Origin of the sequence: Ruminococcus turbiniformis (assembly GCF_020687545.1) — a bacterium.
GTDB classification, from domain to species: domain Bacteria; phylum Bacillota; class Clostridia; order Lachnospirales; family Lachnospiraceae; genus Mediterraneibacter; species Mediterraneibacter turbiniformis.
The window spans coordinates 1-57,671 of sequence record NZ_JAJEQX010000026.1; the positions used below are offsets into that span (position 1 = coordinate 1).

41 protein-coding genes (1 of these 41 running past the window's edge) are annotated in these 57,671 nt (G+C 50.1%); 31 read left to right on the forward strand and 10 right to left on the reverse strand.

Features of this window, described 5'->3' with window-relative positions; all coding sequences use genetic code 11:
* The first annotated feature begins 486 nt into the window (after positions 1-486).
* From LKD70_RS13190 to LKD70_RS13225, 8 genes are all read left to right on the forward strand, one after another.
* Complete coding sequence (locus LKD70_RS13190; protein WP_227708430.1) at positions 487-933, forward strand: MarR family winged helix-turn-helix transcriptional regulator; 447 nt, start codon at positions 487-489, stop codon at positions 931-933.
* Positions 933-2,381 (forward strand): MATE family efflux transporter, encoded by a 1,449-nt coding sequence (locus LKD70_RS13195; RefSeq protein ID WP_407690971.1) that lies wholly within the window; start codon positions 933-935, stop codon positions 2,379-2,381. Before LKD70_RS13190 ends, LKD70_RS13195 begins: the two co-directional genes overlap by 1 nt.
* A gap of 124 nt (positions 2,382-2,505) precedes the next feature.
* Positions 2,506-4,425 carry a PrpR N-terminal domain-containing protein gene (locus tag LKD70_RS13200; RefSeq protein WP_227708432.1) on the forward strand — a complete coding sequence of 640 codons (1,920 nt, stop codon included), beginning with the start codon at positions 2,506-2,508 and terminating at the stop codon, positions 4,423-4,425.
* Between the two features lie 479 nt (positions 4,426-4,904).
* Positions 4,905-5,792, forward strand: coding sequence for a 2-hydroxy-3-oxopropionate reductase (garR, locus tag LKD70_RS13205; RefSeq protein WP_227708433.1), 888 nt, complete (start codon positions 4,905-4,907; stop codon positions 5,790-5,792).
* Between the two features lie 33 nt (positions 5,793-5,825).
* Entirely contained in the window at positions 5,826-7,226 is a 1,401-nt protein-coding gene (locus LKD70_RS13210) for a GntP family permease (RefSeq protein ID WP_227708434.1), read from the forward strand.
* 15 nt (positions 7,227-7,241) lie between these two features.
* Positions 7,242-8,156: a dihydrodipicolinate synthase family protein gene (locus LKD70_RS13215; protein ID WP_227708435.1), complete on the forward strand. Its 915-nt coding sequence runs from the start codon at positions 7,242-7,244 to the stop codon at positions 8,154-8,156.
* Positions 8,157-8,163: 7 nt separating this feature from the next.
* A complete protein-coding gene (gene garD, locus LKD70_RS13220) occupies positions 8,164-9,684 on the forward strand; it encodes a galactarate dehydratase (protein WP_227708436.1) in 1,521 nt (506 codons plus the stop codon).
* Between the two features lie 87 nt (positions 9,685-9,771).
* Complete coding sequence (locus LKD70_RS13225) at positions 9,772-11,097, forward strand: enolase C-terminal domain-like protein (protein ID WP_227708437.1); 1,326 nt, start codon at positions 9,772-9,774, stop codon at positions 11,095-11,097.
* Positions 11,098-11,236: 139 nt separating this feature from the next.
* On the opposite strand, the gene LKD70_RS13230 is transcribed toward LKD70_RS13225, so the two are convergent.
* On the reverse strand, positions 11,237-12,172 hold the full coding sequence (locus tag LKD70_RS13230; RefSeq protein WP_227708438.1) for a hypothetical protein: 936 nt from the start codon (positions 12,170-12,172) through the stop codon (positions 11,237-11,239).
* A 309-nt stretch (positions 12,173-12,481) separates the two neighbouring features.
* On the opposite strand from LKD70_RS13230, the gene LKD70_RS13235 reads away from it, so the two are divergent.
* The 5 genes from LKD70_RS13235 to LKD70_RS13255 all read left to right on the forward strand — a co-directional run bounded on the left by LKD70_RS13235 (position 12,482) and on the right by LKD70_RS13255 (position 17,277).
* Positions 12,482-13,531, forward strand: coding sequence for an Rpn family recombination-promoting nuclease/putative transposase (locus LKD70_RS13235; RefSeq protein WP_227708439.1), 1,050 nt, complete (start codon positions 12,482-12,484; stop codon positions 13,529-13,531).
* Positions 13,532-13,537: 6 nt separating this feature from the next.
* On the forward strand, positions 13,538-14,446 hold the full coding sequence (locus LKD70_RS13240) for a carbohydrate kinase family protein (protein WP_227708440.1): 909 nt from the start codon (positions 13,538-13,540) through the stop codon (positions 14,444-14,446).
* A complete protein-coding gene (locus LKD70_RS13245; RefSeq protein ID WP_227708441.1) occupies positions 14,437-15,666 on the forward strand; it encodes a cache domain-containing protein in 1,230 nt (409 codons plus the stop codon). The genes LKD70_RS13240 and LKD70_RS13245 overlap by 10 nt, the downstream gene beginning before the upstream one ends.
* 82 nt (positions 15,667-15,748) lie before the next feature.
* Positions 15,749-16,420, forward strand: coding sequence for a GGDEF domain-containing protein (locus tag LKD70_RS13250; RefSeq protein ID WP_227708442.1), 672 nt, complete (start codon positions 15,749-15,751; stop codon positions 16,418-16,420).
* Between the two features lie 68 nt (positions 16,421-16,488).
* The gene (locus LKD70_RS13255; RefSeq protein WP_227708443.1) at positions 16,489-17,277 is read left to right on the forward strand and encodes a GntR family transcriptional regulator; all 789 of its coding nucleotides are present in this window, start codon (positions 16,489-16,491) and stop codon (positions 17,275-17,277) included.
* Between the two features lie 72 nt (positions 17,278-17,349).
* On the opposite strand, the gene LKD70_RS13260 is transcribed toward LKD70_RS13255, so the two are convergent.
* From LKD70_RS13260 to LKD70_RS13285, 6 genes are read right to left on the reverse strand one after another with little or no spacing between them, the layout of a single operon-like run.
* Complete coding sequence (locus tag LKD70_RS13260) at positions 17,350-18,018, reverse strand: MgtC/SapB family protein (protein WP_227708444.1); 669 nt, start codon at positions 18,016-18,018, stop codon at positions 17,350-17,352.
* A 24-nt stretch (positions 18,019-18,042) separates the two neighbouring features.
* Positions 18,043-18,921, reverse strand: a complete 879-nt coding sequence (locus LKD70_RS13265; RefSeq protein WP_227708445.1) for a sugar phosphate isomerase/epimerase family protein — start codon at positions 18,919-18,921, stop codon at positions 18,043-18,045.
* A gap of 41 nt (positions 18,922-18,962) precedes the next feature.
* Positions 18,963-19,763: an HAD family hydrolase gene (locus LKD70_RS13270; RefSeq protein WP_227708446.1), complete on the reverse strand. Its 801-nt coding sequence runs from the start codon at positions 19,761-19,763 to the stop codon at positions 18,963-18,965.
* A gap of 33 nt (positions 19,764-19,796) precedes the next feature.
* A complete protein-coding gene (locus tag LKD70_RS13275) occupies positions 19,797-21,164 on the reverse strand; it encodes an ABC transporter substrate-binding protein (protein WP_227708447.1) in 1,368 nt (455 codons plus the stop codon).
* A gap of 47 nt (positions 21,165-21,211) precedes the next feature.
* The gene (locus LKD70_RS13280; RefSeq protein ID WP_227708448.1) at positions 21,212-22,066 is read right to left on the reverse strand and encodes a carbohydrate ABC transporter permease; all 855 of its coding nucleotides are present in this window, start codon (positions 22,064-22,066) and stop codon (positions 21,212-21,214) included.
* On the reverse strand, positions 22,063-22,971 hold the full coding sequence (locus LKD70_RS13285; protein ID WP_227708449.1) for a carbohydrate ABC transporter permease: 909 nt from the start codon (positions 22,969-22,971) through the stop codon (positions 22,063-22,065). Before LKD70_RS13285 ends, LKD70_RS13280 begins: the two co-directional genes overlap by 4 nt.
* Positions 22,972-23,267: 296 nt before the next feature.
* Here LKD70_RS13285 and LKD70_RS13290 point away from each other — a divergent pair, with 296 nt between their 5' ends.
* The 5 genes from LKD70_RS13290 to LKD70_RS13310 all read left to right on the forward strand — a co-directional run bounded on the left by LKD70_RS13290 (position 23,268) and on the right by LKD70_RS13310 (position 32,275).
* Positions 23,268-25,820: a beta-glucosidase gene (locus LKD70_RS13290; RefSeq protein ID WP_227708450.1), complete on the forward strand. Its 2,553-nt coding sequence runs from the start codon at positions 23,268-23,270 to the stop codon at positions 25,818-25,820.
* A 7-nt stretch (positions 25,821-25,827) separates the two neighbouring features.
* Positions 25,828-26,994, forward strand: a complete 1,167-nt coding sequence (locus LKD70_RS13295; protein WP_227708451.1) for a DUF3810 domain-containing protein — start codon at positions 25,828-25,830, stop codon at positions 26,992-26,994.
* Between the two features lie 103 nt (positions 26,995-27,097).
* Positions 27,098-29,371, forward strand: coding sequence for a hydratase (locus LKD70_RS13300; protein ID WP_227708452.1), 2,274 nt, complete (start codon positions 27,098-27,100; stop codon positions 29,369-29,371).
* 267 nt (positions 29,372-29,638) lie between these two features.
* Positions 29,639-30,169, forward strand: coding sequence for an RNA polymerase sigma factor (locus tag LKD70_RS13305; protein WP_227708453.1), 531 nt, complete (start codon positions 29,639-29,641; stop codon positions 30,167-30,169).
* A 12-nt stretch (positions 30,170-30,181) separates the two neighbouring features.
* On the forward strand, positions 30,182-32,275 hold the full coding sequence (locus tag LKD70_RS13310; protein ID WP_227708454.1) for a beta-propeller domain-containing protein: 2,094 nt from the start codon (positions 30,182-30,184) through the stop codon (positions 32,273-32,275).
* Between the two features lie 18 nt (positions 32,276-32,293).
* Here LKD70_RS13310 and LKD70_RS13315 read toward each other — a convergent pair whose 3' ends face one another.
* The 3 genes from LKD70_RS13315 to LKD70_RS13325 are packed head-to-tail and all read right to left on the reverse strand — an operon-like array spanning position 32,294 to position 36,213.
* Entirely contained in the window at positions 32,294-33,214 is a 921-nt protein-coding gene (locus tag LKD70_RS13315; protein ID WP_227708455.1) for a glycosyltransferase family 2 protein, read from the reverse strand.
* The gene (locus LKD70_RS13320) at positions 33,207-33,599 is read right to left on the reverse strand and encodes a GtrA family protein (protein WP_227708456.1); all 393 of its coding nucleotides are present in this window, start codon (positions 33,597-33,599) and stop codon (positions 33,207-33,209) included. Before LKD70_RS13320 ends, LKD70_RS13315 begins: the two co-directional genes overlap by 8 nt.
* 46 nt (positions 33,600-33,645) lie before the next feature.
* Positions 33,646-36,213: a YfhO family protein gene (locus LKD70_RS13325; RefSeq protein ID WP_227708457.1), complete on the reverse strand. Its 2,568-nt coding sequence runs from the start codon at positions 36,211-36,213 to the stop codon at positions 33,646-33,648.
* Positions 36,214-37,306: 1,093 nt separating this feature from the next.
* On the opposite strand from LKD70_RS13325, the gene LKD70_RS13330 reads away from it, so the two are divergent.
* The 13 genes from LKD70_RS13330 to LKD70_RS13390 form a co-directional block, all read left to right on the forward strand.
* Positions 37,307-40,600, forward strand: a complete 3,294-nt coding sequence (locus LKD70_RS13330) for a hypothetical protein (protein WP_227708458.1) — start codon at positions 37,307-37,309, stop codon at positions 40,598-40,600.
* A 145-nt stretch (positions 40,601-40,745) separates the two neighbouring features.
* Positions 40,746-42,671 (forward strand): 1,4-alpha-glucan branching protein GlgB, encoded by a 1,926-nt coding sequence (gene glgB, locus LKD70_RS13335; RefSeq protein ID WP_227708459.1) that lies wholly within the window; start codon positions 40,746-40,748, stop codon positions 42,669-42,671.
* Between the two features lie 377 nt (positions 42,672-43,048).
* Positions 43,049-45,148, forward strand: coding sequence for a sodium-translocating pyrophosphatase (locus LKD70_RS13340; RefSeq protein ID WP_227708460.1), 2,100 nt, complete (start codon positions 43,049-43,051; stop codon positions 45,146-45,148).
* Between the two features lie 177 nt (positions 45,149-45,325).
* The gene (locus tag LKD70_RS13345) at positions 45,326-46,789 is read left to right on the forward strand and encodes an SLC13 family permease (RefSeq protein ID WP_227708461.1); all 1,464 of its coding nucleotides are present in this window, start codon (positions 45,326-45,328) and stop codon (positions 46,787-46,789) included.
* 130 nt (positions 46,790-46,919) lie between these two features.
* On the forward strand, positions 46,920-47,600 hold the full coding sequence (locus LKD70_RS13350) for a TetR/AcrR family transcriptional regulator (protein ID WP_227708462.1): 681 nt from the start codon (positions 46,920-46,922) through the stop codon (positions 47,598-47,600).
* Between the two features lie 264 nt (positions 47,601-47,864).
* Positions 47,865-48,404 carry a (2Fe-2S)-binding protein gene (locus LKD70_RS13355; protein ID WP_227708463.1) on the forward strand — a complete coding sequence of 180 codons (540 nt, stop codon included), beginning with the start codon at positions 47,865-47,867 and terminating at the stop codon, positions 48,402-48,404.
* Positions 48,397-50,760: a xanthine dehydrogenase family protein molybdopterin-binding subunit gene (locus LKD70_RS13360; protein WP_227708464.1), complete on the forward strand. Its 2,364-nt coding sequence runs from the start codon at positions 48,397-48,399 to the stop codon at positions 50,758-50,760. Before LKD70_RS13355 ends, LKD70_RS13360 begins: the two co-directional genes overlap by 8 nt.
* 2 nt (positions 50,761-50,762) lie before the next feature.
* Positions 50,763-53,129, forward strand: coding sequence for an FAD-dependent oxidoreductase (locus LKD70_RS13365; RefSeq protein WP_227708465.1), 2,367 nt, complete (start codon positions 50,763-50,765; stop codon positions 53,127-53,129).
* Between the two features lie 16 nt (positions 53,130-53,145).
* Entirely contained in the window at positions 53,146-54,753 is a 1,608-nt protein-coding gene (locus LKD70_RS13370) for an acyl CoA:acetate/3-ketoacid CoA transferase (protein ID WP_227708466.1), read from the forward strand.
* A 30-nt stretch (positions 54,754-54,783) separates the two neighbouring features.
* Positions 54,784-56,292 (forward strand): amino acid adenylation domain-containing protein, encoded by a 1,509-nt coding sequence (locus tag LKD70_RS13375; protein ID WP_227708467.1) that lies wholly within the window; start codon positions 54,784-54,786, stop codon positions 56,290-56,292.
* Positions 56,293-56,320: 28 nt separating this feature from the next.
* Positions 56,321-57,013: a TetR/AcrR family transcriptional regulator gene (locus tag LKD70_RS13380; RefSeq protein WP_227708468.1), complete on the forward strand. Its 693-nt coding sequence runs from the start codon at positions 56,321-56,323 to the stop codon at positions 57,011-57,013.
* Between the two features lie 49 nt (positions 57,014-57,062).
* Entirely contained in the window at positions 57,063-57,593 is a 531-nt protein-coding gene (locus LKD70_RS13385) for a PaaI family thioesterase (RefSeq protein ID WP_227708469.1), read from the forward strand.
* A gap of 17 nt (positions 57,594-57,610) precedes the next feature.
* A protein-coding gene (locus LKD70_RS13390; protein ID WP_227708470.1) for a DUF1292 domain-containing protein crosses the window boundary here: on the forward strand, positions 57,611-57,671 show its start. The gene runs 269 nt beyond the window's last position; the window shows 61 of its 330 coding nt (coding positions 1-61); its start codon is at positions 57,611-57,613; its stop codon lies off the right edge, out of view.

Here is a 57,671-nt window from a genome sequence, read left to right on the forward strand (position 1 = left end):
ACATGAAGCATACCACCTTTCAAAAACTATTTTTAGTATAACTCGTGAAAGGCAAAAAAGCTTGCATTTACTGTAAAATATTAAATTTTCAAGATTCTATTTCTAAGGCTTTTGACCCCGACATCATATCATTAAGTTAAGCTATTGATGCCCCAAACCTTTTAGAGAAGATTATGTTAAAAGCGTAGTCTTCTTTTTTATTAACTTTTTATAAAACTGTTAACAAATCTTTTGGCAGTAACAGTCTCGGTTATGAAATCGGCGAGTTTTTTGACTATAAGAAAGGCTTTTTGCTTATGCTATACGGTTGAGAGATTCTGACAAAGCAAGTATTGTATCAGGAATCAATCTGTAATTCTGTGAATTTTTGTTCACAATTCTTGACTTCACGATTCGAACCGCTATAATGTTTTTATGGAAACGGTTTATATAAAAACTGTTTATATAAAAACTATTTTACAAAAAATGTTCGGAGGGACAATATTTATGGTAAAAAGTACAGAGATGTGGATGGGGCTGCGGAGTCTGATCCGATTATATGACAAGATGCTGAAAAAGGTTTGTACAGAACATGACCTTACGACTATTGAGGCTGATGTTATCAGTTTTCTTCAGAATAATCCGGGCAAAGACACAGCGGCGGATATCGTGGAGCTTAGAGGGCTTTCAAAAGGAGCGGTATCAAAAGCTGTGGAGTCTCTGATCCGGAAATCACTTCTGGAGCGGATGCCGGATACGGAAGACCGGAGACGGATTCACCTGAAACTGAAACCGGAGGCGAAGCCGGTGACAGAGATGATAGACGATGTAAGAAGAGAGTTTTTAAATACTGTCCTGGAAGGCTTTACGAAAGAGGAACTGGAAGAGCATACAAGATTTTTCCAAAGAATGTTTGACAATACGTTAAGAGAGCTTGAAAGGAGGGGAAGATGATGGAAAAGACAGATAAAGACCAGATTGAAACCGGCAGCGGCGCGGATGCCGGCGTCAATACAGGAACGGAAAGCGACGATAAGGAGTTTCTGAGAACCGAGCCACTCGGAAAGCTGCTTCTTAAACTGGCGCTGCCGACAGTGGCGGCACAGCTGATCAACATGCTTTACAATATTGTTGACAGAATCTATATCGGGCATATTCCGGATATCGGAGCGACGGCTCTGACCGGAGTGGGAGTCTGTATGCCGCTGATTATGATTGTTTCCGCGTTTGCGGCGCTGGTCGGGTACGGCGGAGCTCCCAGAGCGTCGATTTTCATGGGAAAAAAAGACAAGGACACGGCAGAAAAAATTCTGGGAAACTGTTTTGTGGTTCAGGTTTTGATTTCTGTTATTCTCACAGTTGTGCTTCTGATATGGAACCGGGATTTTCTCATGGCGTTCGGAGCAAGTGAGAACACAATCGGATATGGCGTAAACTATATGAACATCTACGCTCTTGGAACGATCTTTGTTGAGATTACTCTTGGAATGAACGCGTTTATCACTGCGCAGGGATTTGCAAAGACCGGTATGCTTTCCGTGCTGATCGGGGCAGTGTCCAATATCATTCTGGATCCGGTCTTCATTTTCGGATTTAACATGGATGTCCGGGGCGCGGCCCTGGCGACGATCATCTCACAGGCGCTTTCCTGCATCTGGGTAGTCAGATTCCTCTGCGGAAAGAAGACTTTCCTGAAGATCAGAAAGAAGAATCTCAGACTGGCGCCGAAGATTATCTTCCCCTGCCTTGCGCTTGGCACTGCCACATTTATCATGCAGGCCAGCGAGAGTGTGATCTCCGTATGCTTTAACAGTTCTCTGCAGAATTACGGCGGTGATATTGCGGTTGGAGCAATGACGATCCTGACAAGTGTCATGCAGTTTGCAATGCTCCCGCTTCAGGGCCTTGGACAGGGCGCGCAGCCGATTATCAGCTACTGCTACGGCGCAGGAGACTCCGGAAGAGTGAGGTCGGCATTTATGCTGCTGCTCAAAGCCAGCATGACATACTCGATCGCCCTGTGGGTGCTGGTCATGCTGTTTCCGGGTGGATTTGCAGCCATGTTTACAACAGACGCCGCGCTGATGGAATATACAAGAACCGCACTGAGAATCTATATGGCGTCTATGTTCCTGTTCGGTATCCAGATTGCCTGCCAGATGACGTTTAACGCGCTGGGAAAAGCGGTGGAGTCAATTGTTGTTGCCGTGATGAGAAAGTTTGTACTTTTAATTCCGCTGATCTATATTATGCCGCATATCATAACATCTGACCAGGCTTTGGCTGTTTATGTCGCGGAGCCGATCGCGGATCTGCTGGCTGTGACGTTTACAGCAATCCTATTTACGGTACAGTTTAAGAAAACGCTGAAAAAAATTGATAAGACTGTCAAAGCGGCATAAGGCAGAGACAAAGCGGGAGGAATATCTTGACTTTTCTGTGAAAGGATTTCTATAATTAATTCAGATTCCGTCTGTTTGCTTTGTTATGAAGAAAAGAACCATATACACAGGGAGAACATCAGATATGACAAAGATTGCTCTTTTAGTTCCTTATGAAAGTATACTTCAGGTCGCTGAAAAAGTGATAGAAGAACATAACTATAATATTGAGTACAAAAAGGTTATACAAACTGAAGATGCCGTGAATGAAGCGCGGATGGCGATTAAGTCCGGCGCGCGCATCATTATAGCGAGAGGTTTCCAGGCAAAACTGATTAAAGATTATACAAACATCCCGCTCGTGGAAATGCGTTTCCATGCACAGGAAATCGGCCTGCTGTTAAAAAGAGCAAAAGCGATACTAAAGAAAGAGTGTCCTGTTGTAGGCCTTATTGTTTTCAGCAATATGCTCTGCAACATGTCACACATGGAGGAACTCTTTAATGTAAAGCTGCATATTCGCAGCATTGAACAAAATGATGAGGTTCCGGGTGTAATAGAAGAGATGAAGGGGCTTGGCGCTGAGCTTATAATCGGGGGTGAAATCGTCTGCCGTGAGGCACAGATGGCAGGGTTTCCTGTTCTCCCGTATGAGTCGACGGAAGAGTCTGTTCTTGAGGCTCTGCAGATCGCGGAGCGCATGTCTTCCGCGACGGAAACGGAGAAAGAGACAAAGGCTCAGTTTGAGACTGTCCTTGATACAGCGTTTCATGGTATTGTCAAGGTGGACGCTGAGGGAAAGATTATCACATTGAACCGGCTGGTGGAAAACCTGATCGGAAAAACCGCGGAGGAAGTGGAAGGGCTTGAATTTAAAGAAGTATTTCCGTGGTTTGAGGGAGAAATATTCGGGGATATACTTTCGGGAAAACGGGAAAATTACTCTACATCGCTCCAGTTTCAGGGAAAGTCCTGGATTCTGCTCGCGGCTTCAATCCGGTATGACGATCAGATATCCGGCGCGATTATTTCTCTCCAGAGAATGGAGGATTTTGCGAGAAGCGGAAAAAAGGAAATGCAGGAAGTGTATCTGCAGGGATTTACAGCCCAGAAGACATTCCGTGATATCCGGACAAAAAACCGCCGGATGCAGGAGATCCTGGACAAAGCCAGAAAATATGCGCTTTCAGATTCTCCGGTGATGATATACGGAGAGATCGGAACAGAGTATGCTGCTGTTGCCGAGGCTATCCATAATAACAGCGTGCGGCGGACAGGCCCGTTTGTCAGCGTCAATGTACGGGGGCTGGAATACAGCCGTCAGATGGAGGCTCTGTTCGGCGGGGAACCGGGGGAAATTAAAGCTGAAATAAACATAAAAGGGGCGTTTACCCTGGCCAGCCATGGAACTGTCCTGATCAATGGCATTGAACACTTGAATCCCCGTGTGCAGTACATGATTTACAGAATCTTCCGGCCGGGGTATATGGAAAAAACGGATTATCTGTCCGTAGAAAATCTGGATGTCAGAATTATTGTCTGTACACATAAAAATCTGAAATTACTGGCGGAAGAGGAGAAGTTTAACAGGGAACTTTTCTATTTCCTTCAGGGACTGACGCTGGAAATCCCGCCTCTCAGAGAGCGGGCAGAGGATCTGGAGGAGTGCATCGATCAGTGTATTCAGGAAAACTGCCGGAAATACAACAAATATCTCAAGCTGACAAAAGGCGGGAGGGACAGACTGCTCAGTTTTCCGTGGGAAGGAAATCTTGTACAGATCCGCTCCTTTTGTGAGCGTCTTGTCCTTGAAACAGAAAAGCGAAGCGTAAGCGAGACAGAGATTCAGAATCTGTTCGGCAGCCTGTATCCGCTCGTGAGGAGAGTGAAAGGCGAAGAAAAGATTGTAGTGTATAACTCGAAGGAGGCGGCAGACCTCTCCGCGCTTTTGAAAAAGCATAACGGAAACAGGAGCCTTGTAGCGCAGGAGATGGGGATCAGCACAACGACTTTGTGGAGGAGAATGAAGAAGTTCGGGATAGAAGCAAGCTATGACAGCAGATAAGTAAAAAAGACGCTCCTTTTTTGTAATAGGAACCGGCGCCAGAGCGGTCTGACGCCGGAGCAGCTCATAGCGTTTCCTGCCGGTCATGCTGCCGTCCTCATAAGGCTGCTGTGTCAAGCATTAAATTTTCTAAAAATCAAATCTCTTATTTGGCAATCATTTAAAACATTTCAATAAATGAATGAAGCATTTCAAAAAAGTTACAAATTATTCCATACGACAAATCCGAATAGAATTGAAAAATGAAAATGAAATGATATTGACTATAATTGCAATAAAAATATCATATTTTGAAAGATCGTGCAGAAGGTATAAAAATGAAAGATACAGCTTGTTATTTACGTCAATAGAATTTTAGAGCGCAGATTTTTAAAATAGCATTATAGACGCAGTGCACAGCGTACTTTCCAAACTGCCTGAACGTATTTGGGCGGAATAACAAGCTAAACCAGAGTAACTGGAAAATGGAGGAATGTGAAATGAAGATCGGATTTATCGGACTGGGAATTATGGGAAAACCCATGAGCAAAAACCTGATTAAAGCAGGATATGAGCTGGTAGTTAATAATAAAGAACGCGCGGCAATGGACGAGCTTGCAGAGTGCGGCGCAGAGACTGCGGAAACTGCGGCAGAGGTGGCTTCCAGGTGTCAGGTGATTATAACAATGCTCCCGAATTCTCCTCATGTAAGAGAAGTATGTCTCGGAGAAAACGGAATTATCGACGGGGCAAAAGAGGGAACCGTAGTGATCGATATGAGTTCTATTGATCCGGTACAGTCAAAGGCAATCGGTGCTGAACTTGCAAAGAAGGGGATTGAGCTGATGGACGCTCCGGTAAGCGGCGGAGAGCCTAAAGCCATCGACGGAACAATCTCTGTGATGGTGGGAGGCGCGAAGGAAACATTTGACCGCTTTTATGATCTTTTAATGGCAATGGCGGGTTCAGTCGTTTATGTCGGGCCTCTCGGATCCGGAAATGTGGCGAAGCTGGCAAACCAGGTTATCGTGGCAGTGAACATCGCCGCTGTTTCCGAAGCTCTTACCCTGGCGGTGAAAAACGGCGCAGATCCAGAGCTTGTATATCAGGCAATCCGCGGAGGTCTTGCGGGTTCCACAGTCCTGGATGCGAAAGCTCCTATGATGATGGCACATGATTTTAAGCCGGGATTCCGTATTGAGCTTCACATCAAGGATCTTACAAACGCTCTGAACGCAGCGCATGCTACGGACACTTCCCTTCCTATGACGGCTCAGGTGATGGAGATTATGCAGGCACTGAAGAATGATGGATGCGCAAAAGAGGATCACAGTGCGATCGTGAAATATTACGAGAAAATTTCGAATGTATCAGTTGAAAAGGAATAAGAGGTTGAAAAACTGCGGTAGGAGGGTAATGGAATGAGCGAATCTACACAGATGATGCTTGGTCTGCTTCTGGGAATCATTGTCATGATCATCCTTGTGTCCAAGACCAAAGTACATACATTTATCGCGCTGCTTGTGGCGGCGTGCATAACGGGAATTATCGGCGGCATGCCTCTGGTTGATGCCACCGCGGAAGACGGAAGCACGATTACAGGGCTTGTCACTGCCATAGAGAACGGCTTTGGAAATACGCTGTCGAGTACCGGAATTATTATCGGACTTGGCGTTATGATGGGCGGTATCCTTGAAAAATCAGGCGCGGCGGAAAGAATGGCATATTCGTTTATCAAAGCTGTCGGAAAGAAAAAAGAGGAATGGGCTCTTGCGATTACAGGGTGGTTTATCGCGATTCCTGTATTTGCCGATTCGGCAATCGTCATCTTTGCGCCGCTGTGTAAAGCAATGTCAAGAGTGACGGGAAAATCTCTTGTGGGGCTGGCTCTTGCCATGGCGGCAGGACTGCAGCTGACACACTGCCTTGTACCGCCGACTCCCGGCCCCACAACTGCGGCAAGTATGCTGGGCGTGGACGTAGGGCAGATGATAATCTGCGGCGCGCTGATCTCAATTCCGATGCTGATTGTCGCGGTGTTTTACTGCCAGTATATCGGAAAGAAGATTTATCAGGTGCCGACAGAGGATGGCGGATTCGAAAGAAAAGAGTTCAGACCGGAATATATTAAATCCATGGAAGAACTGGACAGGCTGATCGGCGAAAAAGAGCTTCCGGGGCTGTGGGCTTCTATCGCGCCTATTATCGTTCCGCTTATCCTGATTCTCATGAATACAGTGTTAAGCCTTCTCGGAATTGACATCCCGGTTGTATCCTTCATCGGGGAACCGGTCATTGCTCTTGCGGCAGGCACGCTGATTGCCGTGTACGGGCTGATGGCGAAAGCGGATACAAAGAAAGTCCTTAATATTATGGATGATTCTATTAAGAGCACCGGAATTATCATGCTTATTACCGGAGCAGGCGGATCGCTTGGAAATGTTATTAAAGTCAGCGGTATCGGGGATGCCCTTGGAGAAGTTGTTATGAACTTCCCGCTTCCGGCAATCCTGATCCCGTTCCTCATCGCAGCGCTTATGCGCATTGCCCTGGGTTCGGCGACAGTTGCGATCACTACAGCGGCAACTCTTTCGGCGTCTCTGATGGGAAGCATCTCGGTAAGTCCGCTGCTTATGGCGGTATCCTGCTGCGTAGGGGCAATTTCCTTCTCTTACTTTAACGACAGCGGGTTCTGGGTATGGAATGGTATGTTTGGCGTTCCGGAGCTCAAAGATCAGATTCGCTGTAAAACAGCAATTTCAATGATTATGGCAGGAGTAGGTATTGTGGAGCTGCTGATAGTATCGATGGTAATGCACTGATAGGAGGAAAGACGGATGAATACAGATTTTATAAAAGGTGTGATTGTTCCGATTATCACTCCTGTAGATGAAAATGAATCTATTGATGAAAAAAGGCTGCGCGCGCAGGTGGATTACGTCATCGAAGGAGGACTTTCGGGTATACTCGCCTTCGGGAGCAACGGAGAGTTCTATGTCGTTGAAGAAGACGAGATGGAACGGGGGCTGAAAATCATTGTCAGCCAGACCTCGGGACGGGTTCCTGTTTATTTCGGTATCGGCGCTATCAGTACAAAAAAATGTGTCCGGCTGGCGAAAATGGCAGTGGAAAATGGAGCCAGCGGAATCTCCGTACTTCAGCCCATGTTCCTGAAACCGACGGAGAGCGAACTGTTCCTCCATTTTAAAACGATTGCGGAGGCGGTTCCGGATACACCGATGCTGCTTTACAACAATCCCGGAAGAGTCGGATATACGATGTCGGGAAATCTTGTGGAAAGACTGGCTCACGAGGTGGAAAACATTGTCGGTATGAAGGATACAAGCGGAGATATGACTCAGACCGCGGAATTTATACGGCGCACAAGAGATGTGGACTTTAAGGTTTTCGGAGGAAAGGATACTCTTTTATACGCGTCTCTCTGCCACGGAGCAGTGGGCGGAGTCTGTACAGCAGGGAATTTTATGCCGGAGCTGATTACGGATATTTACAATAAATATATGGCAGGAGATATTGCGGGAGCGCTTGAGGCCCAGTTTAAATTAAATCCGGTCAGGCTGTCCATGGATGGGGCAAGCTTTCCGGTTGCCGCAAAGGATATGGCGAATTTAAGAGGGCTGGATGTCGGGGTACCCTATACTCCGAATCTTCCGACCCCGGAAGGGCCGGTTCTTGACAGAATCAGGACAGAAATGAAAACCGCAGGACTGATCAGAGAAAGAAGAAAGTGAGTATCTTATGAGTAAAAAGCTCTATGTAAAAATAAAAGAACAGGATAATGTTGCCATTGCTGTGAAGGATATCGCGGCCGGTACACAGGTGGAGGAAGGTCTGACGGCAAACCAGGATATTCCCCAGGCACATAAGATCGCGCTCTGCGATATCCCGGAAAACGGAGAGGTCATCCGGTACGGAGTCGTGCTTGGCTACGCGAAACAGCCGATCCGGAAAGGCGACTGGATCAACGAGCATATGCTCCACCTTCCCGAAAGCCCATCGCTTGACGATATGGAATACGGGACGAATATAGTGGAGAACGATCAGCTTCCGCTGCCTGCCCGCACGACATGGATGGGGTATCCAAATGAGACAGGGCCTGCCGGGACGAGAAATCTTCTTGGTATTGTGACAACGGTACAGTGCGCGGCAGGAGTATTAAAGGTGGCCGTGGAACGGATTAAAAAAGAACTGCTTCCCAAATATCCGAATGTGGACGGCGTTGTGGCCGTGACACATCCCTATGGATGCGGGGTCGCAATCAACGCGCCTCTGGCATATATCCCGATCCGCGCGATTACCAATGTGATCAGGCATCCGAATTTTGGCGGTGAGATCATGGTGGTAGGCCTCGGATGTGAGAAACTTACTTATGACAGAGTGCTTCCTCCGGAAGATATCACTCCGGAAAACGTGCTGACGCTTCAGGATTATGCGGGGCATGACGCAATGATGGACGCGATAATGAATATGGCGGAAAAGAAACTGGAAAAACTGAACCGGCGTACAAGAAAAGAGCTTCCCTTAAGTGAACTCGTCGTCGGTATGCAGTGCGGCGGAAGCGATGCCTTTTCCGGAGTTTCGGCTAATCCGAGCGCGGGATACGCAGCTGACATGCTTGTGCGCGGCGGGGCGACGGTGATGTTCAGCGAGGTGACGGAAGTGCGCGACGGCGTGCATATGCTGGCGGCCCGGTGCCGGGACGCGTATACCCGCGACAGGCTGGCCGAGGAAATGCGCTGGTACGACAACTATCTGGAAGAAGGCGGAGTGGACCGTGACGCGAATCCTACGCCGGGAAATAAAAAAGGCGGTCTTGCGAATATTGTGGAAAAAGCAATGGGAAGCATTGCAAAGAGCGGAACAAGCCCGATTGTGGAGGTGCTTTCCCCGGCTCAGAAGCCGACGAAGCACGGCCTGATTTATGCCGCTACTCCGGCCAGCGATATTGTGTGCGGCCCGTGTCAGGTGGCCAGCGGAATCGGTCTGCAGGTGTTTATGACCGGAAGGGGAACGCCTTACGGACTGGATATCAGCCCGGTAATTAAGGTGTGCAGCCGGAATGAGATGAAAGACCACTGGTTTGACCTTATCGACATATCGGCGGGCGATGTGGCGACAGGAGAAAAGTCGATCGCCGATGTGGGCGGGGAAATTTTTGATATGATTCTGGATGTCGCGAACGGTGTGAAAGAACCGTACAGTGATCAGTACGGATTCCATAATGATATGTGTATCTTTAATCCAGCTCCTATCACCTGAGTGAATGTTACAAGGGAAAACAGGGAGTCTCAAAAAGGTTAAAAGGGGAGCCGTGCGGCATTATTATTAGAAAGGGAATATACTGAGATGAGAAAAATAGTGAAAATGGAGGTCTATCCCGTAGCGGGCAAAGACTGTATGGAATTAAATTTAAGCGGTGCGCACGCGCCGTTTTTCACAAGGAATATCGTAATTCTCCATGCGGATAACGGAGACACCGGCGTGGGAGAGGTCCCGGGAGGAACAAAGATCACGAATGCGCTGGAAGAGTGCAAAGCGATTGTGGAAGGTACGAATCTGGCGGAGTATAAAAGCACTTTGCTGAAGGTGAAAAAATACCTGGATTCAAAAGGTGAGGAAGATGTGAGAGGAAATCAGACATTCGACCTGAGAACGGGAGTTCATGTGCTCACCGCCATTGAAGCGCCGTGTCTCGATCTGCTCGGCAAGATGCTCGGCGTTCCCGTGTGTGAACTTCTGGGAGACGGGCAGCAGCGTGACCGGGTAAGAATGCTTGGGTATCTCTTTTTTGTAGGGGACAGGAAAAAGACAGATCTTCCGTATGATGAAGAACCGGACGCCGACTGCGAGTGGTACAGGATACGGCACGAGGAAGCGCTGACGGCCGATAAGATCGTGGCATTTGCGAAGGCGACACATGAGAAGTACGGATTCCAGGATTTTAAGCTCAAAGGCGGAGTGCTTCCGGGAAATGAAGAGATGGATGTGATCCGTGCCCTGAAAAAGGAATTTCCGGATGCGAGGATTGATCTTGATCCGAACGGAGGCTGGCTTCTTGAAGAAGCTGTTGAGTATGTAAAAGGCATGAAGGGGATTCTTACATATTGTGAAGATCCGTGCGGCGCAGAGGGCGTATATTCGGGCAGGGAGATTATGAGTGAATTCCGGAGAAGAACAGGTTTCCCGACAGCGACAAATATGATCGCAACGGACTGGAGGGAAGTAGGGCACTCGCTGGAGTCCCAGGCGGTAGATATCATCCTTGCGGACCCGCATTTCTGGACGATGAGCGGCTCGGTAAGAGTTGCGCAGATGTGCCATGACTTCGGGTACACATGGGGCTCACATTCCAATAACCACTTCGATATCTCACTGGCCATGTTTACTCAGGTTGGCGCGGCTGTTCCCGGAGAATATAACGCTCTGGATACGCACTGGATCTGGCAGGAGGGAATCGAGCGGCTTACGAAGGAGCCTCTGCAGATCAGGGACGGCTGTGTGGAAGTTCCGAAAAAGCCGGGACTTGGAATCGAAGCGGATATGGAACAGATTAAAAAGGCAAATGAACTGTACCGGGAAAACTGTCTGGGAGGAAGAGATGATTCCGTTGTTATGCAGTATCTGATTCCCGGATGGAAATTCAATCCGAAAAAACCGTGCCTTGTAAGATAATCCGATGAAAAGCCTGTGCGGCGTTCGCCGGGGGCCCGGATTTTGAATCGCCGTACAGTACAAAAAAGGCATACTGCACAGGAAAATATCTGAAATATCTCCTGTGCGGTATGCTTTTCTCTTCTATCCCTGTCCGTGCTTATTCCTGTCCGGAATCCTGACGTCTGCCGGATCTTTTCGCAACGACAATCCCGACAATGATTACCGCGACGCATATGACAGCGAATACCGCGGCCGCAGTCATCAGTGAACTGCCGCTGCTATTTTCAATATGCATGATATTGTCCGCGGTCTCCCGGAATGTCTCCCCGATAAACTGTCCGATTGTCAGATCCAGGTTGTTGTAATTCATGTCAAAATAGCTCCAGAAGATCGTTTCTGCCTCATTATCCATGATGGAATAGGCGGCCGATCCGTAGTAGATATAAAATGTGCCGTCCATATCTTCAGAATCATTCTCACATGCGAAATATGCCAGAATCATATGCCCGTTGTCTGAAAATGTGTCGAAATATATCTGGGCCAGATACTCCTCTGCCGCTGTCTCGTTCCATTCCCCGTTGATCCATATGGAAGGGTCGTAGTCGAGAAGCATGACATACGGCTGGATGCCGGTCTGAGAGTAAAAATATTTCAGTCCGTCTGTCAGCTCGGTGTCGTGATCGATAAAGCCCATTTCGTCGAGATACCAGTCCGCGTATGTGACAGTGCCAGTGACGGCAGTTCTCTCCGTTCGTGACTGCTGTACATCAGATCCGGTGTCTGAGGTAATGACGGGAAGAAAACGGTTGAAAAAGAACAGGATGACAACAAGAATAACGATAACAGTTGAACATCCTCCGCAGCCGAAGCCTCCTCCCGGACGTCTCCAGCCCCATCCGCCGTGAAATACCGGACCGCCCCATCTGTGCGGACCGCCCGGCGGAGGGCCTCCAAATCCCGGGCCGCCGAAACCGGGGCCGCCCGGGCCTCTGCCGCCGCCTCTGAAACCTCCGCCAAAGCCGCCGCTTCTGCCGCCGAAGGATCTTCCTCCGAAATGGCCGCCTCCCCCATGTGAACCTCCGCCTCTTCCCATAGTCATGCCCCCTTTTTGGTGTCATACTCTTCGCTATCAGAAAAATTCATACCTGATATCATCTTACCACAGTGTAGGAGGGCGGAACAAGAAATTCATGGCCGTTCGGCCGGGAAATTCAGACTTTAATGGAGCGATAACTGTTAACAGAGGATATTAAAGGGGCAAACTGTCTTGTATTTCGTGTCTCCTGTTGCTACAATGACAGTGTAATTTGTCTCTTATGTATTCTCACATGTGAAAGGAGATTACATGAAAGACGATGCAAATGGAACAAAGGCAAAAAAGTAACAGGAAACTTCAAATTATGTGATTCAGAACACAAAGCTGAAAGACAGCGGAGCAAAACTGATTTTTGACAATCCGGTTCTCTGTGCACAATTTCTGAGGGGATATACAAATCTGGAAATTTTAAAAGATATCCAGCCGGAAGATATTGAAGACATTTCAGAACGATTTCTGTGGATGTGGCAGGAAAACAGGGACTCTGATTCAGTGAAGAAAATTCATATCAACGGAAACGACGGATCAGATACATTATATTTGATTACAATGATCGAACATCAGTCAAAGGTGGATTACGATATGGCCTTCCGCATTCTGAGGTATATCGTATATATACTTACAGATTACACGGAAGAACAGGAAAAGCTCCATAAGGGTGTGACAAAGCTGAAAGCTTTTCGCTACCCTCCTGTGCTTCCGGTTGTATTTTATGACGGTGCCGGAAGATGGACTGCAGATACGAATTTCAGAAACAGAGTATATCTTTCAGACATATTAGAGGAATTTATTCCTGATTTTAATTATCTTGTAGTACCTTTATCGAAGTATTCCAATGAGGAACTGATTGATAAAAAGGATGAACTTTCCCTGATTATGCTGATTGATAAACTGCGCAGTGCCGCGGATTTTCAGAAGCTGAAAGAGATACCGGATGAATATTTCGAAAATATCAGCAGGAATTCACCGGAATCCGTTCTCAAGCTGATCGGAAAAATCATTTCTGTTTTGCTCTTAAGAATGAATGTTCCTAAAGATGAGGTGGAATCTTTCACAGACCAGATAGAGCGGAGGAATTTTACAATGCTGTTTGAAAATTTTGAAGCATATGATGTGCAGGAGGCCCGAAAAATCAGCAGAATTGAGGGCATAGCGGAAGGCAGAGCAGAGGGAAAAGCGGAAGCCCTTCTGGAGCTTCTGGAGCACAGGGGATCTGTGCCGGATGAGATAAAGGAAAGAATTTCCGGGGAACGGAATCTTGAGATTCTGGACCGGTGGTTCAGAGCTGCGATAAAGGCAGAGAGTGTGGAAATGTTTATAACGGAAATGGACACAATTTCCGAAAGAAAAGGATAGTTGGAAATGCAGAACAGGAATCCAGATATCATAATAGCAGGCGCCTCGATTATAGATGTGATTGTCCGCCCGGCGGATGCCGGTGTGTTTCAGACAGGATCATCCCCGGCGGAGGAGATCCGCATGTCTGTCGGTGCGGATGCGCTCAATGAAGCCACGGTTCTGGCCAAACTCGGTAAAAAGGTGAGACTTGAGACGATCATCGGAGCAGACAGAGCGGGGGAATATATAAGAACACACTGCGCAGAACACGGGATTGAACTGCCGGAGGACTGTGTGCGGGAGGGGATTGACACAGGGATCAATGTTGTTCTCGTAACTGCGGACGGAGAGCGGCATTTCCTGACGAATCCAAAGAGCACGCTGCGCAGGCTTACAGTGGAAGATATTCATATGCCGTTTCCCGAGAGCGCCCGGATATTCTGTTTTGCAAGTATCTTTGTGTTCCCCCGGATCGGCGCAGAGGAGCTTCGGACGATTTTTTCACGGGCAAAGTCCCAGGGAAAGATTGTGTGCGCGGATATGACGAAGCGAAAGAATAATGAGACAGTAAAAGACATTGCGTGCGCATTGAAATATGTAGACTATCTTCTTCCGAATGAGGAGGAGGCAATGCTTCTGACCGGAGCGGACAGCGCGGAACTGGCGGCTGCGGAACTGAAAAGTGCAGGAGCCGGCACAGTGGTGGTCAAGTGCGGAAAGAGAGGATGCTATGTTTTAAGCGACAGCGAGAGAATGTGGATGCCGGCTGTGGAAGGTGCGCGGTGTATTGACACGACCGGTGCCGGAGACAGCTTTGCGGCAGGATTTATCTATGCGCTTTCAGAGGGCAAAACACTCAGGGAGTGTGCGGCCTTTGCAAATAAGTGCGGTGCAAAGGCAGTGGCAGTGGCGGGAGCCTCAGAGTGGCTATGAACAATGAAAACGTCACGGAAAGGGTAAAAATGAAAAATGGGGGAAGACCTCGGTGGAAAAGACCGATGACGGTTACCGCACTGCTCATTATTCTGGCGTTTACCGTCTCTGCCGCAGTGACGGGAACGATTAAACAGATGGAAGAGGAGAAAGCTTTTGAACGTCTTCATGAGGAAGCGGGAAATATCGCGGAAGATATTTCCGAGAGTGTGGCGGATGACAGGGAACAGATTGAGGTGCTGGCGTCGGCTGCTTCCGGATATGAAGATCTGTCGTCGCAGGAGTTGTGGGATATGCTCAATGCTTTCGATTCGGTAGGAATGATTTCAAGGATAGAAATTCTTCTTCCCGGAGATGTGGTGCTGAAAGACGGAAAAAGTATAACGGCGGAAGGTCTGCTTTCATTTGAGAAGGAAGAGGCGAAGGGAACACACGTAAGTGACAGGGAACGGGATCTGGAGAACAGGGAGGCATACGTCGTCAGAAGTTATGTTCCGATTGTGCGCGGAGCAGAAACAGTTGCTATGATGTATGGCGTTATTGAACTGGAAAATCTTCCGGAGAAGGTGACGGCAGCGCCGTACGGCGGAGATGCCGCGATTTATATTATAGACGGAAACAGCGGGGACTTCCTGGTAGATACGTGGCATAATGATCCCGGCGGCAACATCTGGGAACTGGGGAAAAGACAAATGGCTCCGGGATATGACCATGAAAGTCTGAAACAGGGAGTGACAGACGGAAGTGAGGGATACGTTGTTTTTGCCTCGGAGACGATCGGAGAGAATCTGTATTTCTATTATGAGCCGATTGCTGTCAACGAGTGGAGGATTGCTCTATCTGTACCGGAGCATATCGTTTTTGAAAATGCGGATAAAATCAGCGTCATACTAAATGGGTTCCTCTGTTTTGAGGCTTTGGCTTTTCTCTTTTATTTCTTCTGGATGATTCACTATGTCCGCCGGGAGACAAATGAAAAACAGAGACAGCTTGATATGATTCAGTACATATATGAGGTGGAAAAGCTTTTGTTTTCGGCTCACGAAAAAGAAGAAAATCTTCTCAGGGCGCTTGAAAAGATCGGCGGGATTACAGGCGCGCAGAGAGTTGTTTTCAGCATTTCGGGACTTCCTTATGCGGAAAAGTCCTATATATGGAGAAGAGAGGAGAAAAACGGAGATAAAAAAAAATGCGGCGGAACAGAGCAGAGCCGCGTATAAAGAGGAAAGAGACAGTCTTTATGGATATTTTGAAAACGGAAATGAAAGTTTTGAGGCATACAGCCCGGAGGAGATCAGAGGGATGTTTCCGGGGCTGGCGGTGCCGGGAATTAAAAATATAATTGCAATACCCGTAAAGGAAATGGACGGAAGAATATGCGCGTTGCTGGCTGTATTCAATACAACTAAGAGGCACCTGGACATTGCTCTTCTTAAAAGCGTTGAGTTCAGTTTCGGGATGTTTTTCCATAACTTCAGCACATACAGTACAATCCGTGAACAGGGAGAGAAAGACGTACTCACTGGACTTTATAACAGAAACAGATACGAGGCGGATATTCCTGGTCTCGGAAGAGGTTTCTGGAAATCGCTGATATGTATATATATGGATGCCGATGGCCTCCATGAGCTGAATAATGCCCGGGGACATGAGGCGGGAGACAGGATGCTTAAATCGGTTGCAGAGCAGTTAAAAAGCAGATTTGGAACAAAGTACAGTTACCGGGTCGGCGGGGATGAGTTTGTAGTATTTGTGCCGGAGCAGGAGGAGAAATCAGTCTTGCGCCTGTGCGGGGAAATGGCAGAGCTGCTGGAAAAGGAAGGATATCATATTTCATATGGGGCGGAATACAGAAAAGATGTTTCCTCGATGGGAGATATGATCAAATCTGCGGAAAAGAAGATGTACAAAATGAAGAGAGAATATTATGAGCAGGGGCCACATGACCGGAGGAAGAGACCGGGGAGATATTGACATTTTATCGTACACAGGATATAGTTGTATTAACTTTAATACCAGTATTGAAAAGGAGAATCCAGCAAATGGGAAACAAGAGTATTAACCGGGATTCTCCAGTCCCTGTATACTATCAGGTGGCAGCAGATCTGAGAAGTCGGATTATTCATGGGGAATGGGGAATGAACGGGCAGATTCCATCTGAAAATGAGCTTGTACAGCAGTATGAGTTCAGCAGGGTGACGATTCGTCAGGCCCTGGCAGAACTGGAAAAGGACGGAATTATAAAACGATACCGGGGAAAGGGCGCCTTCGTAAACGAAAACCCGAGCCAGTTTCTTCATGAACTGAAGTATTCTCTGGTTACAGGTAACTACGAACTGCAGGGAGAACAGCGGATGCGCGCAGAAGTCCTTGAGATTGTAAAGTTCCCGGACACGTATAAGGCTGTGGAATGGGCACTGGAGCTGGAGCCGGGCAGCGCGGTTGTCTATTTTAAGAGACTGTTTTATCTGGACGAGAAGCCGATCGCCATTGGAAAATCCTGGCTTCCCGCAGATCTGGTTCCGGGACTGGAAGAAGAGGGACTGATTAACAATTCCCTGTCGAAGACGATAACAGAACGTTACCATTTGAATGCCGTTCATGTGGATGATGTTCTCGAGACAGTCAGGCCGACGATGAATGAAATAAAACTTCTGGACGCCACATATGACTCAACGCTGATCCTGATCAAAGGGCTCTCACGCCTGGACAACGGAAGACCGCTTGAGTATTCCAATACTTACTGGCTTGGGGACAGAGTGAGATTCCGTATTTCTCTTGCCAGGGACAACGGAGAATTTATCATGCAGCCGGCGATGCCGAGGATCTGATGAATGTACTGATACAATCGCAAAAAAGACAGGCTCTGAAAAACAGAACCTGTCTTTTTTGCGAAGGGACAGCTATCCTCTGACAGAGAGTATGGCTTCCTGTTTCTGAAGCGTTTCCAGCAGATTTAGTTTGTCGTATCCGCCGGGATAAATAATCTCCATCTCTATCCTGGTTTCTTTCCCTTTCTCCTTTTTTACCTGCATCGACACGACTTCGATTTTCTCTTTTTTCAGAAGTTCTTCCAATTCCTGCATAATCCTGGAGCTGTGCGTACATGTGATCCGAAGTCCGCAGCGGTAAGGCTCCTGCGCAAGAAAGCGCACACGGTGCATTACGATCTGGGCACCGATCATAAGAAGCGCAGAAGATACTGCGATGAAATACTGACCGGCTCCGACAGCCATGCCGACTCCTGAGGCCACCCATATTCCCGCCGCGGTAGTAACACCGCTTATGGAATTATTTCTGACAAAAATAATTCCGGCTCCAAGGAATCCGATTCCGCTTACGACCTGCGAAGCCATTCGGGAACCGTCGCTGCCCGGAACGTCCTGGAAGCCATATTTTGAGATAATCATCATCAGTGCAGCGCCCAGGCAGACAAGTGTGTGGGTGCGCATACCAGCGCCTTTGTTCCGGTTTTTGCGTTCAAAGCCGATAGCGCATCCGAGAATACAGGCTGCCAGGAGCCGCAGGAAAAGCTCCCCCTGTACTGCAAGTTCTTTCCAGATCATTTCCATCGGCAGGACTCCTTTTTGAAAAGTCTAAAATGAAAGATTCAGCAGATAATTTCCAACCTTTACACTGTGCTCCAGAGCGGACTGAACAAGCTCATCGGGAAGCCTCATTGTGTAGCGGTGTATTTCGTAGGTAAAATCACCCTGGTATCGGATATCCCGGAGTGCCTGCATGACTTCCGGCCAGTTTATGTGGCCGCTGAAGGGCAGCAGGTGGTCTTCATGGATGTCAATATAGTCTGAAATATGCGTTGCTTTCAGGCGGTCTCCCACCAGTTTCAGCGATTTGCGGATATCCTGATGCATGATCCCGGAATGCTCCACATCCCAGCACACACCTACATTATCGAAATCTTTCGACAGGGTGTCCACCAGATCAACGACTTCTTCCGCGGTCGTGGTATAGCGCCTCTTCGGGGAAATATTCATCTCCCACAGATTTTCTATGGCGATTCCCACATTGTGCTCTGCCGCAAGTTCCAGCACGGACTTGAGATACTCCATCGTCTTTTCTTTCGAGGACTTAAGAGGAGTGGCAGAATCAAAATCAGTTGCCGCGTGGATCACAAGCCACGGGATGCCGAGAATGGACGCGGCGAGAATCCCTCTTCTAATGTACTCGTCCAGCTCATCCCTGTTCGGGACGGCCGGATCGCAGAAGTTATAGAAGTGGGAATGTCCCTGAGAGAATTCTATTCCGAGTTCGTCTGCTTTCTTCCGGATTCCCCGGATCCAAGATTCCCAGTTGTCGGACTTAAACGGCGTGTCGAACACACAGCAGTCGTGGAAATTCATGTCCAGCACCCGGTACCCAGCCTTCGCGCAGCGCTCCACCGAGTCTGTGATCTGTGCCTTTGTCCCGTCCGGTCTGTTGAAATAGATACATGTTGAAGTCGATAATCTCATGATAAGCTCCCTTTGGCTGAATTACTTTTTTTATGAATCTTTCAGACAGTGATCTCACAGAATTTTTCTACAATCTCCTGCACTCCGTCGATACACCGTCCTGACGCCACATAATCCGCGGCGTGCTTTGCGTCTTCGGTTGCGTTGCCGACTACAGCGCCGATTCCGGAGTACCGGAGCATCTCGATATCGTTCTGGTGATCGCCGACCGCAAGAATGCTTTCCGGCGGTATATCCAGAAGAGTGGCCACGGATTTTAAGGCGGATGCCTTTGTTGAGTCCCGGCTGACGACCTCTACAGATTTGTTTGTATACCGTGTAAAGCCGTATATGTCGGGCAGTTCCCGGCACATATCTTCCAGAATGGCAATCGCTCCCTCTCGGGTCTCGTCCATGATCATAAGCTTGTCGATCATAAGATGCTTCCATTCATATTCTGTCGGGACGTGGATGTGAAAATACCGGTTGAATTCCTTCTGCTGCCTGCGGATCCACGGAGTCTCGCGGTATATGCTTTCTTTTCCGTCAGCGGTGTAGACAAGCGACATATTCATGGAGTCAGCTTTCTCCATCAGGGCCCTGAGGCCCTTCAGCGGAATCTGCTTCCGCTGAAGTACGGTGTCGCCTTCCATGATCGTAGCCCCGTTGCACGCGATGTAAGGGATCTGAATCTTCATTTTCTTTACATAATCGCTGGCCATGCATTCCGCTCTTCCTGTTGCAATCGTAAACAGTATGTTCTTTTTCTTCAGTTCTTCAGCAATCTTTATGGCCTTATCCGTAAGAATTTCGTCCCTGTCAATAAGCGTACCGTCCATATCACTGATTACAAGTCTGATCACTTCGCCACCTCGTTTACATTTACATTTTCATTTTCAGCCATTTGCTCTCGCGTATTCGGCCAGCTTTTCATTACACTGCTCCACGATATTCGTGCAGGTCGTGTCTTTGTCCTGGTTGCCGGCGCCGAATTCCGCCATATTGTTCTTGATGATCTCATCAAGCTCCCAGTTGATGATGTCAAACGGTTCCTGAACATTTACATTTGAATTGCGCATCTGGTCTACCGCAACTGTGTAGTTGGGGTTCTCTTCCATGTAAGTCTGCATATCTGCTTCGTCATAGACTTTTGTGTTGACCGGGAGATATCCTGTCGCTGTATCAAATGCGATCTGTGCTTCCGGAGATGCCAGATACTGGGTAAAGATCCAGGATGCGTCAACCTGTGCCTCGTCGCCCTTGTCAAACATTGCAAGGCAGGATCCGCCGACTGCTGTTCCGCCTGTGTCTGCTGCGTCTACTTTCGGAAGCGGAGCTGTCGCCCACTCGAACTTGTCGCCTACAAGGCTGTCGATTGTTCCGATACGTGCGGATGACATAATCGCCATTCCGAACAGACCCATGGAGAACTCCTCGTTGATGTTGTCCTCTACTTCTTTGTATGCGCCTGTATCAACGACTTTCTGCCATTCGGTCAGGAACTTGTCGAGTGATCCGTCTTCACCGAAGGTCACTTCTGTCATCATTCCGGCACGTCCGCCTTCGTTGTTTCCGAAGAAGTTATACTCGCCCTGTCCTCCGATCCAGTTTGCAAGCTGGTAGCGGCGAACAGCTACATTCAGACCGTATCTTGTCACAGTATCTCCGTCCTTGACAAGCAGTTTTTCACATGCTTCAGCCATCTCTGCGATTGTCTGCGGCGGATTCTCCGGATCCAGGCCTACTTCTTCAAACATATCCTTATTATAGTAAAGCAGAATACTGGATACGTTAAACGGCATACAGATCAGCTCATCCTGATAGGAGAAGGCTCTCACAGAGTGCTCGTCCAGATCTTCTTTTGCCACGGTGATATTCTCACCTTTCTCGTACATATCCTCTACTTTGATCAGCTGTTCGTAATCCAGAGCTGACGGAACTCCGGCGCCTACGATCTGAGCCACATTCGGGAAGTTCTTCGTGTCGTTTGCCTGAGCAAGCGTTTTCAGCTTTTCGCTTACGTCATCGCCCTGGTATACACTTTTTACTGTAATTCCGTTTTCAGCGCCGACGGTTTCGTTAAATGTGTTTACAACCGCCTCCATGGCTTCGCCGTTGACTCCGGACATGGTGTGCCAGTATTCGATCTGTACATTTCCGTCCGATGATGTGCTTGATTCTTCTGTTGTCTGTCCGCATGCGGTCAGAAGGGAGACCGTCATTGCAGCTGCCAGTCCGAGACTGATCACTTTTTTCATTTTCATTTTTCTTTCTCCTTTGCCTTTTGCTTTTTCAGAGTTTTTCAGGCCTGTCAGCCTTTTACCGCTCCGCCCATAAGGCCGCCTACGATCTGTCTCCGGAAGATGATGAACATTACCGCCACGGGCAGCAGTACAAGGATTGATGCTGCCATAATCGGACCGTAAACTGTTCCCTCCGGGAAGTTCAGCATTGTTACGCCTACCTGGACGGTGCGCATCGCATCGTCGTTTGTCACAAGCATCGGCCACAGGTATGTATTCCATGTGCTGATGAATGCGGAAATAAAGACAGTTGTTAAAACTGGTTTATTTAACGGAAGCAGAATGGTTGCGAAAAAGCGGAAGTTGCTGCATCCATCTACTTCTGATGCTTCTTTTACATCTTTTGAGAACGTCAGAAAGTTCTGTCTCATGATAAAAATATTCATTGCCGAAACCATAAACACGATCATCATTCCGAGATAGGTATTGACCAGTCCGAGGTTTGCCACCGTCTGATAGTTTGTGATCAGAACAACATCCCCGGGGATCATGATGGTTCCCATTACGAATGCGAAGAGGAAACTTTTTCCTCTGAATTCGAAGAATGAGAAGGCAAATGCAGCCATGCTTGCTGTGATCACGCGGATAACGGAAGATACGCCGGCCAGGATCAGGGAGTTTAACATGTACCGTCCCAGCATGGTGGATTCGAGCGCCTTTTTATAATGCTCGAGAGTGATCGTTTCCGGGATCAGTCTGGGCGGCATGCTCAAAATCTGATCAGACGGCATGAACGAGATGCACAGTGCGTAGATGATCGGGAAGACGATAATCAGTCCGACCAGCAGCGCAAAAATCTGAAACGCCACACTCTTTGCAGTTTTGATTCTTTTGTAATGTTTTGGGTTGTATGCGTTTGTCAATTGTAATGCACCCCTTTCTTTTCAAATGAAAAGCTGAACGCCATGGCGATGGAAGTGATGATAAAGGCAATGATTGCCGCCGCGTATCCATCGTTGTAGTTCAAGTTGTTCACGGACTGTTTGTACATAAAGGAGATCATCGTCTCCGTGGAGCCCTGGGGCGCGCCCTGCGTCAGTATGAGCACCAGCCCTGACATCATCATGTTCTTTGCAAGCGAGTTGCAGATCAGATAAAACACAGTGGGCGAAATAATGGGAACAATAATCTTGAATGTTCTCTGGAAAAAATTCGCTCCGTCGATGTCAGCACTCTCAAGCAGATCCGATGAGATCCCGCGGACTGCCGAGAGAAGGAACAGGAAATTGTATCCGATATTCAGCCAGACGGCAATCAGACTGAGCGCGATCATCGCGATTTTTTTGTCGTTGAGCCAGTTAAAATGTGTGTTGAAAATGTAATTTAAAATACCGATTGTCGGATTGTACATCAGCTGGAAAATCATAGCCGCAACCGACATGGAAACAGCCATTGTGATTGCGTACAGCATCTCGTAGACCGGCGACAGCTTCGTCTTTCTGTTTGCAATCATTGCCAGCAGAAGGGCGATGAAAATCGCGATCGGAGAAGACATAACCACATAGATCAGCGTGTTCTTGATTGACTGAAGAAACGCCGGGTTGGTGAGTACACTGATAAAATTCTCAAGACCGACAAATTCCCTGATTTCCCCCATGGAATTTACAAGGAAGAAACTGCTGAAAACAGTTTTTGCAAACGGATAATATGTAAATCCGACGAAAAAAATCAACGCGGGAGCCAGGTACAGAAACGGTTCAATCCGTTTGCTCAGCCTCTTTTTCTTCTTCACTCTTCCCCTCCCTGTGAAGCTTGCCTGTTTTTCCATTTTTCTCTTCTCCTTTTCACAGTGTGTTGATGAATGGAATGAATTGTATGCTTGTATTAATATTAATACATCTGTGATGTAATGCAATCGTATCATGCAGGCAGAGTTGTGTCAATACGAAATTTGCTTGTATTAACAAGAATACAAGTTTTTTGGCTATTTATACTAAATCAGGATAAGATATTTGTGCATTTATGTGCGAAAATTACCCTGTCTGTGGTATGATACATATAAACGAAATCGGAACGCTTTCATTTTCTGTGATGAAAGCTTGGAAAAGTTCGGAGGAAACAGCCATGAAGATGAAAATCAGAAATAAGACGGCATTTACCGATGCGGAAACCACACTGGAAAAAGAAAACAGGGAAGTGTCATACCGGGCGGCCCTGGAGGGAATCGTCCTTCTGGAAAATGACGGGACACTGCCGCTTTCTCCGGGGAAAATCGCACTCTACGGCGCAGGGGCGGACATGACGATCAAGGGAGGCACCGGTTCCGGCGAGGTCAACGAGCGCCGCGTGGTGTCTGTGAAGGAAGGACTGGAAAAGGCGGGATTTACCGTCACGACAGAAAAGTGGATCGACGGATATGCCAGAGAGTACAGAAAAGGCGAGGAAGAGTATAAGGCGGAATTTCAGAGAAGACTCAGAAGCTTCCGCAAAGACGATATCATCAATATTATGAGCAGCCCCTACCAGTATCCGTTCGGCCAGCCGGTCACGATGAAGGATGTGGAAGAGTCCGGGACAGATACATGCGTCTATGTAGTTGCCCGGCAGGCGGGAGAGGGAGCGGACCGCAAACTTGAAAGAAAGGAGTATTCCCTGTCCGATGAAGAGAAACAGAATATTGCCATGTGCGCGGCAAACTACGAAAAACTGATTGTCGTGATCAACACAGGATCTGTGTTTGACATGAATTTCCTGGATGAAATCGAGGGGATCAATGCGGTTGTTTATCTGGCACAGCAGGGGATGGAAGGAGGAAGAGCGTTCGCGGATATCCTGTGCGGAAAAGTCTCTCCTTCTGCCAAAACGGTGGATACATGGCCGAAAAAGTATGAGGATATTCCCTGTGCCATGGAGTACAGCTATCTAAACGGAAATACAGAGGAAGAGTATTACCGGGAAGGGATCTATGTCGGCTACCGGTATTTTGACACGTATGACAAAGAGCCAAAGTATCCGTTCGGGTACGGCCTGTCCTACACAACATTTTCCGTGAAGGCACAGTCCGCTGAAGTGAGCGATTCCTATGTGAAGGTGACGGCAGAGGTGACGAACACGGGCAGCCGGCCGGGAAAAGAGATTGTTCAGCTCTATGTGAGCTGCCCGCAGAGCGGCATGGCAAAAGAATACCAGAGACTGGCCGCATTTGCGAAGACGAAAGAGCTGGCGCGCGGGGAGAGTGAAACGGCGGTGCTCCGGTTCCCCGTAAGCGACCTTGCTTCCTTCAGGGAGGAGGACGCTTCCTTTGTGCTGGAGGCGGGAGACTATATTCTCCGTCTCGGGACGTCGAGCAGAGATACGGAGGCAGCAGCGGTGCTTGTGCTCGATCAGGAGGCAGTAACGGAAGTATGTGACCACGTGTGCTTAAGAGCAGTCAGAGTAAATGAAATCCCCATGCCCGGAAGCGATGAACAGGAAAATGACGCGTCGGAAAACGGGGCTCCCGGCTTTGCCGATACAGGAGAGCGGGAGGATGTGGATCTTGAGAGAATCCATGTAAAGGCGGAAGAGATTGAAAAAGTCGTGCACAGCTATGAGGAACCGGACAGTTACTCTTCTCCTGTGACAGACCGGCTTCTTGCACCGCTCTCCGTGGGAGATCTCTGCGAGCTGGTCGTGGGATCCGGAATGACAGGGCAAAAACGCTTCTTTGAAGCGCCCGGAGCAGCCGGGTACACGACGGGAGAACTGCTGGAAAAAGGCATCCCCAATATCTGCCTGGCGGACGGGCCGGCAGGCTTAAGGCTCCAGAAAGTTTCCGCGGTGACAAGAGACGGAAAAGTAAAAGGCGTGGAGCCTCAGATATCGGTTATGAACTATCTGCCGGATATCATCCGGAACCGGATGCTCGGAAACCCGGAGAAACGGCCGTGCGTTTACCAGTTTGCCACATCGTTTCCGACAGGGACGGCTCTGGCGCAGTCGTGGAATACCGCTCTTCTGGAAGAGGTCGGGGAAGCAGTCGGAAAGGAGATGGAGGCATACGGCGTCACTTACTGGCTGGCGCCGGGCATGAACATCCACAGAAATCCGCTCTGCGGCCGGAACTTTGAGTACTATTCTGAAGATCCGCTGCTCACAGGAAAGATGGCTGCCGCAATAAGCCGGGGAGTTCAGTCCCGCAGAGGATGCTTTGTGACGGTGAAGCACTTCTGCTGCAATAATCAGGAGGACAACCGGAACCACACGAACGCCAATGTAAATGAGCGGGCGTTAAGAGAGATTTATCTGAGGGGATTTCGGATTGCACTGAGAGAAGGCGGGGCGAAGTCCGTCATGTCCTGCTACAATAAAGTGAACGGTACCTATGTAAACAACAGCTATGATCTGCTGACGAAAGTGCTGAGAAATGAATGGGGCTTCAGCGGTCTTGTCATGACAGACTGGTTCGCCACCGGCAAGGGGCTGGGAAGTCACAGCGCTGCCATTGAGGCTGGAAACGATCTGATTATGCCGGGCGGCAGAGGAGCAGTGCGGGAGCTTAAGAAAAAAGTCAGAAGCGGCGAGCTGGAAGTGACGGCTCTGCAGCGGTGTTCGGCCAATGTGCTGCGGGGAATCGTCGAATCCAGGATTTATCAGGCTTACAGGAAGAAAAACGCCGCGAAGAAAAAGGACGAATAAAGAAGAGATGATACAGGACACAAAAAAAGACAAAAAGATATACCCGAGAATCCTTGCGGCAGCAGTGCTTCTCATACTCAGCGCTGCCCTGATGATTCTCTCGGCTCAGGCGCCGGATTTTGCGGAGTGGTATTCGGAGCATATTTATCCGGTTTTTGTCGGCAGCCTGGGGCGGATCTTGGGCGTGTTCCCGTTCTCCGTATCGGAGATCTGCCTGTATCTTCTTCTTGCTGCGCTGATCGTGTCGCTCTGCGTTCTTGCCGTCCGGGTGGTCCGGGCGCTGGCAGGGAAAGGAGTCCTGTCTGAAGAAAACATTTCGGCAGAGACGCGGGGGACGGAAAAAGGTCTGCGGTCTGCGGCAGTGATAAGAGCTGTGACCGCATGGGTTTCCGGAATCCTTCTTGCAGCGGGCATTCTTGCCTTCCTCTATACGGTATGCTGCGGAATCAACTATCACCGCAGATCGTTTTCCGAGGAGGAAGGGATTATTACATATAACTATACGGCGGAAGAGCTAAAGGAAGTCTGCCTCTGGCTGACGGAGGGAGTCAACAGCCTTGCGGATGAAGTGAGCCGTGATGAAAACGGAGTCATGCGGCTTGACGCTCCGGAAGGGGAAGGCACGGTGGACGCCATGTATTCTCTGGCGGAAGAATTTTCAGCGCTGGAGGGCTATTATCCGCAGCCGAAGAAGATCATCGTGTCAGAGATTCTTTCCTATCAGAGTCTGACCGGGGTCTATTCCCCGTTTACAGTGGAAGCCAACTATAACGGGGACATGACCGCGTATAACATCCCTTTTACAACCTGTCATGAACTCTCCCACTTAAGAGGGTTTATGCAGGAGCAGGAGGCGAATTTCATCGCATTTCTGGCGTGCATCGGCTCAGACCGGACGGACTTTCAGTACAGCGGCTATTTGTCCGGCTGGGTGTACTGTATGAATGCCCTGTACCGCGCGGACTATGAGAGCTGGCAGGAAGTAAGAGCGCTTCTTGATACGGCTGCGGATCCGGATCTGGCGGCGAACAATGCGTTCTGGGCTTCGTACAGGGGCCCGGTATCCGAGACTGCCCGGCGGGTGAACGATACATATCTGAAAGCCAACGGTCAGGCGGACGGCGTGCAGAGCTATGACCGGATGGTGGATCTGATTGTGGCTTATTTCGAGTAATTGACAATTTACTCCTTTTCTGAAATATGCTAAAATAGCACTGTTAAGCACATGGAGACAGTGTGGTTATTTAAAGTAAGAAAATCAATTAAGGAGGCTTCACATGATCAAATTATATGACAATGGCGTCTATCTTTTAAACGGCGCCGAGATAGTCGAAGATACAGGAAACGTGCAGGTTCCTCTTTCAAAGGAAGAAGCCGCTCAGAATACGATGGCATACGGCATCTTAAAAGAGCACAATACTTCAGGAAACATGAACAACCTGCAGATCAAGTTTGACAAGCTTACATCCCACGATATTACGTTTGTCGGTATCATCCAGACAGCGCGCGCGTCGGGGCTGGAGAAATTCCCGATTCCCTACGTGCTGACGAACTGCCATAACAGTCTCTGCGCAGTGGGCGGTACGATCAATGAGGATGACCACATGTTCGGTCTGACATGTGCGAAGAAATACGGCGGCGTCTATGTTCCGCCTCATCAGGCAGTCATTCATCAGTTTGCCCGCGAGATGCTTGCAGGCGGCGGAAAGATGATTCTCGGATCTGACAGCCACACCCGCTACGGAGCGCTCGGAACGATGGCGATGGGCGAGGGCGGACCGGAGCTTGTAAAACAGCTTCTCAACAGAACGTACGACATCAAAATGCCGGGCGTGATCGCGATCTACCTGGACGGAGAGCCGATGAAAGGCGTCGGACCGCAGGATGTTGCCCTTGCGATTATCGGTGCAACATTTAAAAATGGCTATGTAAACAATAAAGTGATGGAATTTGTCGGACCGGGCGTGAAGAAGTTAAGCGCTGACTTCCGTATCGGCATCGATGTCATGACGACAGAGACAACCTGTCTGTCCTCGATCTGGACAACCGATGAGACGATCGAAGAGTTCTACGAGATTCACGGAAGAAAAGGCGACTACAAAGAGCTGAACCCGGGAGCGGTTACATACTACGACGGCTGTGTGTATGTGAACTTAAGCGAGATCAAACCGATGATCGCGATGCCGTTCCACCCGAGCAACGTCTACACAATCGATGAGCTGAACGCAAACCTGAAAGATATCCTTCACGATGTGGAGCAGAAAGCGCTCGTAAGCCTGGACGGCGCGGTGGAATATTCCCTTCAGGACAAGATCCGTGACGGAAAGCTCTATGTAGAGCAGGGAATTATCGCAGGATGCGCGGGCGGCGGATTTGAAAATATCTGCGCGGCAGCCGACATCATTAAAGGACACAATATCGGCTCCGACGCGTTTACTTTCAGCGTGTACCCGGCAAGTATGCCGATCTATATGGAACTTGTGAAGAACGGCGCGGTAGCCGATCTGATGGAGGCGGGAACCGTTGTGAAGACTGCATTCTGCGGACCGTGCTTCGGCGCGGGAGACACACCGGCGAACAATGCCTTCTCCATCCGTCACACAACGAGAAACTTCCCGAACCGTGAGGGAAGCAAGCTTCAGAGCGGACAGATCTCTTCCGTTGCGCTTATGGATGCGCGTTCTATCGCGGCTACGGCTGCAAACAAGGGATACCTCACACCGGCTACGGCTATGGATGTGGAGTACAAGGGACAGAAATATCACTTTGACAGCAACATTTACGCAAACCGCGTGTTTGACAGCCACGGCGTGGCAGATCCGGACGTTGAAATTCAGTTCGGCCCGAACATCAAAGACTGGCCGGCGATGTCTGCGCTGCCGGAGAATCTGATCGTGAAAGTGGTATCCGAGATCCATGATCCGGTTACAACGACAGACGAGCTGATTCCGTCAGGAGAGACTTCCTCCTACCGTTCCAACCCGCTGGGACTTGCAGAGTTCGCGCTCTCAAGAAAAGATCCGGCATACGTTGGAAGAGCGAAAGAAGTGCAGAAAGCACAGAAAGCCATCGAGGCAGATACATGTCCGCTGGATGCCCTTGAAGAGCTTAAGCCTGTAATGGAGACGATCCAGAAGACATATCCGGAAGTTGGAAGAGGAAACATCGGCGTCGGCAGCACCATCTTTGCGGTGAAGCCGGGAGACGGTTCCGCCCGTGAGCAGGCGGCGTCCTGCCAGAAAGTACTCGGCGGATGGGCGAATATCGCCATCGAGTACGCGACGAAGCGCTATCGTTCCAACCTGATTAACTGGGGAATGCTTCCGTTCCTCACAGACGCTGACCACGAGCATCTTCCGTTTAAGAACGGAGACTATATCTTCGTTCCGGACGTGAGAAAAGCGGTGGAAGAGAAAGCGGACGTCATCAAGGCGTATGTTGTCGGAGATGACTTAAAGGAAATCGATCTCCGTCTCGGCGATCTCACAGACGCGGAGAGACAGATCATTCTGGACGGCTGCCTGATTAACTATTACAAGGCGGCGAAGTAAGACAGACGGATTTGGGCGGGGAATATTTCCGCCGGCCAAAGTGACAGTACTTTTTTATTATAATAGGAGCCAGGTCTGGGTAAGGCCTGGCTCCTGGTGTCAATTCTTATATAATTAATATAAATTATCCGGAAAAATAAAAATTCCATGCAACAAATTCCCATTGCAGAGACTCTTATATATACCAGAATAAAAATATATATCAGTACAAAAATGATCGGATTCTGTCAGCAGTGCGCGGCCACGGCACGAGAGGAGGGGGTGCAGATGTACGATTACGAGAACAGTCCGGAACATGAGCTGATCCGGAGAGCGAAGAGGGGAGACGCAGAGGCGTTTTCACAGCTTTATGCAGAGATTTACAAAGATCTGTATAAGTTTGCCCTGTATGTGACACAGCATCCGCAGGATGCAGAGGATGCTGTGAGCGAGACGATTATATCCGCATTTGAAAATATCAGAAGCCTAAAGAAAGAAAATTCTTTCAAAAGTTGGATTTTTACAATCCTCAACCATAGGTGTAAGAAAGTAATCCGAAACAGTCACCGGGAATTTTCCATTTCTGACCAGGAAGAAACAGCCGATCCGGAGCCGGACTATGCCCAGCAGCATGACGTGCGGAGCGCATTTAATTCACTGGATGAGGAAGAACGGATGATTGTGGCGTTTTCTGTATTCGGAGGCTACCAGAGCGATGAGATTGCAGGAATGCTGGACAGAAACGCGGCAACGGTCCGCTCGCGTAAGAGCAGAGCGCTTGAAAAAATGCGGGCGATTCTCGAAAGAGCCGACGGATAGGAGGGACGGAGCATGGAAGACAGGGAATTGAAAAATATAGATGGGAATGTGGATGAAAAATGGGAAGAAACTCTGGAAGAAAAACTGCGCAGAAGTGCCGACGACGTCAAGATTCCGGTAACGCTTGAGCCAAAGACCGTCACAGAGATACTGAGGAAGAGAAGAAAAGAGAGACTGCGAAAATATGCAGTCCGTTTTGCCGGAGCTGCAGCGGCCGCCTGCGTCTGTATAGCAGTCGGGATCAGCTCGGGATATCTGAATTATGGAGAGGATACGGAGGGCGGCCGTGTCGCTTCTTCGGAGACCGACGCGGCCTCATCTTCTGCGGCTGGTACATCGGGAACAGCAGGACAGGGTCAGACAGAAGAGACGGGAGCGGCCGCAGATTCGGGAAAGATCGCCGCAGCGTCTGATTATGATGAGATCTACGAATATATTCAGGAGCAGCAGAAACAGTACGAGACACAGGCTGAAGTCTATTCGGACGGGACGATGGACGGCGCATCCGCATCTTCCGGTGCAGGAAACGGCGGGGCGGTGAGAGAGGAAAGTGCTTCTGACTCTGCGGGAAGCGGACAGACCGATACAGGTTCCTATTCAGATACGAATGTCCGCGAACAGGGAGTCGGCGAGGCAGACGCGGTCAAGACGGACGGGCAGAATCTCTATATCCAAAACGGACAGAAAGTAAGTATTGTCGGGATCGGTACAGAAGAGATGGAAGCCCTCTCGGAGATCCGCCTGGAAGACGACTGCTATATCAGTGAGATTTACGTGGAAGAAGGAAAGCTTGTCGTGCTTTATACCCGTTCGGAATATAACGAAGGCGATGAGGGATACGGGTATTACACCGACTATACATGTGCGGACGTTTATGACGTGTCCAGCCCGGCGGAGCCGGAAAAGATCACCACGGTATCCCAGAGCGGATATTATGATACCATGCGTGCGAAGGACGGCTATATTTATATTCTGAGCCGTTTCTATGCAGACGCAGCAGCGCCCCGATCCGGAATATCGGCGTATGTTCCGGAGGCAGGCGGAGATCTGATTGCAGCAGAGAATATTTACATGCCTCAAGGGCGGATGGGAAGCGAGTACACAGTGATTACCTCCTTCTCCCTGGAAAATCCGGAGGAGAGAACAGACAGCAAGGCCGTGTTCGGAACCGGCGGGATCTACTATGTGAGCAGTGAAAACATTTATATCACGGAGTCGCTTTATGGAGAAAATGACGCGGATGTGACGCAGACGTCTATCCGGAAAGTTTCATACAGCGACGGAATACTTGAGGGTGTGGCTCAGACGAAGATTGACGGCACGCTGAATGATTCCTTCAGTATCGACGAGTATGAAGGATATCTCCGGCTTGTGACGACCGTGACGCCTGTGAATAACAATGTGGGAATCCAGCCGTTTTACAGTCTGGATGACAGTACTTCCAGTGATACTGCGGAAGCAGTTGATACGAATTCGCTCTATGTTCTGGACGAAAATCTTGAGATCACCGGGGAGATCCGGAACATGGCGCCCGACGAGAGGGTGTATTCCGCCAGGTTTATGGGAGAGACCGGATATTTTGTGACGTTTAAGGAGACAGACCCGCTGTTTTCAGCGGATCTCTCAGACCCGGCAAATCCGGATATCATCGGTTCCCTGAAGATACCGGGATTTTCAGAGTATCTCCATCCGTACGGCGATGGCAGGCTGCTCGGAATCGGAATGGACGTGGATGAAGAGATGGTGACAACCGATGGCGTGAAGCTCTCCATGTTTGACATCTCAGATCCATCTGACGTCAAAGAACTCTCCATGTATATTCTTGAGGATACGTACAGCACAGATGTGGCTTATAACTACAAGGCGGTATTCGTCGATGTGGAGAAAAACCTCTTCGGGTTTATGGCATATGGGAACACCCCCGTTTACCATGTATTTTCCTTTGATGAGGAGAACGGATTTCAGGAGGTGTTCTCAAGAGAAATGCCCGGGTACGGAGATGTGCGCGGCCTCTATTCCGGGGACAGGTTTTACCTGGTTACAGGAAATACGGTGGAAGCCTACACACTCTCCGATTTCCGGAAGATCGATGATATCGTACTGTAAACATCCCGGCACGGGAAATCAGAATCCGCCTTTTTTCTTCACTATGTAGATAGGACGCTTTTTGCTTTCCATATAGTCTTTCGAGACATACTGTCCCAGGAGAGATAAAAAGATCATCTGGATTCCGTTGAGCAGAAGGATCAGGCTGACAAGCATGGGAACCACAGTGAGCCCTCCGCCAAAGAGTACAGACAATACCACTGTCAGCACGGCGGCGGCAATCAGGAGGGCTCCGACCGCTCCCGGCATTGCCGCAGGCACGGTCGAAAATGACAGTATGCCGTCGACGGCATACCGGAACAGAGAGCGGAAGGACCACTTGGATTCTCCGGCGGAGCGCTCGATATTGCGGAACGGAATCCATTTTGTATCAAAGCCGACAAACGAGAAAATTCCTTTCATATACCGGTTGTATTCCTTAAGTTCCAGGATGGAATCAGCCATCGCCCGGTTCATCATCCGGAAGTCTCCTTTCCCGTCGCCCATGTCAAGATGGCAGAAGCGGCGGATGATGCGGTAAAACGTACGGGACAGGAGCGATCTCAGTTTCCCGTCCCCTTCTCTTCCTTCCCGGAGTCCGGCACAGCAGTCATAATTCTCCGTTTTGAGAACATGATACATTTCTTTCAGAAGTTCCGGCGGGTGCTGCAAATCAGCGTCCATAAAGACGCAGTAATCTCCGGACGCGTTCTGGAGCCCTGCGTACATGGCGGCTTCTTTTCCGAAATTTCTTGAAAACGAAAGGTAGCGGCACCGGCTGTCTGATGCGGTCAGTCCGGAGAGAATCTCTGCCGTGCGGTCACAGCTTCCGTCATCTACGAAGATAAACTCACATTGTGCGCCGGGAATATCATCTGCTGTTTCAGATACGGCCCGATAGAAGTCCGGAAGCGCTTTTTCTTCATTATAGCAGGGAACAATGATACTTATTTTATCCATGACAGACTGCCTCCTTTTTAAAGATTCTGTATTTGCTGAGAAGATAGTTTCCGGTTACAGTGACTGCGCTGACGATAAGCTTGGCGGGAAACGGAGCGAGCTTCAGTTCGTCGATCAGAAGCCACAGAAGCAGATTCTCCGTCAGAAGCGTGAGGAAACGAAGTCCCACAAAGGACGCAAGCTCGGCTGTCATTCGGTTCCGGGAGCGGAATACCCACCGGCGGTTCAGAATATATGCTGTAATAACCGCTCCAGCCCACGCCGCGCTGTTTGCGGCAAGCCATGGGACTTCTAAAAACAGAAGTCCCGCATACAGTACATAATTTGCGGCGGTAGTTATGCCTCCGCTGACCAGATAAGTGATAAATTCTTTTTTATGATTCATAAATATCCCCTTCTTTCATTTCCATTTATTTTCCGTTCTCTGCTTTTTATGTCTCCTGCTTTCCTTCTTCAGTTTCCTGCTTTCGGCGTTGAAGCGCCGCGGACAAAAGCCAGATCACATAGACTGCAGATGAGAGCAGGCTGACTGCGCAGCCGGCAGTTTTGCCCGGCGGGGAAAAGGTGATTTCGATCCGGTGTGATCCTTCGGCCACGTATGCCCCTGCAAATGCTTCGTTTACAGTTACAAGAGGAACTCTTTCTCCGTCTACAAGAATCTGAAGTCCGTTCTGCATCGGTATGGTTGTGGCAATATATCCGTCAGATTCTGCGGTCAGAGAACCGGACAGAACGGATGTGTTTCCGGAAGCGGCAGTTTCTGATGCAGCAGAGGCCGGAGCATCATCCGGAATCAACGGGGTATACTGCTTTTCCGCAAACAGTCTCCGGTCATACAGATGCCATTCGATTTCACTCAGCACATAGTGCCCTTTGGAAAATGTGATCTCGATCCGGTTTACTCCCGTTTCGGAATCTCCGGAAAGCTGGTAGTGAAAGCAGTCATTTCCATTCGGATACGGGGCAAAGAAACCGGACAGCTTATTGCGGATGCTATTTATATCTATGACAACTGGCTGTGTCGTCTTATTCTCTACTTGGAACTGCAGCAGGACGATGTCCCCGGGAGAAGGATTTTCAAGATCCACAGTGAAAGTACAGTTTTCTTCTGCAGCGATCTCGAATCCATTCTGTGTACGGGTGATCTTAAGCCCGTCCGGTATATCTGCGGATGAAAATTCTGGTTCAAAAGCGCGCATATTTGCGGAATCGCCGGACTGTGAATCCGCGTTTTCGGCGGTTCCTTCGACTACGGTTTTCCGGGTGATAAGATCCAGTTTTTGGAGCGGCTCCAGCGTATCCCAGTACTGCTGCGGTACAACATCGTCTGTAAAATATACAGAAGGAAGGACGTTTTCGTTTTCTGCGATGACATGCTCACCGGACTCAAGCACCGTATTCCAGCCCTCCGGGACGGCATCCGCTGTTGTTTCAAGATAGCGGACGCCGAGAAGGTTCAGCATGAACGGATTGGCGGAAGTCAGAAGCGCGACCCGGTTGTTGATCCGGATGGGAGTCATAAGTGTGTCATAGTACAGATCCGAGTACGCCTGATTTGTAACGGAAGAGTACATCGTGCTCCGGGGCATCCCTGTTTTCGGGGTTTCATTTCCGCTTATAAGAGGGCTGTCCATACTGTCAAAGTGGTAGAGCGGGTCCATTTTGATGCCGGCGAGTTCCTCCGGCTGAAAGCCTGCCTGTATCTCGGAACGTTTTACCCAGTCTTCGGATTCTGCTGTGACGAGAAACATCCCCACAGGAGAAATCAAAGCCAGACATATCGCGAGGGCCCTTGTGGCCGAGAGGAATACAGAACTTCCGGGCAGCCGTTTCCATAAATGGCGGTACCGGAGTCTGCGCGCACCGCACAATGCAAAGAGAATTCCTGCTTCAGCCAGAATCCAGCCGAACTGCGGCTGACTGAACCAGAGAAGGCCAAGCGGAAATATGACTGCAAATGGCCAGAGGGGACGCTGTTTTTCATTCTGCAGAAAACGGACACAGTGCAGAACAACAAGCGGCATAAACGGGATCAGGATCTTTGGGCGGGCGTACAGTGTCCCGTTTAAAACCCACGAGAAGATCCCGAAAAGACCGAAGAGCAGAAAAAGGATGCTGTCCTTTCTGTAATCTTTCTGCCTGATGCCGGCAAGGATCACATAAAAACAGATAAAAGTAAGTCCCATTCCGTATTCATTGAACAGGAGGTTGTTCATTGCCGGATTCGGAGCAAAAAGAGAGAGAACCGAGAGCAGGGATATGCCCTCTCCGCCGTGTCTGTGCTCAAGCAGGACGAGCCCTGTCGGAAGGAGCAGCGCGGCAGCCATTCCTGCTCCGAGAACAGCAGCAGGCACATAGCTTCTGAGGAAGGAGATTCTGAAAAATGCGATGCCTTCCCGTTCTTCTGTGCGGTACCAGTACCAGCCGATGGCAGCAAATGCTGCGATAGCAAAATAAAAGCTGTGTATGCAGATCAGAAACAGGAAGAGCGGAAGCAGCTTCCGGCGTTTTTTTCTGACACATAGAAGAGCGGCAAGCAGAAACGGCAGGTAATTTACAAACATGATCTGGCGGTGCATATGAAACATGCATCCTGCTGTCATAAAAAGGATACTTCCCGTCCAGGCGGCAGAATCTTTCATACCCTCGCTCTTCAGCCATGTATAACAGAGCAGCACTGAGGCGAGACAGAGAAACATCATATATGCAATTACAATATTCAGCATGGAAATTTCCGGCAGCAGGCATCCGAGCAGGATATCAGGTCTCAGAAAACCGTAGTAGGAAAACTGGTATCCGTTGGAGCCGCCGCCAAGGTCAATCCATGACGGCAGCAGTGTTCCCTGCTTAAGACAGGCGCTGCGGATTGTTTCGGCCAGAGTGACGTGCTGGCTCAGCCAGTCTGTGTTTGAGCCGAATACAGAACCATCGGGAATGACGGCGGCAGTCAGCGCTGCAAAAATAAGAATGAGAGAGAAAGGATAAAGCAGTTTTTTCATTCAGAAATTTCCCCCTTTTCCGCTTTTTTATTCCGTTAAACAGAGTACTCCTTTCTGCTTAATAAAAGGTCGAAGAAATTCTGAAGAATTCTTAAGAACAGCTATATGGATCTTAAGAATGAGATCTTGAGAAAGCAGAAGCGGTATTGCGAAAGGTGAACAAACAGAATAAATTTTCTGAAAATTATAAAATAAATAAACAATAATAAATTAATTTAAAAATATTTTTAAAAAAGCATTGACAAATAAAGGCATGAATGATATCATAAGATCATCCAAACAGAGATAACCAAAACAACATCTCCAAAGGATATTTATCTAAGAGAACAGGGGTAATAAATTTTATATTATCAGTAGTTCGATTAGGTTAAAAATAAAAGCAGCAGGAGGTTAGTCCCATGGACAGTATAGTTTCAGTTAATTATCAATATGTCAGTGGTACGGCAAATGTAAGTTCCTGTGATGAAAGAGACCTTTGCTTTACATAAGATTAATAATCCGGAAATATACTAAAAGAGAAAGTGATCGGAGAGTTCGGAATTCGGATGAAAATCAATTCAGATTCAACATTTGCAGACGTATTGAATATAGATACCACATATGGCAGAATTTTGAAAGATGTGTAAAGAAACATCGATTAGAATATCTTTTTATAGAGAAGATACATAGTTATAGAAGTAATAATTCAGTAGGCTGTTTGAATATCAGATATGGGTACTGCTCCAGTTGAACGATTATAGGAAGAATAACTTGGAGGTCTTCTGAAAATATAAAATGGTACCGAGAGAAAACAGAAATTGTATGACAGAGGATGCTGCCATGAACCTCAAATTGTTATTATAAGGAGGGAAGATTTAATAAGTTGGTCTTAATAAATCGACCGCTGATCAATAACAAAAGCAGAGGTCTTACAGGAACGAATCAAGGTTTGCCTCCGGTTTTAAATAAAAGGATGAAAAAATTAAATAAGTATTAAAATGCATCGTCAATGTCAATTGAGGATGCATTTTTTTGACATTACGCACCTCATATGATAAACTAATTGCAAGAATACCTTCCGGAAGAAGCAGTTCCGGAGGTTTAATGCTGACCGATGAAATTATTTTTCGACGAGGTGAATGCGGTGGATAAGTACGAATATAAGTTAAAGACAGAACAGATGCTTGAACTTATGGAAGACGGCGCATACAGAAAAGCGGCGGATCTTGCAGATACAATCGACTGGAAACGCGTCCGCAATGCAGCGATGCTTACGAATGTCAGTGACATTTATGAGAAAAATAAAGAATACCAGAAAAGCTATGAGGTGCTGAATCTTGCTTACAGGCGTGCAGAGGGAAGCCGAAAGATTATAAGCCGGCTGTGTACTCTTGCGCTGAAAACCGGAAATGTGGATGAGGCCATTGACTATTATGATGATTTTATGCAGGTGGCTCCGAAAGATCCGAATCAGTATATTCTCAGATATCAGATTCTCAGAGCTCAGAGAGCACCGATTGAGCAGCAGATTGAGGCGCTGGAGGAGTATAAGAAGTCAGAGTACATTGAAGAGTGGGCGTACGAACTTGCTAAACTGTATCAGGAAGCCGGCATGACAGCGGAATGTCTGGAAGAATGTGATGATCTGATTCTGTGGTTCAGTGAAGGGCAGTATGTCTATAAGGCGATGGAACTGAAGATGCAGTATAAGCCTTTGACACCCTCTCAGCAGGAAAAGTATGACAGAAGATATGAGAAACTGTCTGCGGAGACGGAAGAAATGCCGGATATCGTGACTTATGCCGAGGAAAAGGCAGGAGCTGCGGATGCAGGCGGATCGGCCGGCCAGGCAGACACATCGTCTGAAGAACGTTCAGTCGATGATTCGGCTGATGATAAAACGGAATCGGATACAAATTCTGAGAGTCCGGCAGAGACAGCGAATCCGTCTGATGTAAGACCGGATGTCAGAGACGGCGGGACAGACACGCAGACTGAATCAGACGAACAGGCTGATACGGCAGTAAAAGAAGAAAAAACGGTACAGAAGAAAAAGCTTGGCGATACAATGCCGCTTGATGAAGCGCTGAGAAGACTGCTTCATCCCGGGAAAAAAGAGCCGGAAAAAGAAACGGAAAATGTGGCGGAAGAAGAGCCGGAGCTTGGCGATCTGGAAAAGGCAATCAGTGAGATTGAGTCTGTGGCGGATATGGAGATGGTCACAAAAATCGCTGATGAGAAGAAAAGACCGGCATCATCTTCCGGCGGAATGAAAGAAATTATTCCGGATGAGGATGATGAGATCAGCGGTCAGATGAATCTTGAAGATATTCTCACAGGCTGGGAGGGAGAGCCTGCGGATGATGCGGAGAGAGAAACTGCCGGAGATGAAAGCACATTTGGAGCTGTGGAAGAAATTATAGCGCGGACGGACGTTCCTGATTTTGGAGACAGTAAAGAAGAGCTTGACCTTGCTGACGCCGAGGGGCTTACAGGAGAGATTGATCTCACAGAAGCGGAAGACCTCACCGGAGAGATTGATCTCACGGAAGCGGAGGATCTCACCGGAGAAATCGATCTCACGGAAGCGGAGGATCTCACCGGAGAAATCGATCTTACAGAAGCGGAAGACCTCACCGGAGAAATCGATCTTACGGAAGCGGAAGACCTCACCGGGGAGAAGGATCTTGCTGAAGAGAAAACTCTGGCAGAAAAAGAGTCAGATATTACTACAGAAGGGGATACAACAGGGGAGACAATGGAGACAAAAAAGAAAACAGAACCTATTCTGCCGCCGGATATCCAGCGGATGATTGATGAAATTGAAGGAGTGATTCCACCGGAGGAAGAGGTAAAACCCAGACCGGAGAGAACTCTGAAGAGAATAAAAGAAGAGCCTCATGAGAATATGGGAAAAGTTACAGAAGAACTTCGTATGAGTCTGGACGATGATGATGAATACTCTGATGACGATGAGTATCTGGATGACGGAGAAGAGTATGTAGAGGAAGACGAGTACCTGGATGACGGAGAAGAGTATGTAGAGGAAGACGAGTACCCGGATGACGGGGAAGAGTACGCAGAGGAAGACGAGTACCCGGATGACGGGGAAGAGTACGCAGAGGAAGACGAGTACCTGGATGACGGAGAAGAGTACGCAGAGGAAGACGAGTACCCGGATGACGGGGAAGAGTACGCAGAGGAGGACGAGTACCTGGATGACGGGGAAGAGTATGTAGATGAGGACGAGTATCCGGACGATGATGAAGAACTAGAGGCGGATGATTACGACGAGTATGAGGACGAGGATGAGTTCGAAGAGGAGCCGGACAGCGCAGAGGAGTATGATGAATACAGCGGATACGACGACGAAGCGCCGGATCTCGAAGAGGAATTCCGGGTGAATCCGGATCACTCCGAGGAACCGGATGACAGAGAGATACCGGACGATGATGATGACGGCATGGATATTCTTTCCGCAACAACACCTCTCAGCAGAAAGGAAACTGCAAAACTCATAGCCACAGGAAAGACAGCGCCGCTTCCGCTTAACGAGATATCGGATGCGCTGTCCATGTCAGATACAGGATTTATTGTTCACGGCCGTTACGATCTGGAACTTCAGAGCGGCATTGGAACAAGAGCAGGACTTACGGAAGAGCAGAAGAAACTGTTTTCCTATTTTGTTCCGGTTCGCGGCATGAGCGAGCAGCTGGTTGATGTTCTGGAACAGGACAAAAACTGTACAAACCGCCAGGGCACATCAAAGACAGGAAACCTTCTGATTATAGGAAATAAAGGAAACGGGAAAACCGTCCTTGCCGTTGATGTCGTAAAAGCAATTCAGAAGCAGAGAGAGATTAAGCAGGGTAAAGTTGCCATCGTTACGGGAGAGTCCTTAAATAAGAAGAAGATCAGTGATATTTTTGACAAACTCTATGGAGGAGCTCTGATTATTGAGAAAGCGGGCAAGATGAATGAGCGGACAGTCGCCCGGCTGAACAAGGCAATGGAGAAAGATACAGGGGAACTGTTGATTGTACTTGAAGAGCAGAGAAAACCGCTCGACAGACTTCTGTCATCCAACAGGGAGTTCAGAAGGAAGTTCACATGCCGGCTCGAAGTTCCGATTTTTATCAACGATGAGCTTGTGACGTTTGGACAGACTTATGCACAGGAAAACGGATACCGCATTGATGAGATGGGAATTCTGGCTCTCTACAGCAAGATTGACTCTCTGCAGAGGGAAGATCACGCGGTAACAGTTGCGGAAGTGAAGGAGATCATGGATGACGCGATCCAGCACTCTCAGAAAGCATCCGCGAAAAAACTGATGAAGCGTGTGTTCGGAAAGAACACAGATGAGGCGGACAGAATTCTGCTTTCGGAAAAAGATTTCAATGTATAAACAGGAATACGTGTTATGTACAGATTATGTGCAGGCAGGCGGCCAAAAGGCCGCCTGTTTTTTTGTCCCGGAGCCGCTTACCACTTTCTTTTTCGGAGGGGATAAAGTATAATAGAGCTATATTAATTTAGTGCGAGGTGGCTTTATGAAAAAGGGAAAAAGCACAAAGAAAAAACTGCAGCCTTATGAGATCGGAGAGCTTGATCAATATCTTTTCGGACAGGGGAATCACTATGAGATTTATGAGAAGATGGGTGCTCATAAAGTGGTTCAGAATGGAAAAGAAGGCGTTTATTTTGCAGTGTGGGCGCCGAATGCCAGGAGAGCTGCGGTTGTAGGAGATTTTAATGACTGGGATTTTGAGGCGAACTATATGGAACGTCAGGAACCGGTCGGTATTTATACATGTTTTGTTCCCGGGGTTAAGGAAGGGGATCTGTACAAATTCTGTATTGAGACACAGCAGGGAAAAAGGATATTCAAGGCAGACCCGTTTGCGAATTATGCGGAACTGAGACCGGGAACCGCTTCGAGAGTTGCGGATATTTCACATCTGAAGTGGACGGATGATGCCTGGATGAAGCAGCGTGAGACATGGGATCACACAAAAAATCCGATGTCTATTTACGAGGTGCATCTCGGTTCCTGGATGAGACATCCGGGAAGAGAGGATGAAGGATTTTACACATACCGCGAGTTTGCAGATGCAATTGTGAAATATGTGAAGGACATGGGATATACTCATGTGGAGCTGATGGGAATGGCGGAGCATCCTTACGACGGCTCGTGGGGATACCAGGTGACGGGATATTATGCGCCTACTTCCAGATACGGAACACCGGAGGATTTCGCGTATATGATCAATTATCTGCACAGAAACAATATCGGTGTTATTCTTGACTGGGTACCGGCTCATTTCCCGAGAGATGCCCACGGACTGGCTGACTTTGACGGAACACCGACATTTGAATATGCGGATCCGAGAAAGGGCGAACATCCGGACTGGGGGACAAAGATTTTTGATTACGGAAAACCGGAAGTGAAAAACTTCCTGATTGCGAATGCACTGTTCTGGATCGAGCATTATCATGTGGACGGGCTTCGGGTTGACGCCGTTGCGTCCATGCTCTATCTGGATTACGGAAAGCAGGACGGACAGTGGGTTGCGAATAAATACGGCGGAAATGAAAACCTGGAAGCAATCGAATTTTTCAAGCATCTTAATTCTGTTGTCCTCGGAAGAAATAAAGGTGCGGTCATGATTGCTGAGGAATCTACTGCCTGGCCGAAAGTGACGGGTGCACCCGAGGATGACGGACTGGGATTCAGCCTGAAATGGAATATGGGATGGATGCATGACTTCACTGAATATATGAAGCTGGATCCGTATTTCAGGAAGAATGCGCATCATATGATGACATTTGCAAGTTCCTATGCCTACAGCGAGAACTATATCCTTGTCCTTTCACACGATGAAGTTGTGCATCTGAAGTGCTCCATGCTCAATAAGATGCCGGGACTCGGATTTGATAAGTATGCGAACTTAAAGGCCGGATATGCATTTATGACAGGACATCCGGGCAAGAAACTTCTTTTTATGGGACAGGAATTTGCGCAGCTCCGCGAGTGGAGCGAGGAAAGAGAGCTCGACTGGTATCTTCTTGCCGAGCCGGAACATCAGGCAATTCAGAACTGGTACCGGGATCTGCTTCACCTGTATAAGAAGAACAAGGCTCTCTATGAGATGGATCAGCAGCCGGAAGGATTCCAGTGGATTAATGCGGACGATATTTTCCGCAGTATTTACAGCTTTGTGAGACACTCCAAAGACGGGAAGAAAAACCTGCTCTTTGTGATTAATTTCACTCCGGTGGAACGTCCGGATTATCGCGTGGGAGTCCCGAGGAGAAAGCAGCTAAAACTTGTTCTCAACAGTGATGATGCTCAGTACGGCGGAAAAGGAGAGAAACGGCCTCTTGTGTACAAGCCTGTAAAACAGGAGTGTGACGGACAGAAATATTCGATTGCATATCCGCTGCCGGCGTATGGAGTCGCAGTATTTGAATATTAAGGGAGCTGTTTATGTTTAACAGATCTGTCTGACCGGATTATAAATTTCATATTGCTGTATAGTTACAATATCCCTCAGAACCGTATCGTGTTTTCGTGTTCGGATGCAGCGGCACTTGCCTCTACACGGTATGGTTCCGGGGGATCTTTGTTTTTACAGGTATGAATTTTTACACTGCCCTGATCAAACCTGCATAGAAATATGCTGGACCAGCGTCAGAACTGTACCAAAGACAGTTTATTTACAGAATGTTCATATTTTGTTCATATTACATAAAAATAGTGCTAAAATACAAAAAATACTAATAAATAATATACAAAAATGGTTAGAAAGTGCTATAATGGAATCAAATTTTTTTTAAGGAAGGAGAGGTTTCAATGGACAATGAATTGGCACTACTGACGTTATGCGGTTCTGTGATTGCACTTCTTTTTGTTGTGAGCAGAGCACAGAAGGTTCTTCGTTTCCCGGAAGGAAATGAGACGATGAAGAAGATCTCCGCATCTATCCACAAGGGGGCGATGGCGTATCTGCGCCGGCAGTATAAGATTCTGATCGGCTTCTTTGCGGTGATGTTTGTCATTCTTTTCGTGATGGCTGCGCTGGGGCTTCTGACATGGTTTGTACCGTTCGCGTTTGTTACGGGAGGATTTTTCTCGGGACTTTCCGGTTTTGTCGGAATGCAGATCGCAACGAGGGCGAATGCAAGGACAGCGGCGGCCTGCCAGAAGAGCTTAAACCGCGGACTTAACGTGGCGTTTTCCGCCGGCTCTGTTATGGGATTTACAGTTGTAGGACTGGGGCTTTTGGATATCTCTATCTGGTATCTTCTTTTAAGGCTTGTATTTAAGCTTCCGCTGGAGGATATTACAAGTACCATGCTTACTTTCGGAATGGGCGCGTCTTCCATGGCGCTGTTCGCCCGTGTGGGCGGCGGCATCTATACGAAGGCGGCCGACGTGGGAGCAGATCTTGTGGGAAAGGTAGAAGCGGGCATTCCGGAGGATGATCCGAGGAACCCGGCCGTGATCGCCGACAATGTGGGGGATAATGTGGGTGACGTGGCCGGAATGGGAGCGGACCTCTATGAATCCTATGTGGGTTCTATCCTGTCCGCGTGCGCGCTCGGCGTCATCGCTTTTAATAAAATCGAATCTGTGGACCGGGTCAACGCAGTGGTGATCCCGATGATTCTTGCGGCGGTTGGAGTGATCGCTTCGATTATCGGCTCGCTGCTTGTCAAAACCGGCGAAAATACCGATCAGGGAACACTTTTGAAGGCGCTCAGAAGAGGAACAAATACCAGCGCGGTGATTATTGCCGTCGTGGCATTCCCGCTTGTCTGGTTCATTCTCGGGAAGGACTTTATCGGGTTCTATTTCGCGATTCTTGGCGGACTTCTTGCAGGCGTGCTGATCGGGTTTTTTACGGAATATTTTACATCGGATACCTATAAACCGACACAGAATCTGGCGGGCAAGTCGGAGACGGGCGCGGCGACGATCATCATCGGCGGCCTGGGACTGGGCATGCTTTCCACGGCAGTCCCGATCGTGATTATCGCGATCTGCGTGATGGCGGCCTACGCTCTGTCCGGCGGATTTATCGAGTCAACGCGCGGGCTGTACGGCATCGCCCTGGCGGCGGTGGGCATGCTTTCCACGCTCGGCATTACGCTGGCAACCGACGCGTACGGGCCGATCGCGGACAACGCGGGGGGCATCGCCGAGATGGCGGGCCTTGACCCGGAAGTGAGAAGGCGTACGGACGCGCTGGATTCGCTGGGAAATACGACAGCCGCAACAGGGAAAGGATTTGCCATCGGTTCCGCGGCGCTTACCGCCCTGGCGCTGATCGCATCTTATGTGGAGAAAGTACAGGAAGTAGGCGGAGCGGAGATCGTGCTTGACATGAGCGTGATGAATCCGACGGTTCTGGTCGGCATCTTTATCGGCGCCTGCCTGCCCTTCGTGTTCGCGGCTCTGACCATGGAGTCTGTGGGACGCGCGGCGCAGAGCATCGTCGTGGAAGTGCGCCGCCAGTTCAAAGAGATTAAAGGCCTGATGGAAGGAAAGGCGGATGCGGACTATGAGACCTGTGTGGACATCTGTACGAAGGCAAGTCTTCACGAGATGATTCTGCCCACGCTTCTGGCGATTATCACACCGGTCGTGACGGGACTGATTCTCGGGTACAACGGGGTGATCGGGCTGCTCACGGGCGCGACCGCGACCGGATTCCTGATGGCGATCTTCATGGCGAATGCAGGAGGCGCGTGGGACAACGCGAAGAAATACATCGAGGGCGGTGCTCATGGAGGAAAAGGCAGCGAGCAGCACAAGGCCGCGGTAGTCGGAGATACGGTCGGCGATCCGTTCAAGGATACGTCCGGGCCGTCCATCAATATCCTGATCAAGCTGCTTTCGATGGTTTCCATCGTGTTTGCGGCTCTGGTTGTGAATTATCATATTTTCTGATAAAAGGCGAGGTATGGGAAAAGGCTTTTCTGTGATGACATATACAGGAGGGCCTTTTTTGATTTCTGAAAAATTTCGACGCTTCATATATTGACAGAAAAATCACAATGTGCTAATTTAAAGATAAGGTTAGGTCGGTCGAATGAACTAAAAATAATGACAAAAGGAGAAACTGTTTTGAAGAAGAGAAATGGTCTTATTTTTGCGTTTATTGTGGCCGTCATTTTTTATGTTATGGCCTTTACGGTAAATCCGGGTGCAGATTCGCCCCTGTCTCCCGCATCGTTTATCTACGCGGGTGTGTTCCTGGCGGTGATCATCCTTCTGCTGACCGGCGCGCTTGCGGACTGGGTGGTTGTGCTGGGTGCATCTTCCCTTATGATCCTCACGGACGCGATCTGCAGAAAAGCCGGTGTATACCAGGAGGAAGTGTTTAACATGACCGGCCTGTTCGGGGCATTCAGCGGCTCTACGATCTGGCTGATTATCATGGTGTTTGCGCTCTCGGCCGGCATCGGAAAGAGCGGGCTTCTGAACAGGATCGCGATCGCCATCCTGTCTGTTTTCCCGCCCACATACAACGGGGCGGTGCTGGCGATGATGTGTACCGGCACGGTATTAAGCCCCCTGATTCCTTCGGTAAATGCGAAGGTAAATATCCTGATTCCGTTTGCAACATCTACCACGGAAGAGATGAAGATGAAGCCCAGAAGCAAGGGCGCGCTGGGACTGTTCGCAGCCTGCTACCTGCCGGCGTATCTGGGAGGAAACGCGTTCTTTACCGGGTCGGTATATGTCTCGGTTATCTGTGGATTCATCACCTCATATGCCACTTCGCTGAACGCGGAGGGCGCTGCATTTGATTTTGTGAGCTGGTTTGTTGCGTCGAGCATCTGGTTTGTGATCCTGCTTGTGGGCACTTATATTTTCTGTGCGATTGTCTGCCGTCCGGCGGAGAAGGTGGAGTTTTCCAAAACCTTCTTCAAGGAAAGGCTGAAAGAGCTCGGGCCCATGAAGAGAGAGGAAAAGATCGCGGCGTCCGTGCTTGTGATCGCGCTGGTACTCTGGTCCACATCCAGTTTCCACGGGATGGATACGGGAATGATCGGCTGGGCGGCGATCTGCATCATGTGCGCCCTCGGCCTTCTGGAACCCTCGGACTTTAACACGAAGATTCCGTGGTCGCTTGTGATCTTTATCGGCAGCCTTCTGGGTATGGCAAATTATATGTCCTCCCTTGGCTGGAGCGAAGTGATCGCGGGCGTGCTCGGGCCGGTTCTTGAACCGGTGGTGGCGTCCCCGTGGATTTTCGTGCCGTTTATCTGTATCTTTACTTATCTGCTCCGTTTCCTGATTATCGAGCAGAACACGGCTCTTGTCGTGGTAATGGCGATTTTCGGCGGGCTGATGAATGCGGCGGGCATCAATCTGTATGTGATTATCTTTGTCGAGTTTATGAGCTCCATGTGCTGGACGGTTCCCTACATGAACCCGTTTGCCATGGCGACGCTGGGCGTTGCGGGAGAGAAGTATGTGACGTTCCCGGAGATGAGGAAGGCTTCTTTCCTGTATATGATTGTCAATCTGATCGGATGTACGGCAAGTATTCCGCTCTGGTATATGCTCGGATATCTCGGGTAACCGGAAAGGAAACGGCGCCGGATTTTATGAAATTTTATGAAACCATGTGTTCTGCCTCTGCAAAACACATGGTTTTTTGCGTTTCGGGGTGTTATAATAGAACGGAAAAATCAGGGAAAGAGGAGCATCAATGGATATTATCGACATTTCTTTCAAGGAAAACGACACCACACCGGACCGTCTTCTGAAAGCGACGCAGGCGCTGATCGCCGTATACGGATACGACGCGACCACAACCCGGATGATCGCCAATCTGGCGCAGGTGAACCTTTCCGCCATCAATTTTCATTTCGGAAATAAAGAAAACCTGGTAAAGGAGGCAGTACAGAGGGCGGCGGACAGGCTGGAGAAGCGGTATTCTGCGCTGGCCTGTGAAATACGGCGGTTTTTAAAGCAGCAGCCGGTGGATAAAGAACAGGCCTGGATGTATCTGGACCGTTTCCTGACAGACCGGATCCGGAGTGCCTTTGATTATAAATCGAGCTGGATTAATATCGGCCTGGCAGACCACGAGAGCGGCCTGCCGGAAAGTTCAAAGGGAATTATGGCAAAGACGGCGGTGCGCACAAGCGAGCAGGTGCTGGCGGAGCTGATTATGGCGCTTGGCACAAAGCAGGATCCGTTCCAGGCGGCGCTGATCGCCAGGGCGATCATGGCGGCGATCATGAGTTATTCGGAAAAGCCGCTGATGAATCAGTACATGCAGGAATTTATGGGGGTGGATTTGAGTGATCCCGAAAAGGTGGAGGATGTCCTTCACAGATATTTCATGGAGAGTATTGAGGCTGCTGTGGGAACCGCGCAGGTGTAAGCAGCCGCAGGTGGAAAAGAATTCCGCCTGTTTTTTGTTTGTGAATCTGTTGACAAACTCCGGTTTCCGTATTATACTCAGGGTAAGTCAAACGACCGACCTTACAGCACGGTGTGCTGCTGCGCAGGATCGCCCGCTCCGTCTGCGGGAAGCATCTCTGCGCAGGATTCCCGGTTTGCGCGTGACCCCGCGCGCCGGTTAAATTTTTTTATCCAAATTAGGTCAAACGACCGACCGAACAAATTTTAAATGGAGGAATTGAATATGGTGAAGGAAAGCGTAAACCTGACAATCAACGGTCAGCCTTATGAATTTCTCGTCGGCGAGAAATTCGGCATGATCCCGCCGTCGGAGACTCTTGTCCAGACGCTCAGGAAACGGCTGGAACTGACAGGAACAAAAGAGTCCTGCGACGAGGGAGCCTGCGGCTGCTGTACGGTGATCAAAGACGGAAAGGCGGTTACAAGCTGCATGATTCTTACCGTGGAATGCGACGGAAGCGACATTGTGACAATCGAGGGACTGGAGGACCCGGTTACCCATGAGCTGGACCCGATCCAGCAGAAATTTATCGACTGCTATGCCTTCCAGTGCGGATACTGTACGCCGGGAATCATCATGAGCGCCAAGGCGCTGTTTATGGCGAACCCGCATCCTACCGGGGAGGAGATCCGCGAGGCGCTGGCCGGGAACTACTGCCGGTGCATCAGCCATTACACCGTCCTGGAAGCTCTGGATAAGCTGGCGGGCGTAGAGTCAGATCAGTATGAAGTGGTAAAGGAGGCGCATGAGGAAGATGAGTGAATATAAGAGAGGAAAATTTAATTTTGAGGCGCCTGTTGTCAACGGAAGGCCTGCGGAGTACCGCCATGTCGGAAAATACCGTGTCCGCGCGGACGCGCGTGATATTGTGACAGGAAGATGCATGTTCCTGGATGACTTTTCCGTTCCGCGCATGATCTATGCGCAGATCTTAAGAAGCCCCTACGCGCACGCGCGCATTAAGAGCATCGACACAAGCAGGGCGGAAGCACTTAAAGGCGTGCACGCGGTGATTACATACAAGGACATGCCGAAGGGATGGACGCTGGGATGGCCTCCGCATAAAGACCTGCTTGACCAGGAAGTATATTTTGCCGGCGATCCGGTGGCAATCTGCGCGGCGGACACTGTGGATATTGCAAGAGAGGCGCTGCATCTGATTGATGTGGAGTACGAAGAGCTTCCGGCGGTTTTCGATGCTATCGACGCGCTCAAAGACGACGCTCCGGTTCTGTTCCCCGGCAAGTTTAAGAGCGGGACGAACGAAGTAGACCCGGGCGTTCCCCATTTCCAGCCGGAAGGACCCTGGTGGAAGGTCGAAGGCGGAGATGTGGAGAAAGGATTTGAGGAATGTGCATATACCGGAGAGGCGATGGTAGAGTTCAACAAGATGTGCTCGCCCAACGCTCCCGAGGCGCCGGGATGTATCGTGCGCTGGGAAGGCGGCGTGGATTACACGATCTGGGCGTCCTCACAGTCGCCGTTTATCTGCAAGCTGTTTAACGCGCCCCGTATTCCGAAATCCAACTTAAGAATCAAGACATTCAACGTAGGCGGTTCCTACGGAAACAAACAGACCCTTTCCGTGACGATCCTCTGCTGCGCCATCGCGGCAATCAAGACCGGACGTCCGGTGAAGCTTGTGATGAGCAAGAGCGAGCAGCTGATCGGGCATGAGCAGAGACTCGGCTCCAAAATCCATGCGAAGATCGGCATGACCGAAGACGGAATTTTCAACGCGGTACAGGGATGCTGGTACGTGGACACCGGCGCGCTGTGCGACGCGGTGCAGGGCCAGGTCGGCGTAGGCCTTGGCGAGGCTCAGCTCGTGATGGCGAAATGCCAGAACTGGGATCTGGACAGCAAGGTTGTCGTGACAAATAAATGTCCGGCGGGTATCGTACGCGGATACGGCGGACAGGAGCTGAACAGCTGCCTGGCGCGTATTATGGCGCACTGTATGATGCTGGCGGACAAAGACCCGATCGAGACATTCAAGAAAAACTATGTGGCTCCCGGCGACCGGTACACATGGCGCGACGGCCTCACATGGCAGAGCCGCGGCTCCGACCACTATCCGGAGACCATGCAGCTGGCGGCAGATAAATTCGGCTGGAAAGACGCGTGGAAGGGATGGCTCAAACCGACGAAGGTTGTGGGAAGAAAGGCATACGGCGTGGGCGCCGGCGTAATCGGAAACGCGGATGTGTGCGAGGACAATACGCAGTGTATCGTGCGTATCCAGCACGACGTCAAGGGAAGAGGCGCGACGCTGATCGTGCAGACGGACATTACAGAGTCCGGTATGGGACAGAGAGCGGCGGCGGCAAAATTCGCGGCCGAGGTCATGAATGTGCCGATTGAGAAGGTATATGTGACAGAGCCGGATTCCCTGAACAATGTCGTAAACTTCGGCCTCTGCGGATCCCGCGGAACCGTGACGGTAGGAAAAGCGGTGACGAAGGCAGCGGCGGACGCAAAGAGGAAAGTGCTGGAGATGGGCGCTCTTCATTTCCACTGCTCACCGGAGCAGCTGGAGACGAAAGACTTCCAGGTATTTGTGCGCGACAATCCGCAGAAATGCATCCCGATCAAGAAACTCGGGCCGAAGGATTTAAATGTTATCGGATACGGCGAACATGTGGAGCAGTTCGATATTCCCAGCTGCTGTCTGTTCCTGACCGAGGTTGAGGTTGACCTGGATACCGGAGAAGTGAAAGTGCTCCGCTTCCTTCAGGGAACTGATATCGGACAGATCGTGGACAACCGTATGGTGCGCATGCAGCTGCAGGGCGGCGTGGGAAGCGCAAGCCTTGACACTGCGACAATGGAAGAGTGTATATATGATGTAAACGGCACAGGAAAAATGCTGACGAACAGCATGCTGGAATACAAATGCCGTACATTCAACGATATGCCGAAGCATGCCAGCGTGATCGAGGAGAGCCAGCTTGACACATTTATGTTCAAGGCGGTAGGTATCGGCGAGATCTCCGGAGCGGCGGGAGCTTCCGCGGTTCTGATGGCGATCTCCAACGCAATCGGCGTGGAGGTAAACGAGTATCCGGCGACGCCTGACGTTATCCTGAAGGCGATCAAGAGCAAGGAGGGCAAATAATTATGAAACATTTTAAATATCAGACTCCCGGCTCATACGAAGAAGCGGGAAAGATCATGCAGGAAAACCGGGGCGGAAAAGCGGCGGTTATGGCCGGAGGAACCGATCTTCTGGGCGTGCTCAAAGGGGAACTTCTGGAGAAATATCCGGAGACGGTCGTGGCGCTCAGGGACATTCCGGATACAGAATATATTAAACAGGAAGACGGCATGGTGAAGATCGGGGCGATGACCCGACTGGAAGCCATTGAAAAAGATCCGTTCCTGAAAGAGAACATGACGGCGGTATCCCAGGCGGCTTACAGTGTGGCAAGCCCCCTGATCCGCAACCGCGCCACTATCGGTGGAAATCTCTGCCAGGACGTGCGCTGCTGGTTCTACCGTTTTCCGGATCAGGCGGGAGGAACACTGGACTGCCTGAGAAAGGGCGGACATGAGTGCTACGCGATCCGCGGAGACAACCGGTATCATTCGGTATTCGGCGGAATGAAAGCCGGCATCACGCCCTGCTCCGCAGAGTGTCCGGCAAACACAGATATCCCGGCATATATGGCATGCTACCGTGCGGGAGATATGGACGGCGCGGCAAAGATCCTGATGCAGGCGAATCCCTTCCCGATGATGACAAGCCGCGTGTGTGCGCACACATGCCAGACAAAGTGCAACCGCTGCTCTACGGACGAGTCCGTGGCAATTCACAGTGTGGAGCGCGTAGTGGGCGATTATATTATGGAGCATGCGGATCGGTTCTATCCGGCTCCGGAGAAAGAGACCGGAAAGAAGATCGCGCTGGTGGGCGCAGGCCCGGCAGGCATGACGGCCGCATATTATCTTCGCCGCGCGGGACATGATGTGACGGTATACGAGGCGCTGGAGGAGCCGGGAGGATGTCTGATGTACGCTATCCCGAACTTCCGTCTCCCGAAGAGCTATGTCCGGTTCGTAGTGAAACGGATGGAAGAGATGGGAGTGAAGTTCCTCTGCAACTGCAAGCTCGGAGAAAATGTAAAGATTAGTGATCTTACGGATTCCTTTGATAAGGTCTTCATCGCTACCGGAGCATGGAAGCGCCCGGTGCTGGGATTTGACGGAGAGGAATTTACCGAGTTCGGACTTCAGTTCCTTGTAGACGTAAATAAATGGGTGAACTCCAAAGTAAGAAACAACGTGCTCGTCGTCGGAGGCGGAAACGTATCCATGGACGTTGCCATTACGGCGAAGCGTCTGGGCGCGAAGAGCGTGACGCTGTGCTGTCTGGAGCAGAGAGACGAGATGCCGGCCTCCGCAGAGGAAATCGCGCGCGCCGAGGAAGAGGGCATCGAGATCCGCAACGGCTGGGGGCCCCAGCGCGCACTTTACGAGGGCGAAAAACTGAACGGCATGGTGCTTAAAGCATGTACCGCGCTCCGGGATGAGACCGGGCGGTTCAATCCCAGCTACGATGAATCGAATACTATGACGATCGAGGCGGACAGCATCCTTCTCGCGACCGGTCAGAGGGTTGACTTAAGCTTCCTGGAAAACGAGCTTGACCTTGCGCTGAACAGAGGACTGATCTCCGTAGAGGAAGAGACGCAGAAATCCAGCGACCCGAAGGTTTACGCGGGCGGCGACGCCGTAACAGGCCCGACCACCGTGATCAAAGCCATCGCATCCGGGCGCCGCGCGGCGGAAGCAATCAATAATGAAATGGGAGTGGGCAATCCGGTAAAGACCACCCAGACAGGATTCCTTCATTTTGCAGAAGGGACCGCGCAGCTGAAAAAGGCCAACAACGGCCATGATCTTTCCGCGGAGGAGAGAAGCCTTGACAAGGAAGACAGCTTCACTCTTACAGCAGAAGAAGGACTGGCGGAGGCAAAACGCTGCATGAACTGCGGCTGTTACAGTGTAAATGCCAGCGATCTTTCTCCGGTGATGGTAATGATGGATGCCAATATCAAAACAAGCTGCGGACGGCTGATTCCCGCGGAAGAGTTCTTCTGCTCAAACCTGAAGGCTTACGCAAACCTGGAGGAAGGCGAACTGATCACAGAGATCGATCTCCCGGTGAAGGAAGGCTATGTGAGCGGCTATGAGAAGCTGAGGCTGCGTCCGTCCATCGACTTTGCCATGACGTCGCTTGCGTGGAGCTATAAGATGGCCGGCGGAAAGATCGAGGACGCAAGACTTGTTCTCGGCGCGGTGGCTCCGGTTCCGGTAAGGCTTGCGGCAGTGGAAGAGCTGTTAAAAGGAAAGGCTCCGTCAGAAGAACTTGCCTCCGAGGCGGCCGAACTTGCGGTAAAAGGCGCGGAAGGCATCGGACACAACGAGTACAAGATCGACGAGATCAAAGTGTTCGTAAAGAGACTGGTAGAGGCGATGGCATAGGAAGGGAGGATCCTATATGAGCAGCAAAATCTGTACCGCGGCCGAGGCGGCCGCTCTGGTAAAAGACGGGGCGTTTCTCGTCTGCGCAGGAAATATGAACAACTGCCTGGCGGAGGAAATCTGCGCGGCGATCGAACAGCGGTTTCTTGATGAGGGACATCCTTCAGATATGACCATCATGTCCGGCTCCGGCATCGGCGATATGGGCCCGGTGGGCGGCGTGTTCCGCGGATTCGAGCATTTCGCCCACGACGGGATGATCCGCCGGGTGATCGTAGGACACAACGGTTCCAACCATACGATTATGCAGATGCAGCAGGACCTGAAAGTGGAATCCTATAATTTCCCCCAGGGCGTCATTGAGCATATGTTCAAGGCGAGGGCGAGAGGAATGGACGTGGAGCTGACCAAAGTCGGGCTGGGAACCTTTGTGGATCCCCGGCAGGAAGGCGGCAAGACGAACAGCGTGACAACGAAAGACCTGGTGGAAGTAGTCAATGTCATGGGACAGGAATATCTGGCGTATAAGACGCCGAAGATTGACGTGGCGCTGATCCGCGGGACGACCGCGGACGAGGAAGGCAACCTGACCTGTGAGGACGAGGCGGTGCTGACCAATATCCAGGCCATCGCCATGGCGGCGAAGGCGTCCGGCGGAATCGTGCTCTGCCAGGTGAAAAACGTGGTGAAAAAAGGAGCGCTTCCGGCAAAAGAAGTGATCATCCCGGGTGTGTTTATTGATAAGCTTATCGTGTGCACAGATCTTGAGAAAAATCACAGGATGACCATGGGCGAGTATTATAACCCGGCATACACCGGAAAGTATAAATACCCGGTTTCCGCTGCGGCGGCTCTTCCTCTGGGAGTCAAGAAGACGATCGCCAGAAGGGCGGCCCAGGAGCTGAAATTCCATGTGCCGGTCAATACCGGGCTGGGATATCCCGAGGGAATTGCTTCTGTTGCCAATGAGGAAGGCATTGCGGACGAACTTGTCCTGACGGTGGAGACCGGCGCCTTCGGCGGGGTTCCCGCCGCGCGCACCTCTTTCGGGGCGACGACCAACGCGCTTGCTTTTGTGGACAGCCCGACGATTTTTGACCTGTACGACGGCGGTTTTCTTTACGCGACCTTTGTCGGACTGGCGGAATGCGACCCGGCAGGCTCTGTAAACGTGTCCCGTTTCATGGACAAATCCGGCCGTGAGAGAAGGCCGGGCGCCGGCGGATTCATCAATCTGACCCAGGGTGCGAAAAACGTGATTTTCTGCGGCACCATGACCGCAGGAGGGTATAAAGCGGAGATCCGCGACGGGAAGCTTGTCATCCTTCAGGAGGGAGCGGAGAAGAAATTCTTAAATTCCATCAACCAGGTGACTTTCTCCGGCCCCCACGCCATGGAGATCGGGCAGAACGTGCTCTATATCACGGACCGCTGCGTCTTCCGGCTGACAAAGGAAGGACTGGTACTGACAGAAGTGGCGCCGGGAATCGACATTGAGACACAGATCCTTCCGTTTATGGAGTTCAGACCGATTATTGCGGACGATGTAAAAGAGATGGATCCGAAGCTCTTTATGGAAGGACTGATCGGATTAAGAGAAGATATTGAGAGCAGGGACAGATAGCCCGGGGTGAGTCTGAAAAAGGAGGACACCATGGAGAAGCAATGGTCGGATATCCTGCGGGAGAATCCGAAAATGTTTCAGGATACAACGGTGGTTCATCTGTTCCGCCTCGCGCGGGAATACGCTCCGGACCATGCGGCGCTTACGGCGGACGGAAGTACGCTGACCTATGAAGAACTGGACCGGCAGAGCAGCCGGGCCGCAGGCGCCCTTCTGGAACTGGGAGCAGAGCCGGGGGAGATTCTTGCCATAGAGACCGGCCGGCACAGGGAAGCTGTGACCGCCTTCCTGGCGGCATGGAAAATCGGCTGTGCCTGCCTGTTTATCGACCGGGACTGCCCGGAATCCAGAAACCGGGAGTGCCTGAAAGAGTGTGGGGTGCGGCATGAGATTACCCGGGAATTTATCCGCCATGCGGCGGATACCCGGCCGGATCCAAAGGAGGGAACCTTCCGGGAACCCCGGCCTGAGGATCTGGCGGTGATCGTGTATACAAGCGGTTCCACGGGGAAACCGAAAGGGGTCATGCTTACACAGAGAAATCTTGCCGCGTCTGTTTCAAATTTTGATGAGATCGGGCTGCGGAGTGCGGACCGGTACGGCTGCTTTGCCAGTATGATGTTTATCGCCGCGGTCTTTGACCTCGCGGCGGCGCTCTGCGCGGGGGCGCATCTCTGTCTGATCCCGGCCGGGATCAGGAGGCATATAGGAGAGGTGGCGCAGTTTTACCGGGAAAACGGTATCACGGTGACATTCCTTCCGCCTCTGATGGCCATGAAATATCAGGAGATGGATGAGGAAAGCCCGCTGAGGATCCTGCTTGTGGGAAGCGAGCCGGTGCGGAACTTAAGTCCGGCCTCCTACCGGATTATCAATGTGTACGCCAGCAGCGAGTGCTGCGCCGCGGTCTGCCTCTATACGATCCGCGACCGGAGAAAATGGTATCCCATCGGGCGGCCGGTTTCTTCCGTGAAGGCATATATCATGGGAGAGGACGGAAACCCGGTTCCGGCCGGCGAGACAGGGGAGCTGTGGCTTTCAGGCGAACAGATCGCCGGCGGCTATCTGAACAATCCGGAGGCAACGGCAGAGCATTTCGGAACAGATCCGGATGCAGGAATCGGTTCTCACGCCCATCTGTTCCGGACCGGTGACCTTGTGGCACTGGATCCGGACGGCCAGATGGAGTATCATGGGCGTATGGACGACATGGTAAAGATCCGGGGATTCCGGGTGGAGCTTACCGGTGTGGAAAAATGGATGAACGAATATCCGGGGATTGAAGAAGCCTGCTGTGTGGCTTTTATGGACGACGGCGGGACAAATATTCTGTTCGGATATTATATTTCACAGACAGAAATTGATCATGAAAAGCTGAGAGCCTTTCTCGGACAGCACGTGCCGTACTATATGGTTCCGACCGGCCTGATCCGGCGGGAGACATTCCCGCGTACGCGTACGGGAAAGGTAAACCGGCGGGGATTCGAGGCACCGCCGGAGATTAATGACCACAGGCTGGCGGCAGAACGCTACCGCTGAAGCCGGCGGACAGAACAGGAGGAGAACAATGCCTCAGTTCAATTATGAGAACCCGAAAAACGTGGACGGCAGCGGAATCGGGACGCCCGAGGACCGTCTTTTTCAGACGGTCCTTGAGCTGCTTGTCTATGAAGGATACCGGGCGGTGACAGAGGAAGCGCTCGCAGAACGGGGAATATCCCCGGCACTTGCGGCGGCGTACGGCTCCCCGGAGGAACTGTGCGGGGCGGCGGTTCAGGATGCGGCGGAACGGATTACGATCGCCTGTGAATCCGCCGCGGAAGACGCGCGTCTCTATCTGGCATCGAAAAAATATACGAAAGATTTCAGTTATATGCATCTGGAACGGCTGCTGTATCGGTATATTTACCTGTGCTTCCACCCAAAGAACCGGGTTTATGTCCTTGCATGCGCCCAGGAAAGCCAGCTTTTGCCGGAATGGAAGGAGCTCCTTACCGATGTGATGCAAAGAGAGTTCGCGGATGTGCTCACAGAACTGATCCTGGCGGCCGGCGAGGTGAAAAACCGGCAGATGGCGGCAGTGATGGCCTGCGCGGTATGCGGGTGCGTGACCGCCTTTGTCCAGCAGCCGGGGTTCTGTAAGAAAGTATTCCGTGAAGCCACAGGAGAGGATCCCAATTACGCGGTGGCGGAGGATTTCCTGAACAATATGCTCCTGCGGATGATCGAGGCCAACACGGGAATCAACAAGCCGTTCTGAAAGGCACTGCCGGAAGCGCGGGCAGAAAGTGCAGACGAGGTAATGTGATATGAGTGCAGAGAGAAATGTAAAAGCAGAGACAAAAGAACATACAGTCACCGGGCAGATCCCCTGGAGCGAGACCTGTTTCGGCTGCAACGGCGGCCCGAACGAGGGAGTGGGATTAAGACTTGCGGTGACCGACGACGGATATGTAGCGTGCAGATATTTTACGAAGGAATGCCATCAGGGCTTCCCCGGATTTGTACACGGCGGGATTATTGCCAGCTATTTTGACGAGGTGCTGTGGGGACAGACGGTCATTTTGGCGCCGGAGGCTTCCGCCATGACGGTGGAGATGAATATCCGGTATCTGAGCGCGGTGAAGACCGGGCAGGAAATCCGTGTGATCGCGAAACCGGCAAAGGTTGAAGGAAGACATATCTATGTGGAAGGCTTCCTTCTTCTCCCGGACGACACGGTCGCCGTGACGGCGAAGGCTCATTATATCACCGTGAAAAAGAGCAATACTCTGACAGAGCATGAGAATGAGCGCATGAAACATGGAGAGGAACCGGCGTATCGGACGATCCGGTTCTAAACGGGAGGTTGGAGAAGATGAAGACAGAACCGGACAAGAAACAGATGCAGGATGCGGAGGATATAGTGACGCAGCGGC

Excerpts from the sequence above, each read along its gene's own strand:
- LKD70_RS13190 (WP_227708430.1), top strand. The coding sequence starts at position 487 with ATGGTAAAAAGTACAGAGATGTGGATGGGGCTGCGGAGTCTGATCCGA.
- LKD70_RS13195 (WP_407690971.1), top strand. The coding sequence starts at position 933 with ATGGAAAAGACAGATAAAGACCAGATTGAAACCGGCAGCGGCGCGGAT.
- LKD70_RS13200 (WP_227708432.1), top strand. The coding sequence starts at position 2,506 with ATGACAAAGATTGCTCTTTTAGTTCCTTATGAAAGTATACTTCAGGTC.
- garR (WP_227708433.1), top strand. The coding sequence starts at position 4,905 with ATGAAGATCGGATTTATCGGACTGGGAATTATGGGAAAACCCATGAGC.
- LKD70_RS13210 (WP_227708434.1), top strand. The coding sequence starts at position 5,826 with ATGAGCGAATCTACACAGATGATGCTTGGTCTGCTTCTGGGAATCATT.
- LKD70_RS13215 (WP_227708435.1), top strand. The coding sequence starts at position 7,242 with ATGAATACAGATTTTATAAAAGGTGTGATTGTTCCGATTATCACTCCT.
- garD (WP_227708436.1), top strand. The coding sequence starts at position 8,164 with ATGAGTAAAAAGCTCTATGTAAAAATAAAAGAACAGGATAATGTTGCC.
- LKD70_RS13225 (WP_227708437.1), top strand. The coding sequence starts at position 9,772 with ATGAGAAAAATAGTGAAAATGGAGGTCTATCCCGTAGCGGGCAAAGAC.
- LKD70_RS13230 (WP_227708438.1), bottom strand. The coding sequence starts at position 12,172 with ATGGGAAGAGGCGGAGGTTCACATGGGGGAGGCGGCCATTTCGGAGGA.
- LKD70_RS13240 (WP_227708440.1), top strand. The coding sequence starts at position 13,538 with ATGCAGAACAGGAATCCAGATATCATAATAGCAGGCGCCTCGATTATA.
- LKD70_RS13250 (WP_227708442.1), top strand. The coding sequence starts at position 15,749 with ATGTTTCCGGGGCTGGCGGTGCCGGGAATTAAAAATATAATTGCAATA.
- LKD70_RS13255 (WP_227708443.1), top strand. The coding sequence starts at position 16,489 with ATGGGAAACAAGAGTATTAACCGGGATTCTCCAGTCCCTGTATACTAT.
- LKD70_RS13260 (WP_227708444.1), bottom strand. The coding sequence starts at position 18,018 with ATGGAAATGATCTGGAAAGAACTTGCAGTACAGGGGGAGCTTTTCCTG.
- LKD70_RS13265 (WP_227708445.1), bottom strand. The coding sequence starts at position 18,921 with ATGAGATTATCGACTTCAACATGTATCTATTTCAACAGACCGGACGGG.
- LKD70_RS13275 (WP_227708447.1), bottom strand. The coding sequence starts at position 21,164 with ATGAAAATGAAAAAAGTGATCAGTCTCGGACTGGCAGCTGCAATGACG.
- LKD70_RS13285 (WP_227708449.1), bottom strand. The coding sequence starts at position 22,971 with ATGGAAAAACAGGCAAGCTTCACAGGGAGGGGAAGAGTGAAGAAGAAA.
- LKD70_RS13290 (WP_227708450.1), top strand. The coding sequence starts at position 23,268 with ATGAAGATGAAAATCAGAAATAAGACGGCATTTACCGATGCGGAAACC.
- LKD70_RS13295 (WP_227708451.1), top strand. The coding sequence starts at position 25,828 with ATGATACAGGACACAAAAAAAGACAAAAAGATATACCCGAGAATCCTT.
- LKD70_RS13300 (WP_227708452.1), top strand. The coding sequence starts at position 27,098 with ATGATCAAATTATATGACAATGGCGTCTATCTTTTAAACGGCGCCGAG.
- LKD70_RS13305 (WP_227708453.1), top strand. The coding sequence starts at position 29,639 with ATGTACGATTACGAGAACAGTCCGGAACATGAGCTGATCCGGAGAGCG.
- LKD70_RS13310 (WP_227708454.1), top strand. The coding sequence starts at position 30,182 with ATGGAAGACAGGGAATTGAAAAATATAGATGGGAATGTGGATGAAAAA.
- LKD70_RS13315 (WP_227708455.1), bottom strand. The coding sequence starts at position 33,214 with ATGGATAAAATAAGTATCATTGTTCCCTGCTATAATGAAGAAAAAGCG.
- LKD70_RS13320 (WP_227708456.1), bottom strand. The coding sequence starts at position 33,599 with ATGAATCATAAAAAAGAATTTATCACTTATCTGGTCAGCGGAGGCATA.
- LKD70_RS13325 (WP_227708457.1), bottom strand. The coding sequence starts at position 36,213 with ATGAAAAAACTGCTTTATCCTTTCTCTCTCATTCTTATTTTTGCAGCG.
- LKD70_RS13330 (WP_227708458.1), top strand. The coding sequence starts at position 37,307 with ATGAAATTATTTTTCGACGAGGTGAATGCGGTGGATAAGTACGAATAT.
- glgB (WP_227708459.1), top strand. The coding sequence starts at position 40,746 with ATGAAAAAGGGAAAAAGCACAAAGAAAAAACTGCAGCCTTATGAGATC.
- LKD70_RS13340 (WP_227708460.1), top strand. The coding sequence starts at position 43,049 with ATGGACAATGAATTGGCACTACTGACGTTATGCGGTTCTGTGATTGCA.
- LKD70_RS13350 (WP_227708462.1), top strand. The coding sequence starts at position 46,920 with ATGGATATTATCGACATTTCTTTCAAGGAAAACGACACCACACCGGAC.
- LKD70_RS13355 (WP_227708463.1), top strand. The coding sequence starts at position 47,865 with ATGGTGAAGGAAAGCGTAAACCTGACAATCAACGGTCAGCCTTATGAA.
- LKD70_RS13360 (WP_227708464.1), top strand. The coding sequence starts at position 48,397 with ATGAGTGAATATAAGAGAGGAAAATTTAATTTTGAGGCGCCTGTTGTC.
- LKD70_RS13365 (WP_227708465.1), top strand. The coding sequence starts at position 50,763 with ATGAAACATTTTAAATATCAGACTCCCGGCTCATACGAAGAAGCGGGA.
- LKD70_RS13370 (WP_227708466.1), top strand. The coding sequence starts at position 53,146 with ATGAGCAGCAAAATCTGTACCGCGGCCGAGGCGGCCGCTCTGGTAAAA.
- LKD70_RS13375 (WP_227708467.1), top strand. The coding sequence starts at position 54,784 with ATGGAGAAGCAATGGTCGGATATCCTGCGGGAGAATCCGAAAATGTTT.
- LKD70_RS13380 (WP_227708468.1), top strand. The coding sequence starts at position 56,321 with ATGCCTCAGTTCAATTATGAGAACCCGAAAAACGTGGACGGCAGCGGA.
- LKD70_RS13385 (WP_227708469.1), top strand. The coding sequence starts at position 57,063 with ATGAGTGCAGAGAGAAATGTAAAAGCAGAGACAAAAGAACATACAGTC.